Here is a 57,286-nt window from a genome sequence, read left to right as displayed (position 1 = left end):
CGTCAGCGCCGTCGCGGCGCTGCTCGACGCGGCCGGGCTCGACCACGATCCGCGTGCGTTCAAGCGCATCGCTTCGGCCCGCACGCTCTACCACTGGAACGCCGACGCGAACCAGGAATATTGAATCCACGCTCCATCGAGAAAACGCCATGGAAGTCAAACCCATTCATTTCGCCCGCTTGCAGCAGGAAGAGTCGTACGGCTACGACCGCAAGACGATCGATTACATCCACACGGCCGCTCAACGCGGTTTATACGAGATCCGTGGTCTGGGCGCAAAGCGTCGCGTGCCGCATTTCGACGATCTGCTGTTCCTCGGCGCGTCGCTGTCGCGCTATCCGCTCGAAGGTTATCGCGAGAAGTGCACGTCGCAGACCGTACTTGGCACGCGCTTCGCAAAGAAGCCCGTCGTGCTCGACATCCCGATCACCGTGGCGGGGATGAGCTTCGGCGCGCTCTCGGCGAACGTCAAGGAAGCGCTCGGCCGTGCAGCCACGGAGGTGGGTACGTCGACGACGACCGGTGACGGCGGGATGACGCAGGAAGAGCGCAGTTCGTCGAAGACGCTGGTCTACCAGTGCCTGCCGTCGCGCTACGGGTTCAATCCCGACGACGTGCGTCGTGCGGATGCGATCGAGGTCGTGATCGGGCAAGGCGCTAAACCGGGCGGTGGCGGCATGCTGCTCGGGCAGAAGGTCAATCCGCGCGTGGCCTCGATGCGCACGCTGCCGGCTGGCGTCGACCAGCGCTCGGCAAGCCGCCATCCGGACTGGACCGGCCCGGACGATCTCGCGATCAAGATCCAGGAACTGCGCGAGATCACCGACTGGGAAAAGCCGATCTACGTGAAGGTCGGGGCAACACGCACGTTCAACGACGTGAAGCTCGCGGTGCATGCGGGTGCGGATGTCGTCGTGGTCGATGGCATGCAGGGCGGCACGGCAGCGACCCAGACTTGCTTCATCGAGAACGTCGGCATCCCGACGCTGGCGGCGGTTCGCCAGGCCGTCGATGCGCTCGAGGACCTGAACATGAAGGGGCAGGTTCAACTGATCGTATCGGGTGGTATCCGCACGGGGGCGGATGTCGCGAAGGCGCTCGCACTCGGCGCGGATGCCGTCGCGATCGGCCAGGGGGTCCTGATGGCGCTCGGTTGCAACAGCGAGTCCTACTTCCAGGACGGCATGCTGCATTCGGCCGTGGCCGATTATGCGGCACTCCATACGTCGCCGGGTTTCTGTCACCACTGCCACACCGGCAAGTGCCCGGTCGGCGTGACGACGCAGGACGCAGTCCTGGAAAAGCGTCTCGAACCGGAAGAGGGCGCGCGTCGCGTGCGGAACTACCTGAAGACGCTGAACATGGAGCTGACGACCATCGCACGCGCATGCGGCAAGCAGAACGTGCACCACCTCGAGCGCGAAGATCTCGTCGCGCTGACGGTCGAGGCGGCCGGAATGGCGCGGGTGCCGCTTGCCGGCACGTCGTGGATTCCGGGTGGGCGCGAGTGATCCCGGAATGTCCGTGTGCGTAACGGGGCGCCGCATAGGCATGCGGCGTTCCGTCATCGACAGGTTCAGGCCATGCGACTCGCGCGGTGAACCCGCGTCGTGTTGCGTTCATTCCCGATATTGCTGGTTTGTCATCAGTTCGCGCGTGCGTCCCGGTGCGGTGCACGCCTTTGTTCGAGGAAACGACACATGAAAAAAATGACTGGCTGGATTTTATGGGCTTGGCTTGGGCTGCTTGCGCTGCCCGTGCTCGCGGATGACAAGGTGGCAGCCGCAGTGCCGGTGCCGAACAAGGGTGACACCGCGTGGATGATCGTCGCGACGCTGCTCGTCGTGATGATGGCGGCGCCAGGGCTCGGGCTCTTTTACGGTGGCATGGTGCGAGCGAAGAACATGCTGTCGATCCTGATGCAGACACTCGTGGTGTTCTGCCTGCTCGGCGTACTGTGGGCCGTTTATGGTTACAGCATCGCCTTTACCGAAGGAAATGCGTTTTTCGGTGGGTTGAGCAAGGCGTTCCTCGCCGGGATCACGCCGGATTCGACTGCCGCGACGTTCAGCAAGGGCGTCGTCATTCCGGAGTTTATCTACGTGTCGTTCCAGTTGACGTTCGCAGCGATCACGCCAGCGCTGATCGTTGGCGGCATCGCCGAGCGTGCGAAGTTCTCCGCGGTGTTGATGTTCATGGTTCTGTGGTTCACGTTCTCGTATCTGCCTGTCGCTCACATGGTCTGGTACTGGCCTGGTCCCGACGCTTATACGAGTGCGGCCGCGGGCGACAAGGCGACCGCAACGGCGGGCTTCCTGTTCCAGAAGGGGGCAATCGATTTTGCTGGCGGGACCGTCGTGCACATCAACGCAGGCATTGCCGCGCTCGTCGGCGCAATCATGATTGGCAAGCGCACTGGATTCGGACGCGAGACCATGGCGCCGCACAGTTTGACGATGACGATGATTGGCGGGTCGCTGCTGTGGGTCGGCTGGTTCGGCTTCAACGTCGGCTCCGCACTCGAGGCCAGCGGTGCGGCGACACTCGCGTTCGTCACGACCTTGCTGGCCACGTGCGCGGCCACGGTTTCGTGGACCTTTGTCGAGTGGGCGGCGAAGAAGAAGCCCTCCATGCTTGGCGCGGTATCGGGCGCGATCGCAGGCCTCGTCGTGATCACGCCGGCATGCGGTTACGTAGGACCGATGGGTGCTATCGCCATGGGCTTGATTGCGGGTGCCGTGTGCTATTGGGGTGTAAACGGCCTGAAGCGCATGATCGGTGTGGACGATTCGCTCGACGTCTTCGGCGTGCATTGCATCGGTGGGATCGTCGGCGCGTTGTTGACGGGCGTGTTTGCGTCGCCTTCGCTCGGCGGCACGGGCATCTACGACTACGTCGCGAATAAGGTGGCTGACTATCACATCGCCGATCAGGTTATCGCGCAGTGCTGGGGTGTCGGGACTTCACTTGTCTGGTCCGCATTTGTGTCGGTCGTTGCGTTCAAGCTCGTCGACATGACGATCGGCCTACGCGTTGACCACGAGCGCGAACGGGAAGGGCTCGACGTCAGTTCGCACGGCGAGACGGCTTACCACTCTTGAACACAGTGTGGCAACAATGCGTTGTGCTTCGGCATTGCACCAATACCCGGCATGCTGCATCTCCCTCTGGTTCGCGCGCGCCGCACGCGGGCACCGTGCGGGGCATCACGTACCGCACGGTGTCGTCGATCGTGCCGTTCGGTGGTCGCGGGCTATCCCGGCTCGGTCGTGAGGGAGGCTTCGATGAGGTGCTTGACTAGATGCGGACGGAATCGGTGTGTATCCGCACCTCGAATGAGCCAGCGATTCGGCAACGCAGGCGTACGCGCCGTAGATCCCGGCGCTGATGGAAGAGATGGAAAACAAGGTCATGAAGCCCGCGCCGTTCTCGCTGCTCGCATGGGCGGTATGCGACTCGGGCCCAACGCTGTTATCCCGTTCTATGGAGTTTGAGATGAGCATCAGATTGACTTTATTCGCAGCGCGCCTGGTGGTTGCGTGCGCAGTTATGTCCGCAACGCTGGACGCCAGCGCCAGCGATCTGGTCGTGTTCACGAGCTGGGGCGGCACGACGCAGTCGGCGCAGCAGAAGAGCTGGGTACCCGGATTCACGCAGGCGACCGGCGCGAGCGTCGTGATGGACGGGCCGACCGACTACGGCAAGTTCAAGGCGATGGTCGAAAGCGGCAACGTGAGCTGGGACGTCGTCGACGTCGAAGGCGATTTCGCTTATGCGGCGCAGAAGGCCGGGTTGGTTGAGCCAATCGATTTCTCGGTCGTCAAGAAGGACAGTCTCGATCCGCGCTTCGTTTCGCCGACCGCGGTCGGGAGCTTTTACTACTCGTTTGTGCTCGGCTATAACAAGAGCAGATACAAAGGCGCGCAGCCGTCGACCTGGAGCGACCTGTTCGACACCAAGCGCTTCCCCGGTAAGCGAACGCTGTACAAGTGGTCCGCCCCGGGTGTGCTCGAGAGCGCGTTGCTCGCGGACGGCGTCGCACCGGACAAGCTTTATCCGTTAGACCTCGATCGAGCATTCCGCAAGCTCGATACGATCAAGGGTGACATCGTGTGGTGGAGTGGTGGCGCGCAGTCCCAGCAACTCCTCGCGTCCGGCGAAGCGCCGCTCGGCCTATTCTGGAACGGCCGCGTGCACGCGCTCGAGCAGACCGGTGTGCCGGTCGGGATCTCGTGGAACCAGAACCTCACTGCGGCCGACATGCTCGTCATACCGAAGGGGGCGAAGCACAAGGCCGAGGCGATGAAGTTCCTCGCGGCGGCGACGAGCGCGGAATCTCAGGCGAAGTTCGCGGCGGAGACAGGCTACGCGCCGATCAACCTGAAATCCGCCGCGCTGATGCCTGCTGCGGCCGCGCAGAACCTGCCGGATCAGCACCAGACGTCGCAGATCAATCTCGACATGAAGTACTGGGCCGACAACCGCGAGGCGATCGGCAAGCGCTGGTACGCGTGGCAGTCAAAGTGACGCGCGGGGATCGACGAAGTCGTTCGGAGGCACCATGGCTAACGTATTGAGGTCCGTCGTGCATCCGCGCACGGCGACGAAGCGCGATCGGCGCGACTGGCAGAACATCCGATTGCTGATTCCGGCACTGCTGCTGCTGGTGATCTTCTTCCTGCTGCCGGTGCTGTCGCTGCTGCTGCGCAGCGTGCTCGAGCCGACGCCCGGGCTGCAGAACTATGCGCAGCTCGTCGGCTCGACGACCTACCTGCGCGTGTTCGGCAACACGTTTCTGGTCGCGTCGGTGGTCACGGTCGTGACGCTCGCGGTCGGCTTCCCGACCGCCTGGCTGCTCGCGATCGCGCCGCGCCGGATCAGCGCGCTGCTGTTCGCGATCCTGCTGCTGTCGATGTGGACCAACCTGCTCGCGCGGACCTTCGCGTGGATGGTGCTGCTTCAGGGAACGGGGCCAATCAATCGTCTGCTGATGGCGACCGGGCTTATCAGCGAGCCGCTCGCGCTCGTCAACAACCTGGTAGGCGTCACGATCGGCATGACCTACATCATGCTGCCGTTCATCGTGATGCCGCTGCATGCGACGCTGCGCGCGCTCGACCCGTCGACGCTGCGCGCTGCTGCGATCTGCGGCGCGAGCCGATGGCAGGCGTTCTGGCGCGTGCTCGTGCCGCTCGCACTGCCCGGCATCGCGAGCGGCACGCTGATGGTATTCGTGATGGCCCTCGGCTATTTCGTCACGCCTGCGTTGCTCGGGGGGCCCTCGTACATGATGCTTGCCGAACTGATCGCGCAACTCGTCCAGTCGCTCCTGAACTGGGGACTCGCCGGTGCCGCCGCACTGGTGCTGCTGACCGTGACGCTCGGGTTGTACGCGCTGCAGTTGCGCCTGACCGGCGCCGCGAGGCCCGGCTTCGGAGGACGCTGACATGTTGCTCGATTTCGACCGTCTTGGCGGCTTGCGCTGGATCCTGATCGCCATCGGTTGCGCGGTGGGACTGTTCCTGCTGCTGCCGATCCTGTTCATCGTCGCGCTGTCGTTCGGTGATTCGCAGTGGCTGATCTTTCCGCCGCCCGGCTGGACACTGACCTGGTACCGGCAGCTCCTGACCGACTCCGACTGGCTCGATTCGCTGCTCACGAGCGCACAGGTGGCCGTGATCGTCACCGTGCTGTCGGTGTCGATCGGGTTCCTCGCGTCGCTGGCGCTTGTGCGCGGGAAGTTTCGCGGCCGCTCGTTCGTACAGGCCTTCTTCATCACGCCGATGGTGCTGCCAGTGGTCGTGCTGGCGGTTGCGCTCTATGCGTTCGTGCTGCGCATCGGCCTGAACGGCACGATGACGGGCTTTGTGATCGGCCATCTGATTCTCGCGCTGCCGTTCTCGATCATCTCGATCAGCAATTCGCTCGCGAGCTTCGATGTGACGGTCGAGGATGCGGCATTGATTTGCGGCGCGTCACCGCTCGAGGTCAAGTGGCGCGTGACGCTGCCCGCGATCCGGCTCGGCCTGCTCGCAGCGGCGATCTTCTCGTTCCTTGCATCGTGGGACGAGGTGGTCGTATCGATCTTCATGGCGAGCCCGACCTTGCAGACGTTGCCGGTGCGGATCTGGGCCACGTTGCGCCAGGACCTGACGCCGGTCGTGGCTGCCGCGTCATCGTTGCTTGTTGGACTGACGGCCGTACTGATGTGTGCTGGCGCCTTGGTGCGTCGCGCGCGGTAGACAGAGGATGAAAACCATGAACGCCGAATTTCTGCAGATCCAGCACTTGCGCAAGACCTATGACGACGTCGTCGCGATTGACAGCGTGTCGCTGGACGTACGCAAGGGGGAATTCATGACTTTCCTGGGGCCGTCGGGATCGGGCAAGAGCACGACGCTCTATATCGTCGCGGGATTCCAGGAGCCGACCGAAGGGCGCGTGATGCTCGACGGCAAGCCGCTGCTGGCGGTGCCGCCGAATCAGCGGAACATCGGCATGGTGTTCCAGCGTTATACGCTGTTTCCGCACCTGAGCGTGGCCGAGAACGTCGCGTTTCCGCTGAGGGTGAGGCGGCGTCCGGACGCCGAGGTCAAGAACAAGGTCGAGCGCATGCTCAAGCTCGTGCATTTGTTCGAATGCCGAGACCGCATGCCGGCGCAGCTGTCGGGCGGGCAGCAGCAGCGGGTCGCGATTGCGCGTGCACTGGCGTACGATCCGCCGCTGCTGCTGATGGACGAGCCGCTGTCGGCGCTCGACAAGAAGCTGCGAGAGGAAATCCAGCTCGAGCTGCGCCGGATTCATCAGGAAACGGGCGTCACGATCCTCTACGTGACGCACGACCAGGAAGAGGCGCTGCGGCTGTCCGATCGCATCGCCGTGTTCAACCAGGGCCGCATTGAACAGGTCGGCACCGGTGAGGCGCTCTATGCGAATCCGACCTCCCGGTTCGTCGCCGGTTTCATCGGCAACTCGAATTTCCTGCCGGTGCGGTTGACGTCGAACGGGAGTGGGCGGGCCGGCGGCGTGTTTCCGAACGGCCATCCCGCCGAGGCCGACGCGTGCGGTCCGGTGCCGGCAGGCATCGACGGAACGCTGATGATCCGCCCCGAGCAGATGCGACTGCATGCGCACCGCAGCGGGCAGTCAGGCGGTGGGCTTCCTGTGACGGTGCGTGACATCACGTATCTCGGCGATGCGATGCATTACGCGGTCGCGACGCCGTGGCAGCAGGAGATCGGGATCCGCATGCCGGCTGGTCGGCATCATGGAGCAGGGCTCGCGATCGGTGCCGAGGCGGTTGTCGAGTGGGATACGGGTGACGCCCGGTTTTTTGCACAGCCCTGAAGAACGCGACGACCTTGGGCACTTCATCGCCCAAGATCGAGGCGTTACCGAAGCGCGGCCTAGCGCTGCACAACGCGATTTCCCGACGCGTGTTTCACGCCGGATCAGCGGCTCGCCGAGTGCCGCATCACTGCTGCCTCTTTAGGGCGCGCACCGGCCAGAACTAAAAATACGAGTTGACTGAACGAACAATGGCGTCGGAAAAAGTGTAGCGGCGATATGCAATGTCGTCTTCTAGCCATAGAGAGATGTCGCGTTTCCGAACTGGCAAGCTGCTGGCTTGAGGGGCGGTCGTTTTCTTCGGCCTATCCGAGCACCACGTCCGCGCCGCTCTCGCTCGAGCGCAGGATCGCGATACAGATCTCGAGCGTGTCCTTCGCCCATTCGCCGTCGTGAAGCGGCGCGTGCCCGGCGACGACGGCACCATACAGTTCGTCGATGACTTCCGCGCGTGGCACGGCAGGCGAAGGCAGCGGCAGTGTGTCGCGCCGTTGGTCGCCGTAGACGACGATCGAATCGGGCAGCGGCCGCAGGTCCGCACCTTCGCACGACACGATTACCGGGCCGAAATGCTGGTGATGGCGCGGCGGCTCGTCGTCGTCGGCTGGCGGCGGCATGTATGCCGATCCGCCGTAGGTTCCGGCCGCCTTCAGCGTCGCTTCGTCCTGCGACGACGCAAGCGTCGCGAGACGACGGCGCGCGGCGCCATACGCATCGGGCCGCGTGTGGCCTCCCATCTCGCCGATCCAGCCGGTCCACTCGTCGCTGTTGAAGTGGCCATAGCCGTTGTACGACAGCGACGCATACGCACCGTTCTCGAACCAGATCAGCGCGGAATACGCGCCTTCGGTGGGCCGCGACGCATCCCACCGGCCGACGCTCGCGCGCAGCCTGACCGCGCGCGATCCGGCGAGCAGGCGCACGATGTCGACCTGATGGGCGGCCTGGCTGAACACGGCGCCGCCGCCCTCGGCCGTCAGCAGCTCTTCGGGGCGGCGCGGGCGGTACAGGTAATCGGTGTAGTTGAACGCCTGGATCATCTTCACCGTGCCGAAATCGCCGAGACCGATCAGCTCGCGCGTGCGCAGGTACGGCGTATCGAAGCTGTGGCAGTGGCCGACGATCAGGTGCACGTTCGCCGCGCGGCACGCCGCGATCATCCGGTCGCAGTCGGCCGCGTCGAGCGCCATCGGCTTTTCCACGAGCACGTGTTTGCCCTTCGCCGCGGCGATCTCCGTATGTCGCGCGTGGAACTGGTGCGGACTCGCGACGTAGATGACTTCCACGTCCGGGTCGTCGGCCAGCGCCGGCACGTCCGCATACGTTCGCGCGCCGAAGTCCGCCGCGAAGCGATCGCGCGCCTCGACACGCGGATCGCACGCGGCGACGAGCTGAACCCGCGGATCTCGCAGGAACGTCGGCAGCATCAGTGAGAATGCCCGCCCGAGTCCCGCTACTCCAATGCGCAAGCGACGCTGCGTCATGGCCCTGTTCCTCCGGTTATGGCGACACCTGATAGTCGGTCGCGGCGACCGCCGGCTGGTCGGCCGGCTGCGGATGCTTCGTGCTGACATGGCGGACCGCATGCGTGCGCCAGTCGATTTCCTTCGGCACGATCGCCTGGTACGCGCAGATCTCCGGCGGAATCGAATTCGCGCCCGTGCCGATTGCGTCGACGCCCTGCCGGAATTCGGCGATCGCGTCCAGCATGCGTCGCCGAAACTCGACGATCGCGAGATCGCTCGCGCCGAGCCGTTCGTCCGAGCGGTTCGCGATCGGCCCCATCGTCACCCACATCGCGATGTCCTGGTTCGGGAAACCCGCGATCCCCGTGAAATTGCCGGCCGCCATCGCCGCACGGTCCTGCCAGAAGCGGTTTTCGTGATTGCGCAGCGGACGGTAGCGTGCGTCGAGGTCGACACCGACCTGCTGGCGCAGGAACTTGCGCCAGGTCTCGGTTTCCGGCGTGGTCTCGGCATCGCCCCATGCGATGAAGTAGAACGCGGTGTTCGTGTCGTCCATCGGCACATTGATGTTCGCGACGTTGTACAGATTGTTCGGCGGAATCAGCACGGTGGCCGGCGCGACGAACACCGTCGAGCGAACATAGTCGTGCGTCGTCGCGTTGACGATCGGACGGCGCAGCGCGGCATATCGGAAGCCGTAGCCGGTGCGCTCGACCTGCAGGCGCGGCGCCTTGTCCGTGGACGGGCGCAGCCAGTTCTTCGACGTGGCTTCCGCACCGCCGACGCGCGCGGGCACGAAGTCCGACGAATGCAGGCTCGAGCTGTGCGCGGAATCGATCGCGCCTTCGAGGATCTGAGCCCAGTTGCACGGCAGCAGCGCTTTCGCGATGCTCACGCGGGTGTCGGCGGTCGGCGCCCAGGCGGGTGCGACGAAGTCGGGCACGGCATCCTGCGGACCCATGTACGCCCAGACCATGCCGCCCCATTCATGAGTGGGATAGGCCTTGTGCTTGACCTTGTCCGTCATGCAGCTGGATGCAGGCTCCGACACCATTTCGATCACATTGCCCTTCACGTCGAACTTCCAGCCGTGATACAGGCAGCGCAGCCCGCAGTCCTCGTTCCTGCCGTACACGAGCGACGCGCGCCGATGCGGGCAATACTCGTCCATCACGCCGACGCTGCCCTCGGTGTCGCGAAACACGACCAGGTCCTCGCCGAAGACACGCGCCTTCACGGGCGCACCGTCCGGCTCGCTCACTTCCTCGATCAGGCAAACCGGCGTCCAGTGGCGACGCATCAGTCGCCCCATCGGGGCATCGCCTTCGACGCGGCACAGCAGCTCGTTTTCTTCGTGGGTCAACATGGGATGTCTCCTGGCGATACTTCGCCTCTATCAATGAATATTTCCGAAGCGGATCGGCCTTCCGGCAACCGTGGCCGGCGCCCGCAAGGGGAGGGGTCTCTAGAGATCCAGCACCAGTTCGCCGGATCGCGCGCGCGACACGCAGACCATGATCTGCGTCTCCCTCTCGTCGTCACGCAACACCAGGTCGCGATGATCGGCTTCGCCCGAGCAGAGCCTGGTCCGGCACGACCCGCAGGTGCCGCTTTCGCACGAACTCGGAACGCGGACGTCGGCGGCGCGCAGCACGTCGAGGATCGAGCGATCGGTCGGGATGTCGAAGCAGGCGCCGCTGCTTTTCAGGCGGACCGTGAACGGCGTGTTGTCCCGTGCGGCCGCGTTGCCCGCGCCGAAGCTCTCGAAGTGGACGGTGCCGGACGGCCAGTGGCCGGTCATGTCGCGCACGGCATCCATCAAGGCCTGCGGGCCGCAGCAGTAGACGTGTTCCGGCTTCGGCCGCTCGAACAGCTTCCAGAAGTCGAACGATCTCGACGGATCGCCGAAGTCGTGGTGAATCGTCACCACGGAGCGCCATTCGTCACTGCCGAGTTCGTCGAGAAATGCGGTGCTCTCCGGGTCGCGTGCGAGGTAGATCAGCCGGAACCGCCTGAGGCCTTCGGTCTTCAATTGCCGGGCCATCGACAGCATCGGCGTAATGCCGATACCGCCTGCGACGAGCGTGAATGCCTTGGCGCGTTCGTCGAGCGGAAATTCATTTCGCGGCAGCGACACGGCGATCGCGTCGCCCGTGCACGTTTCGTCGACGAGGCTCATCGAGCCGCCGCGCCCGTTGCCGTCGCGCTTCACCGCGATCACATAGCGGTCGCGCTCCCGTGAATCGTTGCAAAGCGAATAGCTGCGCCGCGCGCCGTTGGGCACGACGACGGTCAGGTTCGCGCCGGCTTCGAACGGCGGCAACGGCGCACCTTGCGGGTCGACCAACTCGAAGCGCCAGATGTCGCGCGCAATGTTGTCCTTCTCCGCAATCTTCAGACGCAGAAAGCCGTCTTCGTCGGTGGTCATGTCCGTCTCCTTCTGTCCGATTCGATTTCCTTCGGCACTCGCCATGAGCGCATCATATTATTAGAGATCTAACAAAGCAAGCGCGTGACGAGCGAATCGCCGTGTTTCACGCGTCGGTATAAACCCGCTCTTGTCATCGGGGCAGGCACTTCGTAGTCTTATAGTTAGACGTCTAATTATACTGATGCGGACGCAATGCAATGCAGCGCGTCCGACGCTTGGCGAGTACGCACGCTCGCGTTCGCCGACCCCATGAGTGGCACCTGGAGACACGCAGAAATGGCAGATTCAACGTTGAGCTACGAGAACGCGACCCTACCGCCGGTCGCCGATTCGGCGGTCGTGGAAGCGACTTATCGCAAGGTCACATTCAGGTTGATGACCTTCCTGTTCCTGTGCTGGGTGCTGAACTATCTCGATCGCGTCAACGTCAGCTTCGCGCAGTTGCAGTTGAAGCACGACCTCGGCCTGAGCGATGCCGCATACGGGCTCGGCGTGAGCCTGTTCTTCATCGGCTACATCCTGCTGGAAGTGCCGAGCACGCTATTGCTCAGGCGAATCGGCGCGCGCCGGACCGTGACGCGGATCATGCTGCTATGGGGCGCGATTTCAACGGCGATGGCGTTCATGACCGCACCGTGGCAGTTCTACCTTGCACGCACGTTGCTGGGTGCGGCGGAGGCGGGCTTCTGGCCGGGGATCATTCTCTATCTGTCGTACTGGTATCCGGCGAAACGGCGTGCGCGCATCACGTCGCGGTTCCTGCTGGCGATTGCGGTTGCGGGCATCATCGGCGGCCCGCTGTCCGGATTCATCCTGCAGAATTTCGTCGATGTCTGGGGCTTTCGCAACTGGCAGTGGCTGTTCTTTCTGGAAGGCCTGCCGGCCGTCATCACCGGCATCGTCGCGTGGTTCTACCTGACCGACAGGCCGCAGGATGCGGCGTGGCTGACCGACGAACAGAAGCGGATCGTCGTGGGCGCGCTGGAGGACGACAACCGGCAAAAGCCGCACGATGCACCGAGCCGCCTTCTCGTCGCGCTGCGCGACCCGCGCGTGTACGTGATCGCGGCCGGCTGGGCCACGGTGCCGGTGTGCGGCACCATCCTCAATTACTGGACCCCCACGATCATCAAGCAGACCGGCGTGTCCAACCTGCTGCAGATCGGCATGCTGTCGGCGCTGCCGTACATCGTCGGCGCCGTCGCGATGCTGTGGATCGCGCGCAGCTCCGACCTGCGTCTCGAGCGGCGCTGGCACTTCGTGCTGTCGGCGACGGCAGGCGCGACAGGCGCCGTGCTGCTGACGCTCGTCACGCACGACTGGCCGGTCGCGATCGTGTGCCTGAGCCTCATATCGGTCAGCTATTTCGCGGCGGCGGCCATCATCTGGACCATTCCGCCGACCTACCTGAAAGGCGAGGCCGCGGCCGGCGGCATCGGCGTGATCAGCAGCCTCGGGCAGGTCGGTGCGTTCTTCGCGCCGAACGTCCTCGGCTGGGTCAAGAGCGTGACCGGCAGTTTCTCGGCGGGCATCCTGCTCGTGGCCGCGTTCGTTTTCATCGGCGGCATCGTCGTGTTCTTCGGTGTCCCGCGCGCGCGGCAGGCATCGCGGCCCGGCGCATGATCGCGCGCGCTCCCCTTTTTTCGATAGTCAGACAGGAACAGCAATGAGCAAGCTTCAACTTTCCATCGCGGTGGGCAACTATGACCGGATGCGTCCGCTGATCGATGGCGACGTGCAGATCGACGGCGTGGACCCCGTGTTCATGCTGCAGGACCCGGAGGAGATCTTCTTTCGCGCGTTCCGGCATGCGGACTACGACGTTTGCGAGCTGTCGCTCAGCAGCTATTCCGTGAAGACGGCGGCCGGCACGTCGCCGTACATTGCGGTGCCGGTCTTTCCGTCGCGCGCGTTCCGGCACAGCTCGATCTACGTGCGCGCGGATCGCGGCATCGACCGGCCGGAAGACCTGAAGGGCAAGTGCATCGGCGTGCCGGAATACCAGCTCACGGCCAACGTCTGGGTTCGGCTGTTTCTCGAGGAGGAGTACGGTGTGAAGGCATCGGACATCCGCTGGGTGCGCGGCGGCTACGAGGATCCGACGCGCGTGGAAAAGATCGCGCTGAAGTTGCCCGAAGGCGTCGTGCTGGAGAATGCGCCGGAAGGGCGCACGATCTCGAACCTGCTGGCGGACGGTGAGATCGACGGCGTGATCGGGCCGCGTGCGCCATCGTGTTTCGAGCGCGGACATCCGCAGGTCAAGTATCTGTTCGACGATCCGCAACGGAGCGCGGCCGAATGGTATGCACGCAGGAAGCTCTTTCCGATCATGCATACGCTCGGGATCCGGCGGACGCTCGCGGACCGGCACCCGTGGCTGCCGGGCGCGATCGCCAAGGCGTTCGAGCAGTCGAAGGCGACCGCGCTCGCGCGCCTGAGCGACACGTCGGCCACCAAGGTGACGCTGCCGTTCATCGAGGATCAACTGCGCAACGCGCGCCGCCTGATGGGCGACGACTTCTGGTCGTACGGCTTCGCGCAGAACGAGCACGTGATCGACCGGTTCCTCGCGCGGCACCATGCGGAAGGCCTGTCGAGCCGTCGGTTGCAGCCGGCCGAGCTGTTCCATCCGGCGAGCCTCGAAAGCTTCAAGATCTGACGCGGGGCGCGGCCATGCCGTTCGCTGCAGCAGCGTCGCCAGTGGCTTGCCCGCCGGGTAAAGCGATATGATTGTCACCACTTCGGTTACAACGACGGCGAGGATGGTATGGCAGCAACACGTTCTTCGGGCAAGGGCCGTGACCCCGGCGCGAACCCGATCCTTCGGCACTGGCGCGACGCGGTGCCGGACGATCGTCTTGCCCACCTGGTGAAGGACGCGGCCCGCGCGATGATTCGCGGGCTGCAGATGCGCCTGGCGCAGCATGAAGTGTCGTTCGGTCACTGGGCGTATCTGCGTGTGCTGTGGGAAACCGACGGATTGACGCAGAAGGAACTCAGCGACGAGACCGGCACCACGACGCCCACCACGTTCAGCGCGGTGTCGGCGATGGAAAAGCTCGGCTACGTCGAGCGCCGCTATGCACCGGACAATCGGAAGAACACGCACGTGTACCTCACGCCGCGCGGCAAGGCGCTGAAGGGCAAGCTCGTGCCGCTCGCGGAAGAGGTCAACGAGATCAGCGTCAACGGGCTGAAGGCGACCGAGATCAACGTCGCGCGCAAGGTGCTGCTGACGATCATCGAAAACATGGCACGCGATGAAGCCGAATCGGACGATCCGGCGCGGCGGATTCCGTCGACGCGCGAAGTCGGCAACCTGATCGCGACGCGCGGGGAAGAGTGACAAAACGGCGGTCATGCGCCGCCGCACTCAGGTCAATCCCCGGGTGGTCATTTTATTAAATCTCTAATAATATTGGTTCCGTGCCGGCGTGCGGTCGCGAGCGACTGCGTGCTGCCTTCCCTGCTGATGATACGGAACCCTGAATGGATGAAACGACCCGCGCGGCAATGGTGCGCAATGTCCGCGATGCACTCCTGGAAGATGTCGGCGACGTCGACTGGACTTCGGTGCTGATCGATCCCGGCACGGCGTGCGAAGCGATGCTCACCGTGCGCGAGCCGGCCGTGCTGTGCGGCCGGCCCTGGTTCGACGAAACGCTGCTTCAGGTGGACCCGCGTATCGCGGTCGAGTGGTTCGCCGACGAAGGCGAACGGATGCGCGAAGGGCAGATCGTCTGCCGGATAGCGGGTCCGGCGCGCGGCCTGCTGACCGCCGAGCGGACGGCACTCAATTTCCTTCAGCTTCTTTCCGGCGTGGCGACCGTGACATGCGCGATGGCCCGCATCGTCGAAGGCACGGCGGCGCATGTGCTCGATACGAGAAAGACGCTGCCGGGGTTGCGCCTGGCGCAGAAGTACGCGGTGCGGGTCGGTGGCGGCAGGAACCATCGGCTCGGGTTGTACGACGGCATCCTGATCAAGGAAAACCACGTCGCTGCCGGCGGCGGAATCGCGTCGACGATCCGGGCCGCGCACGCGCTCGGTGCCGGCGTGCCGCTGCAGGTCGAGGTCGAGACGCTGAGCGAACTGGCGGAAGCATTGGCGGCCGGTGCCGGGTCGATCCTGCTCGACAATTTCTCGCTGGAACAGATGCGCGAAGCCGTGCGTATCGCCGACGGGCGAGCGGAGCTTGAAGTATCCGGTGGCGTCACGCCGGATACGCTGCGCGCCATTGCGGAGACCGGCGTTCACCGCATTTCCGTGGGTGCGCTGACGAAGCACGTCACGGCGATCGATTTTTCGCTGCGATTCTCGACGCTTGCCGCGTCGGTTGAACGGGAATCGGTCGCCGAGTCGATTTCGGCGTCGAGCGCGCCCGACTTGAAAGGCTGACGAATACGCGATTGGCGAGCTTCGTTTTCCATACGCAAATATTTCAAGAATACTAAGTATGACTGAGTGAACGATTTACCAGAGGAGACGAGATGAAGGCAGGGAAATGGATCGTAATGACCGCCGGGCTGGGTATGGCCGGCACGGCATTCGCGCAAAGCAGCGTGACGCTTTACGGGTTGCTCGACGTGGGGCTGAACTATCAAGGCAATGCGGGCGGCAAGTCGCTCTACAACATGACATCGGGCATGCTGAACGGCGACCGGTTCGGATTGCTCGGCAAGGAGGATCTGGGCGGCGGCCTTGCGGCGGTATTCCGGCTGGAAAACGGTTTCGACATCACCAACGGCAAGCTGGGGCAGGGCGGGCTGCTGTTCGGGCGGCAGGCGTATGTCGGCCTGTCGAGCAGATCGTACGGCACGGTGACGCTCGGCCGCCAATACGATGAAATTGTCGAGTTCGTCAATCCGTTCGCCGTGGCGAATACGTGGGGCGGTCCCGCGCTCGGGCATCCCGGTGACGTCGACCAGATGGCGCATACCAATCGCGTCAACAGTTCCATCAAGTACGTGAGCCCGGAATTCCAAGGTTTCACGGTCGGCGGGCTGTACGGGATCGGCGGCGTGCCGGGGGACTTCTCGCGAAACCAGGTTTTTTCGGTGGGTGCGGGTTATCGGCGCGGGCCATTCTCGGCGGGTGTCGGCTATTTGAACGTGCGGCAGCCGAACGTGTCGTTCTGGGGCGATTCCGGTGCGCCGGCAGCCGTATCGAACGGCGTGCCGGGCGCGAATTTCGCCGGATCGCCGGTAACGACAGGGTTTGCGTCCGCGCATTCGCTTCAGGCGCTTGCAGCAGGGGCCCAATATCAGATGGGGCGCGTGACGCTCGGCGCGAACTACTCGAACACGCAGTTCCGCGGTCTCGGCGATCGATCGGCGGGGCCGGTGCCGGCAGGCGGCATCGGCGGGACAGCGACCTTCAATACGGGCGAAATCAACTTCTCGTGGCAGGCCACGCCGGCGATATTGCTCGGTCTAGACTATCAGTAAACCAAAACGTCTGGGGTGGCTGGGCATACGGGTGCGAGCTACAACGAAGCGGCGCTCGGCGCATCGTACTCGCTGTCCAAGACCACGCAACTCTATGTGATCGGCGTCTACGAGAAGACCAGCGGAACCGATTCGACCGGCCATGATGCGGTTGCGTCGATCTACAACCTGTCGCCGTCGACGACGAATCACCAGGTGTATGCGCGCGTCGGGATTCAGAAGCGGTTCTGATGACAGATGTGCCGTAGCGGCGGCTCGGTGCGACGCCGGAACGGCGGGACTCATACCCGCCGTTCCTGCTTCCGGCCAATTCAATAAATCGCGTACACCTTCCGCAACGGCTCGATGACGTCCCACCGTCCCGTCCATCCCGGCGGCAGGATCACGAGGTCGCCGGCGCCGATCTCGATCACTTCGCCGCTCGCCTCGTCGGTCAGGTTCGCACGGCCCGAGAGGATGTACGTGAACTCCGTATCGGGCCGATCGACGACTGGCCAGCCGCCCGGCTGGCATTCCCAGATCCCCAGGTTGCCGACGGCGTCGGGCGCGAGGCGCTGAATCGCGATTTGCGGATCGCCGCGGTCCGCGCCGGCGCGCTGGCCGGCGGCGGTCAGCGTGGCGTAGGCGATCTGGCCGGCCTTGACGATGGTGAATGTCTTCATCTGATGCTCCTGCTCAGTGCGCACCGGTCAGCTTCTCGAGAAGCTGGGCCGTGCGCGAGGGTTGACGGGTCAGCTTCTCTTCGGCGTCGCTGAACCCCGCTGCAAAAAGACCGCTGTTGACGCCGAGCCAGCGCAGCGGCTCGGGCTCCCAGGCCGGGGACGTGTGATTCACGAGCGGCAGCCGGTTGATCGATTCGTCCATGCCGAGAATCAGGTTGCGCAGGATCCGGCCGGCCAGGTTGCTGGTCGCCACGCCGTCGCCGACGTAGTTGCCGGCCCACGCGATGCGCGTACGCGGATCCATGCTGACGGTCGGGCACCAGTCGCGCGACACGCCGAGCGCGCCGCCCCAGCGGTGCGTGACGGTCGCATCGGCCAGTTCCGGGAAGAATTCGACCATCGCCGCATGGATCTTCGCGTGCGCATGGCCGATCTGGTCGTCGCCATCCGACATCCGCGATCCCCATTGGTACGGCGCGCCGCGCCCGCCGAACACGAGTCGGCCCTCGGCCGTGACCTGGCCGTACACGCGCAGGTGGCGCATGTCGTTGAACGCGAGCCGGTGGTCGAGCCGCAGCGACTGCCGCAGCGACAGCGGCAGCGGTTCGGTTGCCAGCACCAGCGAGTAGAGCGGAATCACCGAGCGGCGATGCTCCAATTGCTGGCACGAGAATGCCTCGGTCGCGCGCACGATCGTTTCGGCCTTCACGTTTCCTGCCGCGGTGCGGATGAAGCCGGGCCCGATGCCCGTCACTTCCGAATGCTCGTAGATGCGCGCGCCAATGCTTTCGACGAGTCGTGCAAGTGCATGCACGAGCTTGCCGGGATGAATCAGCGCGCAATGCTCGGTGTACAGCGCGCCGAGCACGCCGCGCGCGCCGATCCGTGCCTGGGCCTCGGAGGCGTCGAGCGCGCACCACTGGTCCGGCAGCCCGAAGCGCGCCGAGGCCTCGACGGCTGCGGCGACGCGCGATAGTTGCGCGGCGCTGCGCGCGAGCGACAAGAAGCCCTCTTTCTTGTAGTCGGCGTCGATGCCTTCGAGTGCGAGGATGTGGCCGATCTCGTCGACCGTTTTGTTCATCGCGGCCTGGAGCCGCAGCGCGGCGTCGTGCGAATACATCTGCGCGACGCGCGGCAGCGAGATCGGGAAGATCGCCGACGCCCATCCGCCGTTGCGCCCCGACGCGCCGAACCCGACGACCTCGCGTTCGACCAGCACGACGCGCAGCGACGGCTGCGCCTTCAGCAGGTAGTAGGCCGTCCACAACGCCGTGTAACCGGCGCCGACGATCGCGACGTCCGCGTCGACCTGGCCGGCCAGCGCGCTGCGCGCGCGGGCGGCCTGGTGCCACAGCGGCTTGATCGGCAGTTTCAACAGTTCAACTTCAGCTTGCATGTGCGTGTTCCGGGTTGGATGGAGCCGAGTGCCGTCATTCGCCGACGGTACCGGTGTGTCCGGGCACGGCCGCATGCACGGTTGGCTGCGGACGTCCCGACCGGGCGAGCTTCAGCACGCCGTATGCGGCCACGATGACGACGATCGCGATCAGGCACTGCGCGAGGCTGATCCGGGTTGCCGGGTCGATCGCCATGCTCACGAGTACCGCGACGATCGAGCAGGTGACGGCGAGCGGTAGCCACGGGTGCAGCCACATCCGGAATTTCAGCGTCCCTTCACGTTCCCATTGCTTGCGCAGCTTCAGTTGCGACAGGCAGATCATCAGGTAGACGAACAGAAACACGGCGCCGGACGAATTCAGCAGGAACTGGAACACGGTGTCCGGCCAGAGCGCAGCGATCACGACGCAGCCGTAGCCAACCAGCGTCGACGCCAGCACGCCCCAGCGCGGTACGCCGCGGCTGCTCGTTATCGACAGAAACTTCGGCGCCTCGCGGTTGGTGCTCAGCACGAACAGCAATCGCGACGACGTGTACAGGCCGGCGTTGAGGACGGACAGCACGGCCACCAGGATCACGGCCGTCAACAGCGTTGCAGCGCCGGGTATGCCGATCTTCTCCAGCGTCGCGACGAACGGCGACTTGCCGGGTACGATGTCGATCCACGGTTGCGCGACCACGATGAAGAAGGTCGACAGCACGAAGAACACGAGGATGCGCGCCATCACCGTGTTCACCGCGCGACGGATGTTGCGGGCCGGATGATCGGATTCAGCGGCCGCGATCGTCGCGACCTCGACGCCCGTCATCGAGAAGATCACCGACACGACGCCCGAGAACAGCGTCAGCGTGCCGTGCGGCAGGAAGCCGCCGTGCGCGGTCAGGTTCGAGAAGCGCGCGGTGGAACCCGGCCAGACGTGGAACACGTATGCGCCGGCGATCACGAGAAACACGACGATCGCTGCGACCTTGATGCCGGCGAACCAGTATTCCGCTTCGCCGAACGAATTTACCGACAGCTGGTTGAGCGACGTCATCACGACCATCAGCCCGAGCGAGATTGCCCACACGGGCACCTGCGGCAGCCAGCCGTTGATGATCTGGCCGCCGACCACCGCTTCGAAGCCGACCACGATCACCCAGAAATACCAGTACAGCCAGCCGGTCGAGAAGCCGGCCAGGTCGCCGTACGCCATGCGTGCGTAGTCGACGAACGAACCCTTCATCGGGCGCGCGGCGGCCATTTCGCCGAGCATCCGCATGATGAGCCCGACGATCACGCCGGTGATGCCGTAGGTGATGAAGGCTGCCGGTCCGGTCGATGCGATCACCGCGCTCGAGCCGACGAACAAGCCGACGCCGATCACGCCGCCGAGGGCCAGCATGCTGATGTGCCGGGTCTTGAGTGCGCGTTTCAGGCGCGGGTCGTGTTCCGTCTGAATGGGCATCGCTTGTCTCCGTCTGACGTGTTTTCGTGTCGTTGTCCGGACGGATACTAGGCAAGCGACCGACGGCTGCCTATGCAAAAAATCCCAGCGCGGCGGCGCCGGTTCATACAAATGTATGAAACCGGCGAAGGCCGGCGGAGGCTGCGCGCCGCGCAGGGGGCGGCGCGGGCAGGCGCGTCAGTCGCGCAATGTCTGAACGGGGAGCAGCTTCGCGTTGTTGCCCGCGAGCAGTGCGATCCAGAAGCGCGCGGTCCCGTTGGTGCTCGTGGGCTTGAGGCCCGTCAGCTGCTCGACGAGCTTCAGGCGATACACGAGTGTCTGGCGATGGATGCCGAGGTCGTACGCGGTGGCCTTCCAGTTGCCGTCGTTCTCGAGGAATTTCATCAGCGTCGCGAGCAGCGACGTGTCGTGCAGCCGGTCGTGCTCGATCAGCGGCCCGAGATAGCGCCCGACCAACGCGCGCGCCTCGGCCAGCGACTTCGGCGCCATGATGAGCCCGGTCTCGACGTCGCCGTAGCGCAGCACGTCGGTTTCCAGCTCGATCGCCTGCGTCATCGCGAGGCGCGCCTGCCGCACGCTTTCGCGGAACCCGGTCGCGACCGCGATCGGGCCGCTCACGCCGATGACCGTGCCGTCGCCGAGATTACGCAGTAGCGCGTCGATCGTGTCGCGACTGTCGGGCGCGAGCGCCAGCAGCACGTCGTCTTGCAGCAGCAGCGGCGTTTTCTCCTGAAGCCCCGGTGCGTGATGAATGTCGCCGGGCGTCCAGTCGCCGGCACCGCCCGGCCTGATCGACAGGCACACGAACGTGCCGGCGAGGCCGCGCCGCTTCAGCATCGGCCGCACGAACGCGAAGTCGGTTTCGTTGTCGAGCAGGCTGCGCAGCAGCGCCACGCCCTCGTCGCGCTGGCCGTCGCGCGTGATCATCAGGCGTTCGAACTCGACGCCGAGCAGGCCGACCAGCGAGCGCACGAACAGTGGATCTTCGGGCGCGCCGCGTCCTTCGCGCTGGATCACCAGATTCGCGCGTGCTCGTCCGCCGAGCGGAATCCGCTCCGCATGATGCGCGTCGTCCGCCGAAGGCGTCGATGCGGTCGCGACGAGCGTGGTGCCGCTCGCTGCATCCTCGATGCGCAGCGACAACCCGAGGGTGACGGCGAGAATCGCGAGCCGTCCGGCAAATTCGGCCTCCTTGCGCATGGCCTCTGCATAGGTCTGGAACAGACGTTCGCTGGCCTTGAAGCTGTCCCGCTGCGCGCGCAGCACGCTCTCGATCACGTGATGGGACAACTTCACGAATTCCAGTTCGAAGCTGGCCCGTAGCACCGGAAACATCAGTTGATTCGCCGCATCGAGCAGCTTGCGCGACAGCTTCGGCGCATCGGCCTGCGGCGCGACGACGAGCGCGCTCGCATTCGTCTGCGCGAGACGTTCGAGCCACGTGACCTGGTCCTTCGGTGCGCGCGGCATGCCGCCGCCCGTCGTCATCACCAGGTACCCCGCGCTGACCCAGCGCCACGGATCGGGCAGGTCGACCGCGTGCGCCCAGGTGATCAGCCGGTGCGTGCCGGCGACGCCAGCGATCACCTTCAGTCCCAGCGATGGCGTATCCAGCAATTCCTGCACGGTGATCATCGGCAAACTCCCTGGCTCGCGGGCCGGCTGCGTGTCGGGGCAGCAGCGCCGACGCCCGAAAGTGCAAGATGATAGTGGCTGTGGGCGGCCAGCGGGCGGGCGACGCGCCGAGCCGGCATCCCGCCCCGCATCCCCCCGCATCCAATGTTGGTACGATCGCGCGTATCGTCCACGCCGGCGTCGCACGCCGCCGGCCCATCGGCCGCGCGGCTGCACGGTAGCGCGGCCACGTTCGGGAGAAGCGGCTCATGCTGCAGGCGTTCGCGGTCTTGCTGACCTTCCAGTGTCTCGGGGAAGGGGTGTCCTATCTGTTCGGCCTGCCGGTGCCGGGCCCCGTGATCGGCATGCTGCTGCTGTTCGGCTTCGTGATGCTGCGCCCGCAGGTGGCCGACGCGATCGAGCCGACCGCGCTCGAGCTGCTGCGCCATCTGTCGCTGCTGTTCGTGCCGGCCGGCGTCGGCATCATGGTGTCGGCCGACCGCTTGCGCGGCGATGCGCTCGCGGTCGTCGTCGCGCTCGCGGTGAGCACGTCGCTCGCGATCGCCGTGACGGCACTCGTCACGCGCGCGTTGCTGCGGCGCCAGCGGCGCGCCGACGGCACGGCGGAGGGCACGCAATGACGGCCTTCCCGAAACTCGGCGCGATCTGGGTCTATCTCGCCGCGACCCCGCTGCTCGGCCTGACGATCACGCTGATCGCATACCTGATTGCACAGGCCGTCTATGCCCGCGCGCGCTTCAACCCGCTCGCGAACCCGGTGCTGATCGCAGTCGCGCTGATCGTCGTGCTGCTGACGATCACGCACACGCCGTATCCGACGTATTTCGAGGGCGCGCAGTTCGTTCACTTCCTGCTCGGCCCGGCGACCGTCGCACTGGCGCTGCCGCTGTACCGCCAGTGGTCGAAGCTGCGGCGCACCGCGGTGCCGCTGCTCGTCGGGCTGCTGGCGGGCTCGCTGACCGCGATCGTGTCGGCGGTCGGCATCGCCGCGCTGTTCGGCGCGTCGCACCAGACGATCGCGTCGCTCGCGCCGAAATCCGCGACCACGCCGATCGCGATGGCCGTCGCGCAGGAGATCGGCGGGATTCCGTCGCTGACCGCCGTGCTGGTGATCTCGACCGGGATCTTCGGCGCCGTGTGCGCCCGCGCGATCCTGAACGCGCTGCGCATCGAGGAGCCGGCCGTGCGCGGTTTCGCGCTCGGCGTCGCGTCGCACGGGATCGGCACCGCGCGCGCGTTCCAGGTCAGCGAGGAGGCCGGCGCGTTCGCGGGCCTCGGGATGGGGCTGAACGGCGTGCTGACCGCCTTCGTCGTGCCGATCCTGCTGCCGGTGCTGTCGCGCTGGATCTGAGCGGCGCCGGGCACCGGCCGCGCGCGATGCTATCGGTTTCCCTGATGGCCGCGTGCGCCGCACCGGCCGGCCGGGCGCTCGCCGCGCATGTATCGTTGCCGTTATCGGGAGAATTCAGGAACCGGCACGGACATTTGCGCGGCGATCGGCTAACGTTGCATCGGCGCCGTGGTCGCACGCCGACGTCCGTCGCGTGCGGGTTGGCGTTCGACCCACAACCAACAATCGACAAGGAGATCCGGCCATGACGAAGTCTCGCGTGGTTTCGGTGGCAGTGGCAGTAACGGCGTCGTTCGGTCTGCTGTTGACCGCCGCGCCGGCGGCATACGCGCAGGATCAGGCGTCCGCGCCGACGCAGAAGCAGCTCGACAAGGCGCAGAAGAAGGCCGCCCGCAAGGCGGCGCGCGCGCGCCACGCGAAGGACCTGAAGGCAATCGGCACGGGCAGCGGCTACCGGCTGACCAACGACCAGAGCAACTATCCGCAGAACGCGGTGGAAAAGGCGCCCGCGACGAAGGCGGCGCCCGCACCCGCGCCTGCCGCGCCGGCATCGGGCCAGTAAGGGCCGGCGTTCGCGCGATGAAAAACGGCGCCGGGTCGACCGGCGCCGTTCGTCCTTGTGCGTCCCGCGCAGGCGGCACGCGCCGCGGTCCCGGGCTCTCCGGGACGGGCGGCAACCCACCAACCCGCGTTACGACGCGAGCTTCGCGGCGAGTTCCGCGACGTGCTTGCCCTGGTAGCGCGCGATGTCGAGTTCGTTCGCGCTCGGCTGACGGCTGACGGCTGCCGTCCGCGCCCGCGAGCGTGGTCGCGCCGTACGGCGTGCCGCCCGTGATCTCGTTCATGTTGACGAGCCCGCTGCATGCGTAGGGCACGCCGACGATCACCATCCCGTGGTGCAGCAGCGTCGAGTGGAACGACGTGATGGTCGTTTCCTGGCCGCCGTGCTGCGTGCCGGTCGACGCGAACACGCTGCCGATCTTGCCGACGAGCGCGCCCTTCATCCACAGGCCGCCGGTCTGGTCGAGGAACGTGCGCATCTGGCCGGCCATGTTGCCGAAGCGGGTCGGCGTGCCGAAGATGATCGCGTCGTAGCCCGCGAGTTCGTCCACGGTGGCGACGGGGGCGGCCTGGTCGACCTTGACGCCGATCGCCTTCGCCTGGTCGACGGGAATGGTTTCCGGCACGCGCTTGAGCGTGACCTCGACGCCGGGCACCGATTTCGCGCCTTCCGCGACGTGCTGCGCCATCGTTTCGACGTGCCCGTAGGACGAGTAGTAAAGAACGAGTACCTTGGCCATGTTGCGAATCTCCGATTAAGAAGGCCCCGCCTTCAGCGGGGCCCGATGTTCCGAACGGGCGTCATGCCCACTCGGCCGTCACTTCGACCGGGCGCAGGTCGAATACCAGCACCTCGGCATCCTTGCCGTCGGCGAACGTCAGCGCCTGTTCGCCGCGGATGCGCGCGCCGTCGCCTTCGCCGAGCGTCACGCCGTTGACCGTCACGCTGCCGCGTGCGACATGCACGTAGGCGAAGCGGTCCGGTGCCAGTTCGAGCGTGGCGCGCTCGTCGCCGTCGAACAGGCCCGCGTGGATCCGCGTGTCCTGGCGGATCGTCAGCGAACCGCCGTTACCGTCGGGCGACACGATCGGCGCGAGCTTGCCGCGCTTGTCGGCTGCCGCGACATTGGTCTGCTGATAGCGCGGCTCGGCACCCTTCTCGGACGGCCCGACCCAGATCTGCAGGAAGTGGACGGGCGTCTCGTGCGAGTGGTTGAACTCGCTGTGACGCACGCCGGTACCCGCGCTCATCAACTGGACGTCGCCCGGCACGATCACCGACCCGGTGCCCATCGAATCCTTGTGCTCCAGTGCACCGTCGAGCACGTACGACAGGATTTCCATGTCGCGGTGCGGGTGCGTACCGAAGCCGCGGCCCGGTGCGACGCGGTCGTCGTTGATCACCAGCAGGTCGGAGAAGCCGACTTGCTTCGGATCGTAGTAATTCGCGAAAGAAAACGTGTGACGGGAGCTGAGCCAGCCATGCTCGGCACGGCCACGTTGGTTTGCTGCACGAGTCTCGATCATGATTTTTTCCTGGATGTCCGCCGGACCTCGGAAGTGGGCCCGGCCGTTCGTTGAGATGAATCTTAGGTCAATCGATTTGACAAATAAATGGCTGTGGAGATAATGACTGTCACTTCGGAGTGGACAATATGGAACTCAACGATCTGAGGATCTTCGTCGCGACCGTCGACGCGGGCAGCTTCACGGCGGCGGCCGACCAGCTGATGCTCTCCAAGCAGTTCGTGAGCCGGCGCACGATGGCGCTCGAGGCGTCGCTCGGCGTGCGCTTGCTGCACCGCAACACGCGCAATCTCGCGGTCACGGAATCGGGGCAGGAGTTCTATGCGCGCGCGCAGCGGATCCTCGCCGAGATCGCCGACGCCGAGCAGGCGATGTCGGTGCGCAGCACCGAACTGCACGGCTCGCTGAAGATCAGCGCGCCGCTGTCGTTCGGGATCACGCACGTGTCGCCGTTGATCGCCGAATTCCTGTCCGCGCATCCGGCCGTGCGGCTGAACCTCGACCTGACCGACCGGCGCGTCGACCTGATCGGCGAGGGCTTCGACCTCGTGCTGCGGATCGGCGCGCTCGAGGATTCGACGCTGATCGCGCGCCCGCTCGGTGCGTGGAAGATGATCGCGTGCGCGAGCCCCGCTTACCTGAAACGGCAGGGCACGCCCGCGACGCCGGCCGATCTCGCCGGGCATACGTGCCTGCTGTACGGGCGCGAGCGGCGCGTCGGCTGGGAATTCCGGATCGACGGCGCGGCGCGCACGTTCGACGTGCAGGGGCCGCTCGTCGCGAACAACGGCGAAGTCGTGCGCGACGCGGCGATCGCGGGGCTCGGCGTCGCGCTGCTGCCGCATTTCATCGTCGGCGCGGCGCTCGACAGCGGCGCGCTCGTGCCGGTGCTCGACGCGTATGCGCCGTCGCCGATCACGCTGAACGCGGTGTTTCCGCAGCATCGGGAAGGGTTCGTCACGCTGCGGACGTTCATCGGGTTTCTGGCGGAGCGGCTGGGTGGGCGGGGGTAGCGGGCGGGCTCGGTATGGGTGTTGCGCGCATCGTCGAACGACGATTGATCGGCGGCGCGCATTCGCGTTAGGCTTCGGCGGGGGCGACGGCCCGCAGCGCATGTCGGGCCGGGTGTTTTTACCTCGAATCGTATCGGGCACGTAGCTTCTACTCACCGCGATCCACGACGAGTCCAGTCCATGACAATCAGGAACCGATCGAATGCTCGCGCCGGCGAGCGAGGGCAAGCCGCGCGTCGCGGCCGGCATGTGCGGAGCGCGAACCTGCGATCCGCCGTGATATTGGCAGTACTGACGATCTCGCCGATGGCGGCCCAGGCGGCCGGCTTCGACTGCGCGAAAGCTGTTTCGCCGACCGAGAAGGCGATCTGCGCGGACGCTGGCTTGTCGTCTCTCGACGGCCAGTTGGCGGTGGCGTGGAAGAAGGCGCTTGCGAAAGGTGGCGATACGGCCGCGCTGAAGGCTGCGCAGTTGAAATGGCTCAAGCAGCGCGACCGCTGCGGCAACGACGCGTCGTGCGTCGGCGATCGCTATCGCGAGCGGCTCGCGAGCCTGAGCGGCGCACCGCTTGCGGCCGACCGCTGGCAGCAGACGTGGTATCGCGACAGCGACAACCCGTCGTTCGGCGGCGTGCTGACGTTCACCGGCACCGCACCGCGCCTTCACTTCGAATTGAGCGGCACCAACGGCGCGAATACCGGCGGACTCAGTGGCGATATCGAACTGCACGGCGACCGCGGCACGTTTCGCCAGGATCAGTGCCGGCTCGATTTCAGCCGCAAGGGCGGGCGCGTGCAGGTCGCGCAACAGGGCGGCGATTGCGGCGCCGGCGCGGGCGTCGTGTATTCGGGCGACTACGTGACGGCGTCGAAGGCGCAGGCGAGTTCACCGGCGGACCTCGTGACGCTGAAGGTGCTGACCGACGCGCGGCAGAATGCGATCGCGCACACGCTGCTCGGCGCCGACTATCAGACGCTCGTCGACACGGTCAATGTCAGCGCGGACGAGAAGGATCTCGATGGCCTGAACGCCGCCGTGACGTCGTACTGGGTGCGCGGTATCGCCACGACGAACGCCGCGATCGTGATGCGCCGGGGCACCGAATTGTGGATCGGGCTGCTCGTGTTCGATGCGCATGACAAGGTGCGCATGCGCTATTTCTCGAACGTGCCGGCGTGGAAAAAGACCGTGCCGAAGACCATTCGCGCGTGGCACGACAATCTCGACAAGACCTATCCGATCGACCTGATGTGATCCGGCGGACGGCGCGCCGATAGGCGCGTCGGCCGCACGTGATGCGTTTGTTACGTGACAATTGTCCACTAAATCGAGACAGCCAATCTTGTTTCGACGGATTGATGATTTCCGGTGAGACAGTAGACTGCACCCGTGCTTCGCCAGAACCGCTCCGCAGCGTGCCAAGACGGCGCGACCGGATGGATTCCTCGGCGGCGGGCCGACCGGCCCGCGGTTCGATCGTGCGAGGAGGGTTCGTTGTCGATCCATGGGTTCGCCGTTCGGCGGACGTCGGCACCGAATGCGTCAAACCGTCAATTCAAGGTGATTGCTATGCGTTACGTTTCGCTGGAGTCGAAGAAGGACGAGCTGCTGCTGGCGGCTCGCGTGCTGATGATGATCCTGTTCGTGCTGTTCGGCTGGCAGAAGCTGAACGGCTTCTCGGGCACGGTCGCGTACATGGCGTCGACGGGCGCGCCGTCTCCCGAGCTGTCCGCCGTGATCGCGGTGGCGGTCGAGCTGGTCGGCGGCGCGCTGATCGCGGTCGGGTTCTATACGCGTCCGCTCGCGCTGGTGTTCGCGGTCTATACGCTCGCGACAGCGTTGATCGGGCATCGCTACTGGGCGCTGCAGGGCATGGATCAGTACCTCGCGATGATCAACTTCTACAAGAACATCAGCATCATCGGCGGGCTGCTGTTGCTCGCGGTGAGCGGGCCGGGCCGGTATTCGTTCGACCGGAAGTAAGCAGGCGCGAGATTTCGTGCCGCACGACCGGCCCGGTGCGCGGAAGCGCGCACCGGGCCTTGTTTCGTCATCCGCACGTCGTCGACGTGCGACCGAAATCGACATCGGTTGCCGGTTCTCGTATAGATTGGGGCCCCTCGTCCCCTTTCATCGTTGGCTACCGTGTCGCACCCGACCATCCTCCTCATCGGCGCGTCCGGCCTGCTCGGCCGGGCGGTTGCCGCCTCGCTGTCCCGCGAATCGTCGCTGACGCCGGTCGCGACCATCCGCAACCCGGACACCGCGGGCGCACGGCGCCTCGCATTGCCGCCGGAAAACGTCGTCCGACTCGACGTGCTCGACCAGCCGGCGCTCGAACACATCTTCGACACTCGCCGCCCGGCCGCCGTGATCATCTGCGCCGCCGAGCGTCGCCCGGACGTCTGCGAACGCGACCCCGCGGCCGCGCGCGCGATCAACGTCGACGCGCCGGCCCGCATCGGCGCGCTCGCCGCGCGCTACGGCGCGTGGACGCTCGGCATCTCCACCGACTACGTGTTCGACGGCAAGGCCGCGCCGTACCGCGAAGACGCCGCGCCGAACCCGCTGAACATCTACGGCCGCACCAAGCTGGAGGGCGAGGCCGCATTGCTCGCCGCGTCGTCGCTTACCTGCGTGCTGCGCCTGCCGTTGCTCTACGGCCCGATCGTCGATTGGCATGAGTCGGCCGTCACGAGCCTCGTGCCGGCGGTCGTCGCGTCCGCGCGACCGGGTGCCGACGCGGTCGGCATGGACGCCTGGGCGATCCGCTATCCGACTTACACACCGGACGTCGCGGAAGTCATCCGCGACCTGACGCTGCGCCAGCTCGCGGGCTCGCCCGTCACGGGCATCCGTCATTGGTCGGGCGAGGAACCGATGACGAAGTACGACATCGCGCAACGGATCGCGGCCGCGTTCGGCATCGACGCCGCGCTCGCGCGAATCGACACGCCGGCCGATGCGACGCCGCGTCCGTACGATTGCCATCTGGATGCATCGCGCGTGCGCGCACTCGGGATCGAGCATGCGACGCCGTTCGCGGCTGGGCTGCAAGCCGTGTTGCGTGACGCGCCGCCGCTGCCGTAAGGGACGGCGCGCGCCGCGCCGCCGCAACGCGCGACGGCGGTCATAGTCCGTGCATCGCATGACGTCACACTGCGCAACATTCCCGATTGGCGGGAAGCGTCGGGGCCGCGGGGCGGCGCATCCGGTGCGCCGGTGCCCTGACGCGTTCGGACACATCGCGAGAGCAAGAGGCTGGCCGCCTCGCCCGGCGAAGTGGAGCGTTACGTCGTCCATATCGATGTCGGCACGTTTCATGCGCCATGGCTCGAGGCGAGCGCGGCTTTCCCGCGACCGGATTCGCAGGACTGCGTACCGCACCGGACCATGCCGTTCGACCGCAAGTTTGCGGCGGCGTGTCGCCGATCGCGTTCGGCGCGCTTTTCGCGCGACGGGCACAAGCGTCGCGCGCCCCGCCATTTGACACCCCGCGCGTCCGGCCATTAAAGTCGCGTCGCGGGGCGGAGGGTCAAGCACACCCCCGGAGCAGGCAATCGCTGTTCCAGGACTACGGGGCTACCCCGTGGATGAGACCGGCACCCCGATGCGTCGCAAGAGCGCAGGTTGCGCGTTGCGCAACGACTGCTCTCGCAGCACCTGTCACGTTGACTCATCGTCCCGCCCATTCTTCTCCATGCACGCATCCCGGTTCGATACAGCCCGCATGATTGCCGAAGCGATGCTGGCCGGCCCGCCTGAGCGCGGCGGCCTGCTCGAGCGCATCGCGATCGTACTTGGTGCCGCGCCGTCATGGGCGCACGAACTCGCGGATCACGCGATCGCGCACTTCGGCGCGAACTGGACCGACGTCGATACCGATCTGCTGGCAAGCGCGCTGGCCGATACGCCGGCATTCATGATCGCGTGGTACGGCGATCATCGGCCGGTCGCGATACGCATCGTGCGCCGGCCGCCGGTCCAGCGGCCATTGCCGCCGCGGCTCGCTGGCGTCACGGTGCCGCAATGGCCGACGTGCGGCGACCTCGCGACCTGGCTCGGCGTGAGTGCGCCCGAGCTCGACTGGCTGTCCGACCACTGGCGCGTCGATGCGCGCGGCAGCGACTCGCCGCTGCATCACTACACGTACGCGGGCTACGACAAACGTCGCGGCGGCTGCCGCCTGATCGAGATTCCGAAGGGCCGGCTGCGCGAAGCGCAGCGCCGCATCCTGCACGGGCTGCTCGACCGGATTCCGCCGCACGACGCGGCACACGGCTTTCGCAAGGGGCGCGGGATCGTATCGTTCGCCGCGCCACATGTGAATCGCGACGTCGTCGTCCGTTTCGATCTCGCGGACTTCTTCGTGTCGGTCCGCGCGGCGCGGGTCCATGCGCTGTTCACGACGCTCGGGTATCCGTCGGAAGTCGCACGGATGCTGACCGCGCTGTGCACCAACCGCGTGCCGTCGGCGCGGCTGCTCGCGCCCGACCTGCGCGACCGGTTCGACTGGACCGGCCGCCAGCTCTACCGCAACCGCCACCTGCCGCAGGGCGCGCCGACCTCGCCGGCGCTGGCGAACCTGTGTGCTTTCCGCCTCGACATGCGGCTCGCCGCGCTCGCGCGATCGCTCGACGCGACCTATACGCGCTATGCGGACGATCTCGCGTTCTCGGGCGGCGGCGCGTTCGCACGCGAGGCCGGGCGGCTGCAGGCGGGGGTGGCCGCGATCGCCCTCGAGGAAGGCTTCGCGCTGCAGCTGCGCAAGACGCGCGTGATGCGGCGCGGCGTGCGGCAGCAACTGGCCGGTGTGGTCGTCAATCGTCATCCGAATCTGGCACGCGACGAGTTCGATGTCTTGAAGGCCATCCTGACCAACTGCATCCGCCACGGACCGGCGTCGCAGAATCGCGCCGCGCACGCGGATTTCCACGGATACCTGGCCGGACGCGTCGCCCATGCAAGCGCGCTGAACGCCGCGCGCGGCGCGAAGCTGCATGCGCTGTTCGCGCGGATCGCGTGGGACGGGTGCAGCTTCGGCACGTAAACGGCCGCGCCAGCGCCGGCGCCGACGCTGGCGGGCCAAAGAAGCCGAGTGTGCGCCGGACCGCAAAAGTCCTCCACGATGGATGCGCACTGCTATCATTCGCGCCATGCCGCGCCTGTGCCAGGGGGCGGCGCCCGGTGGCGAGGCGCTCGCCACCGACGGTTCGCCGCGCGTCCCAACGTGGTGCGCCATGTGTTGCGTGCCGATGGCATGCGGCTTTCGACGATCGCGTTGCGTTCGGCACACTTCGAAAGTCTTGCAGGTCCATGCGAACGATTCACATATCGCAACACAGATTGGCGGAACTTCGTGATAGGTTCAGCCATCGGAGGTTTTTTGAATAAAAACATGCCCAAAGAGGATGAATACATGACTCAGGCCCTGCAGGACCTCGAAGCACAACTTCGGGACCTGAACATCAAGCTGTCGGAAGCCAAGCAGAAGGAGAAGCAAGCCGCACTCGCGGCATTCAAGGAGCAGGTCGCGCTGTTGGGCATCTCGCAGCAGGAAGTGCTGAGCGCCCTCGGCTACATCGTCCAGCGAAAACGCAAGGCGCCTGCCAAGTATTACGATTCGACGACCGGCCGCTCGTGGTCGGGCCGCGGCCCGCGACCCAAATGGCTCGAAGGCAAGGATCTCGATACGATGCTCGTCGACCGCGAGGCCAAAACCTGGTGGCCCGGGGACGATCAGGGCTGAGGCAGCACCGCACCGGCACCGCGCCGGTGCCGTCCGACGCGCGCCGGCGGCGCAACACCCGCTTCATCCTTCTTTCGGTGTCCCGCGTGATTGCGGGATCGCCGGCTTCAATGTCTTTCAAATTCATTACCGCTGCTGCCTGCTGCCGTTCCCGGCAGCGGGCAGCGCGGCGCTTTCCGCATGCGCCCGTGCGCCGGCCCGTCATGCGCGGGAACAGGCTTTAGAATGTCGCCCGGACATTTCCGGCAGGACACCATGGCAGCAGACATGAAATCTTCGGCGCTCGGCGAGCCGGCGGCGCCGCACGCGGAGCAGGTCGGGGCGTACGCGTGGAAGGCGCTGGCCGGCTCGGCGATCGGCTATGCGATGGACGGCTTCGACCTGCTGATCCTCGGCTTCATGCTGCCGGCGATCACGGCGGCCTTGCAACTGACGCCCGGGCAGGGCGGCGCGCTCGTCACGTGGACGCTGATCGGCGCCGTCGCGGGCGGCATTCTGTTCGGTGCCCTGAGCGACCGCTACGGCCGCGTGCGCGTGCTCACCTGGACGATCATGCTGTTCGCGGTCTTCACCGGCCTGTGCGCGTTCGCGCAGGGCTTCCGGGATCTGCTGGTGTATCGGACCATCGCGGGCATCGGCCTCGGCGGCGAATTCGGGATCGGCATGGCGCTCGCGGCCGAAGCGTGGCCGGCGAGCAAGCGGGCGCGCGTGTCGTGCTACGTCGCGCTCGGCTGGCAGGCCGGCGTGCTGCTGGCCGCGCTGCTGACGCCGCTGCTGCTGCGCCATATCGGCTGGCGCGGGATGTTCGTGGTCGGCGTGCTGCCCGCGCTGCTCGCGTGGCTGCTGCGCAACCGGCTGCACGAGCCGGAAGCCTTCGTGCAGCGCGCGACGCAGCCGCGGGCCAACGCGTTCCGGATGCTCGTCGCCGACGCCCGCACCGCGCGCACGAGTTTCGGCATCGCGATCCTGTGCTCGGTCCAGAACTTCGGCTACTACGGGATCATGATCTGGCTGCCGACCTTCCTGTCGAAACAGATGGGCTTCTCGCTGACGAAGTCGGGGCTGTGGACGGCGGCGACCGTCGTCGGGATGATGATCGGCGTCTGGACGTTCGGGCAGCTCGCCGATCGCATCGGCCGCAAGCCGACGTTCCTGCTGTACCAGCTCGGCTCGGTCGTGACGGTCATCGCGTATGCGCGCCTGTCGGACCCGACGGCGATGCTGTGGGCCGGCGCGCTGATGGGGATGTTCGTCAACGGGATGGTCGGCGGCTACGGCACGCTGATGTCCGAAGGCTATCCGACCGCCGCGCGCGCGACCGCGCAGAACGTGCTGTGGAATATCGGCCGGGCGGTCGGCGGTTTCGGGCCGGTGGCGGTCGGCGCGCTGGCCGCGCACTACTCGTTCCAGACGGCGATCGCGCTGCTTGCCGGCCTCTACGTGCTCGACATGGTCGCGACGCTGTTCCTGATCCCCGAGCTCAAGGGCGTCGAACTCGAATGACGATGCGCGGTGCGTGGCCGGATGTCGCGGCCTGGCGCCACGCCGCGATGCCATTCAACGATTCATCACCGGAAGTCACGATGCAACGTACCAGCCGGACGATCGGCGTGATGGGCTCGGGCAAGGAACCGTGGCTCGCGTTTTCCGAACCGCTCGGCGCATGGCTCGCGCAGGCCGGCTTCAACCTGCTGACGGGCGGCGGCCAGGGCGTGATGCTGGCGGTCGCGCGTGCGTTCGCCGGCGTGCCGGGACGGGCCGGCCGATCGATCGGCATCCTGCCGACGCAAGCCGATCCGCACGCGGGCTTCGTGCCGCTCGACGGTTACCCGCATCCGTTCGTCGAGATTCCGATCCTCACGCCGCTGCCGCGCCGCGAACCGGGCGCCGATCCGCACACGATCAACCGGAACTACGTGAACGTGCTGAGCAGCGACCTGATCGTCGCGCTGCCCGGCGGGCACGGGACGGCCGAGGAGATCGCGCTCGCGCGGCGCTGGCGCAAGCCGCTCATCTGCCTCGGGCCGGACGGCGCGTTCCGGGAGCTCGCCGCGGGCGCGACGTGCACGTCGTCGCTCGACGACGTGATCCGGTTCATCGATGCCGCGTTCGCGACGGCGTTGCCGCATGGGGAGCGGGTGCGGGGATAGGGTTGTTGCGCGGGTGCGCGTCAGTCGCCGGGTGTGGATTCCGACGGCTGCCGTTCATCGAGCCGGTCGAGCGCCTGCCGCCAGTCGAACGGCCGCAGCGCGTCGTAATCGAGCCCGCGCGCGGCCATCCTGTCGATGAATCCATCCTGCACGCGGGCGCACGCATCGCTCATGTCCGGTGCGACGCCACCTTCGCGCAGCGTGTCGCACACTTCGCGCATCTCCGCCGCGCGCCGGCGGCCATGCTCGGCGACGCGGCCGATCAGATAGCCGGGCAGGTCCGGCAGCGCCGCGAACGTGTCGAAGGTCTGCCGGAGCGACGCGAGCACGAGCGCGTCGGCGCCGTATGCGCGGGCCGCGCCCAGGCATTCGACGGTCAGCGCCTCGATCCCCTTGATCATCACGCTGCGGCACATCTTGGCCGCCGACGCCACGCCCACGCGGGTCGACACGGCCTGCGCAGCGAAGCCGAGCGCGCTCAGCTCGCGCGCGACCGCTTCGGCCGCCGGGCCGGCCAGCAGCATCGGCACGGCGAGACCGTGCGGCGGCACCGGCGCCATCACCGCCGCCTCGACGTAGCGGCCGCCGGCGGCCTCGATCAGCCGCTGGCCGTGCTGCTTCAGCGCGGGCGATACCGAGTTGATGTCGATGAAGGTCTGGTCCGGGCGGATATGCGTGGCGACCGCCGCGGCGACTTCGGCGTCGGACGATGCCGTGACGGCCGACACGATCCAGCGCGCGTCGCGGATCGCGGCGGCGAGCGTCGACGCGGCTTCGACGTGCAGGCGCGCGGCCTTGCCGCGCATCGCGGGCGCCGACCGTGCGTCGTCGAGCTGCCGGTCGTACATCGTCACGCGGACGCCGCGGGCGGCCAGCGCGCCACCCAGCAGCCCGCCGGCTTCGCCGAAACCGATGAAGGCAATCTCCGGATCGATCATCGTGTCGTTCCCCAGGAAGGTGATGCGCGTGCCGGCCGGGCGGTATCGCGAAGCCTTATGGCGGCGTCGCGCGTCGGCCGGACGCGGCACGGCGTGCTGACTGCATTGTGGGGCAAGGGATGCGGCCGGTGCGATGCGAATCGGGCGCGACAGCCATGCGCTTTCCTTATCGCGCGGCGCGGGCGGTGGTGGCGTGCGGCGTGCGCGCGACCTCGGTCGCGACGACGCGAATCGCGTCGATCAACGCGCGCGCGGCCGGCGACGGCGGGCTGCCGGCGCGCGTCATCAGGCCGATGTCGCGGGTCGTTTCGCGCATCGGCACGTCGAGGACGGCCAATAACCCCGCTTCGCATTCGTAGTGCAGTTGCTGCGCGGACAGCACCGCGAGCATGTCGGTGTGCAGCAGCAGGCCGCGAATCACCGCGAGGTCGGCACTTTCGACCGTCGGCGCCGGCGGCTTGAGCTTCATGCGCCGGAACAGCGATTCGAACAGGCCGCGCGCGGGCGAATGGCTGCGCGGCAGGATCCATTGCGCGCCGGCGAGGCTCGCGAGCCCGAGGTTGCGCACTCCGGCGAGCGGGTGATCGTGCCGCGCGAGCACGACGAGGTTCTCGGACATCAGGCGCTCGTTCTCGAGGTCGCTCGCCGGATCGCTCGCGCGCAACGCGCCCAGGATGAAGTCGATGTCGCCCGCGCGCACGCCGGCGACGAGCGCCTCGTACGCGCTTTCGTCGGTGATCACGCGCACCTTCGGAAATCGCGTAACGACGCGCGCGACCGCTTCGGGCAGCATCAGCGTGCGGCCGAGCGGCAGTGCGCCGACGGTCACGACACCCTGGATGCTGCCGTGCAGCGCGGCGACGTCGTCGGCGACGTGCCGCAATTCGTTCAGCGCGCGCCGCACGTGCAGCAGGAACGTCTCGCCATCGGTCGTCAGCAGCAGGCCGCGCGGATGACGATGGAACAGCGCGAAACCCGCGCCGCTCTCGAGAATCCGGATCGCGCTGCTGACGGCCGGCTGCGTGACGCCGAGCGTGCGCGCCGCGCTCGGCATGTGGCGGTGCCGCGCGAGCGTCGAGAACAGCTGGAGCCGCCGGGTGTTGAGCAGGTACGCGGGCAGGCCGCCTTCGGCCGATGCGCGGCGGCGCGACTGGCGCAGCGCGCACCAGTTCGCGAGCGCGCCGAGTTCGGCGAACACGCGCTCGCCGCGTTTCAGCACCGCGCGCCCGACCGGCGTCGCGAGCATGCCCGACGGCTTGCGATCGAACAGCGGTTCGCCGAGGGCCGTTTCGAGTTCCTGCACCGCGCGCGTGACGGCCGACTGCGCGCGAAACAGCGTGGCGGCGGCGCGGCTCACGCTGCCCGTTTCGGCAACGCGCTGCACCGCGTACAGGCAGGCGAGGTTCGGGAGGTCGGTGTTGTCCATGGGTCGGTCGGGCGGTGTGCGCCGCGGCGGCGATCGCGCGCATGACAGGCATGCATCCGCGTGGCCTGCTCCAGCGGCGAAGCGGGTTGACCGACTTTACCGGAACGGCGGCGGCAGAGCTTGCGTCGTGCTTATCCGCCTATCTGTTTTGTTTATCGCTCATGAATCGCCGGGCGACGGGTTCCAACCTGCGACCCGGCGTGCGTCTGCATGCGAGCGCCATATCCGGCGGGCTTTCCGGGCATCGGCATGGCGGCCCGCATGCAGGCTGAACGCTCGCCGGGCATGTCGTTTCGTCGGAATTCAAGGGTTTACCCTGACTGTCTCGCACTGCCACCGAATGCGTAATTTCGATCCCGGGGACCGCAAGCACGCGGTTGCCGGCGCATCGGGCCGCCATCTGATTCATTGTTCGTCCGATCACACAGGGCGTTGCGCGGAGCGCGGCGCCCGCATTCACGAGCGAGGCAGCGCAATGGGACAGCAGCACATCATCGGAGCAGGCGGATCGACGGACGCAGCGGCCGGCAGCACGACGTTTGCCGACACGGTACGCGCGGGGATTCGCGGCGGCCTCGCGGGGGCGGTGCTGATCTGGGTCTACGAGGCGCTCGTCTGGGTCGGCGCGCAGCACCTGATGCCGCTCGCCGGCATTCCGCGCAACGCGACGGGGCTCGTGTTCGGCAAGGCGGTGCAGGACGCGCTGGGCATCGGCGCATACTTCATCGGCACCGCGATCCACTTTGTTTTCGCGTTGTCGTGGGGCATCGTGTTCGCGGCGATTTGGCCGTGGTTTCGCCGGCGCGGCTTCGAGGCGACGTTCGTCGCGCTGTTTTTCGCGATCGTCGCGTGGATCGTGATGCACGCGCTGATCATGATCGCGTCGAGCAATCACCCGAACTATTTCGACCCGAACGTGATCATCGGCGGGTTCATGTCGCATTTCGTGTTCGCCGTTCCGCTCGCGCTGGTCGTCAAGCGCAGCCTCGCGCCGCAGCCGCACGGCCGCGTCTCGTAAGCGAACGCGCACGCATTCAATCAGTGGCGGACGGCAACACCGGACCGCATTCGAGCATCACGAAGGAGCTTTGGCATGGCACGGATTATCGGAGGCATCGCGGCCTCCCACACGCCCACGATCGGGTTCGCGTTCGACAAGAACAAGCATGACGATCCCGTCTGGGCGCCGATCTTCGAGAACTTCGCGCCGCTGGGCACGTGGCTCGCCGACAAGCGCCCGGACGTGCTGCTGTTCATCTACAACGATCACGTGACGTCGTTCTTCTTCGACCACTACTCGGCGTTCTCGCTCGGCGTCGGGCCGCAGTGGCATCCGGCGGACGAAGGCGGCGGCGCGCGCGACCTGCCGCCGATCGCCGGCCACCCGGCGCTGGCCGCGCATATCGGCCAGTCGCTGATGGCCGACGAGTTCGACATGTCGTTCTTCCAGAACAAGCCGCTCGACCACGGCTGCTTCTCCCCGCTGTCGGTGCTGTGTCCGCACCGGCCCGACTGGCCGGTGCAACTCGTGCCGCTGCAGATGGGCGTGCTGCAGCTGCCGGTGCCGTCCGCGCGCCGCTTCTACCGGCTCGGGCAGGCGCTGCGGCGCGCGATCGAAAGCTATCCGGAGGACCTGCGCGTCGCGATCGTCGCGACCGGCGGGCTGTCGCACCAGGTGCACGGCGAGCGCTCGGGCTTCAACAATCCCGAATGGGACGCGCGCTTTCTCGACCTGCTCGAGCGCGACCCGGAACGCCTGGCCGGCATGCCGCTCGCCGAATACGCGACACTCGGCGGCTTCGAAGGCGCCGAGGTCGTGATGTGGCTCACGATGCGCGGTGCGTTGCCGGCCGGCGTCGTATGCCGTCACCGCAGCTACTACCTGCCGTCGATGACGGGCATCGCGACGGCCGTCTACGAGCCGGCCGACACCAACATCGACGAAGCGGCAGCCGAACGCCATCGGCAGCGGATGGCGGCCGAGCTCGCCGGCGTCGAGCAACTGCCGGGCACCTATCCGTTCACGATCGAGCGGGCGGTGCGCGCGTACCGGATCAACGACTACCTGCACCGGATGATCGAGCCCGCGCACCGCGCGCAGTTCCTGAGCGACCCCGAGGCGAGCTTCGAAACCGCGGGCCTCAGCGCCGAGGAGCGCGACCTGATTCGCCGGCGCGACTGGCTCGGCCTGCTGCGCCACGGCGTGATCTTCTTCCTGCTGGAGAAGCTCGGCGCGGTGACGGGCGTATCGAACCTGCACATCTACGCGGCGATGCGCGGCGAATCGCTGGAGGACTTCCAGCGCACGCGCAACGCACCGGGCGCGCTGTACTCGGTGGCCGGCAAGAGCGCCGGGCCGCTGGGCTGGGACGACGCGGGCAAGTCGCGCAACCCGTAACGCGGGGCGAAGGCGCGCGCGCGAGCGCGGCGCCTTCATGAGCGGACGTACGGTGGTGCATCAATCAATTAAATAGGATGACGAATCGATAGATTGGTCGATCGTCGCCAAGGAGACAGGAGAGTCATGATGGCAAGTGGAAAGACAATCGACATCAAGGCGTTCATCGACGAACGACCGGTGTCGCGGTACCAGTGGCTGCTGGTCGTGCTGTGCTGCCTCGTCGTGATCGCCGACGGGATGGACGTCGCGATCATGGGGTTCGTCGCGCCTTCCGTGATTCGCGACTGGGCGATCTCGCGGCCCGAGTTCGGGCTCGTGATGAGCGCGGCGCCGATCGGCCTCGTGATCGGCGCACTGCTGGCCGGCCCGAGCGCCGACCGGTTCGGGCGCAAGCGCGTGCTGATCGCGTCGGTGTTCCTGTTCGGCGTGTTCACGATCGCGACCGCGCAAGCGCATTCGCCGTTCGAGATGGCGATGCTGCGGCTGCTGACCGGCATCGGTCTGGGCGCGGCGATGCCGAACACGACGACGCTGTTGTCGGAGTACGCGCCGCAGCGGATGCGCGCGCTGATGATCACCGTGATGTTCACCGGCTTCAACCTCGGCTCGGCGCTGATCGGCTTCGTCGCCGGCTGGCTGATTCCGCTGCACGGCTGGCGCGCGGTGCTGCTGTTCGGCGGCGCGCTGCCGCTGCTGCTGATTCCGCTGCAACTGTGGCTGCTGCCCGAATCGGCGCGGCTGCTGGCCGTGCGCGGTGCGCCGTCGCAACGCATCGGCGCGCTGCTGAACCGCGTGTGCGGCGGGCACTTCAGCGGCAATGAGACGTTCGTGTCGAACGAGCCGCCGCTGCCGACGCGCAGGCCGATCGGCGTGCTGTTCTCGCAGGGCTATGGCCGCGTGACGCTGTCGCTGTGGATCACCTACTTCATGGGGCTGCTGGTGATCTACCTGCTGACCGGCTGGCTGCCGACGCTGATCAAGGATGCGGGCCTGTCGGTCAGCACGGCGGCCAACGTGACCGCGATGTTCCAGATCGGCGGCACGATCGGCGCGATCGGCGTGGGCTGGCTGATGGACCGCGTGCGGCCGGCGCCGGTGATCGGCGCCGCGTATCTGGGCGGCGGGCTGTGCGTGGCCGTGCTCGCGTGGGCCGGTGCGCTGTCGTCGTCGCTCGCGCTGCTGGTGTTCGCGGCCGGCTTCTGCATGAGCGGCGCGCAGACAGGGCTGAACGCGTATGCGCCGGGACGCTATCCGACCGTTGCACGTGCAACCGGCGTGAGCTGGATGCTCGGGATGGGCCGCTTCGGCAGCATCTTCGGCTCGGCGATCGGCGGCGCGCTGCTCGGCTTCGGCTGGAAGTTCGACGCGATCCTGTCGATGCTCGCGGTGCCGGCCACGCTGGCGGCCATCGCGATCATGACGACGCAGCGCACAGCCGCGCCCGAACCGCGGGAACTCGAAACCCCGGCGCACTGACGCACGCTGCACACCGCCGTCCGGCGCGGTGGTCGGCAGGGTGCCGGACACATCATCACACGCAGGAGCATCAATGATCATCGACATTCACGGCCACTACACCACCGCGCCGAAGGCGCTGGAAGCGTGGCGCAATCGCCAGGTCGCGGCGATCGGCAGTCCGTCCGAACAGCCGAAGGTGGCCGAGCTGAACATCAGCGACGACGAGCTGCGCGAATCGATCGAGCACAACCAGCTGCGGCTGATGCGCGAACGCGGCCTCGACCTGACGATCTTCAGCCCGCGCGCGAGCTTCATGGCGCATCACATCGGCGATTTCGCGGTGTCGAGCACGTGGGCGGCGGTGTGCAACGAGCTGTGCCATCGCGTCCATCGTCTCTTCCCCGATCATTTCGTGCCGGCCGCGATGCTGCCGCAAAGCCCGGGCGTCGATATCGCGACCTGCATTCCGGAGCTCGTGCGCTGCGTCGAGGAATACGGCAACGTCGCGATCAACCTGAACCCGGATCCGTCCGGCGGCCACTGGACGAGCCCGCCGCTGTCGGACCGCTACTGGTACCCGATCTACGAGAGGATGGTCGAGTACGACATTCCCGCGATGATCCACGTGAGCACGAGCTGCAACGCGTGCTTCCACACGACGGGCGCGCACTACCTGAACGCCGACACCACGGCGTTCATGCAGTGCCTGACCTCCGACCTGTTCCGCGATTTCCCGACGCTGCGCTTCGTGATCCCGCACGGCGGCGGCGCGGTGCCGTATCACTGGGGACGCTTTCGCGGGCTCGCGCAGGAGCTGAAGAAGCCGCTGCTGAAGGACCACCTCCTGAACAACGTGTTCTTCGATACGTGCGTCTATCACCAGCCCGGCATCGACCTGCTGACCGGCGTGATTCCGGTCGACAACATCCTGTTCGCGAGCGAGATGATCGGCGCGGTGCGCGGCATCGATCCCGACACCGGTCACTACTACGACGACACGAAGCGCTACATCGAGGCATCGTCGCTCGATGCGATGGCGCGTCACAAGATCTACGAAGGCAATGCCCGGCGCGTGTATCCGCGCCTGGATGCGCAACTGAAAGCGAAGGGGCTGTGATCATGACTGAACTCGGCGTGGTGTACCGCACGATCCACCGGGCGGACCAGGACGTCGCCGCGCGGCTCGGCGCGCTCGGCTCGGCGACGGTGCACGAGGCGATGGGCCGCACGGGGCTGCTGAAGCCGTACATGCGGCCGATCTATCCGCGTGCGCATGCGTCCGGCACGGCCGTCACGGTGCTGCTGCACCCGGGCGACAACTGGATGATGCATGTCGCGGCCGAACAGATCCGGCCGGGCGACGTGGTCGTCGCGGCGGTCACCGCGGATTGCACGGACGGCTATTTCGGCGACCTGCTCGCGACGAGCTTCAAGGCGCGCGGCGCGCACGCGCTGATCATCGATGCAGGCGTGCGCGACGTCGCGGTGCTCGAGGCGATGCAGTTCCCGGTCTGGAGCAAGGCGATTTCGGCGAAAGGCACGATCAAGGCGACGCTCGGCTCGGTGAACGTGCCGGTCGTGTGCGCCGGCGCGCTCGTCAATCCCGGCGACGTGATCGTCGCGGACGACGACGGCGTGGTCGCGGTGCCGGCCGCGCGCGCGGCGCAGGTGCTCGAGAAGGCCGTCGCGCGCGAGGCGAATGAAGCGGCGAAGCGCGCGAAGCTCGCGTCCGGCGTGCTCGGTCTCGACATGTACGACATGCGCGAGCCGCTGCGCCAGGCCGGCCTGCGCTACATCGACTGATGCGGGCGGCGACGATGACGCGGACGCCAGGCGCGGCTGTAACCGTCACGGGCATTTCGTCGATGGCGACGCGGCCGCTGCTGGCGCGGCTCGCTGCGGCCTACGAGCACGAGACGGGCGTGCGCATCTCGATCACGTCGGTCGGCGGCGTGGATGCCGCGCGGCGGGTGCGGGACGGCGAGCCGTTCGACTGCGTCGTGCTCGCGTCCGACGCGATCGAGCGGCTGGCGGCGGCAGGCCGCGTCGATGCAGGCAGTCGCGTGGATGTCGCGCGCTCCGGTGTCGCGGTCGCGGTGCCGGCCGGTGCGGCGCGGCCGGACATCGGCACCGAGGCGGCGTTGCGCGACGCGGTCCTGCGCGCCGGCCGGATCGGCTATTCGACGGGACCGAGCGGCACGCACCTGAATCGCCTGTTCGCGCGCTGGGGCATCGCCGACGCAATCGCGCCGCGTATCGTGCAGGCACCGCCGGGCGTGCCAGTCGGTGCGTTGATCGCATCCGGCGAGGTCGAGCTCGGCTTTCAGCAGTTGAGCGAGCTGATGCACGTGCCGGGCGTCGACGTCGCCGGTGCGCTGCCGGATGCGGTGCAGGCGGTGACGGTGTTCGCCGCCGCGATAGGCAGTGCCGCGCACGATCGCGCGGCCGCTGCACGGTTCCTCGCGTATCTCGCGTCGCCGCAGGCCGATCGCGTCAAGCATGAATACGGGATGGCGCCCGCGTAAGGCCGCTTGGCTGGAACCGATAAACGGATCGGATGGGATTCGGTCTTCTTCGCAACGGGTTCGGACGGTGAGCTTAGTTATGCTGATGAAGACGCAAGAGGAATGAGGCGACTCGTTTCTCCCGATGTACCGCAGGATCGACACAACGTTGCCGCCTCGTCCGTTCCGGGCGAGCGGCGTATCGAGCACAAGAACAGGAGACAGGCATGCAGACGAACTGCAGGGCAGGGTGGAGGGTGCGTGCGTGGCATCGCGCGGCACGCGTGAGGCGCGATGCGCTGGCCAGGGTGCTGGCAATCGGCGTCGTGTGGATGTGCGCGGCATTGACCGGCTGGCCGAACGCCGCGAGCGCGGCGAGTTCGGCGAGCACCGGCGGCCTCGCGAATCTTCCCGCGGTGATGCCCGCGATGGCGTGCCCGTCGGTCGCGGCACTCGACCTGAGCGGCGTGACCGACGGCACCGTGACGATCACGTCGGCGGTGCTGCTGCCGGCCGGCACGGTCGTCGGCAACAACACGCTGCCCGCACCCGTGTGCGACGTGAAAGGCACGATCGGCCCGGGTGCGTCACTGTTCGAACTGCAGTTGCCGACGCAAGGCTGGACGCAGCGCTATCTGCAGACCGGCTGCGGCGGCTTGTGCGGCAACCTGTCGGTCAATGCGCCGATGGCGTCGACCTGCGTGCCGGTGACGAACGGGACGATCGCGATGGCCGCGACCGACATGGGCCACGAGGGCGGCAACGATGGTTCGTGGGCACTCGACCCGAAGGCGAAGCTCGATTTCGCGTATCGCGCCGAGCATGCGACCGCACAGGTGGCGAAGGCGATCATCGGCAAGTTCTATGCGCGGCCCGCGCGCTACGCGTATTTCGACGGCTGTTCGGACGGCGGCCGCGAGGCACTGATGGAGGCGCAGCGCTTTCCCGACGACTTCGACGGCATCGCCGCCGGCGCGCCGGCCAACGACCTGATCGTGCAGAACACGTTCCACCATGCATGGCCGAACGCGGTCAACACGGACCCGACCACGGGCAACGCGATCCTGCTCGCCGGCAAGCTGCCGATGCTGCACGCGGCCGTGCTGAAGGCGTGCGACGGGCTGGACGGCGTGGTCGACGGCGTGATCGACAACCCGCGCGCGTGCCACTTCGATCCCGCGACGATCGTCTGCGCGCAAGGGCAATCCACCGCGACCTGCCTGACGTCTCAGGAAGCCGACGTCGTGCGCCGGATTCACGACGGTGCGACGGCCGCGAACGGCATGCGTCTCGAACCGCTGGTGTCGCGTGAATGGGGCTCGGAGCTGAACTGGACCCTGTTCGTCCCGGCAACCGCCACCGCACAGAGCGGCACGATCGGCTTCGTGCTGCCGTTCCTGCGCTATCTCGACTATTACAACGCATCGTATCCGTCCGCGACGATCGGCGACCTGAAGTTCACGCTCGACGGGTTCGCGAAGACGGTGCCGGTGTCGAACTACCTGGCCGCGACCGATCCTGACCTGAGCCGCTTCGCCGGCCGCGGCGGCAAGCTGCTGCTGTGGCACGGCCTGGAGGACCAGCACATCTCGCCGCGTTCGAGCATCGAATACTACGAAGCGATGAAGCATTACATGGGCGACGCGCAGGTCGACCGCTTCGCACGCTTCTACCTGTTTCCGGGCGTCGCGCACTGCGGCGGCGGCCAGGGGCCGAACGTGTTCGACATCCTGTCGCCGCTGATGGCGTGGACCGAGACGCGCGCGACGCCGGGCCGGATCGTTGCGTCGATCGTCGATGCGAACGGCAACACGACGCGCACGCGCCCGGTGTTCCCGTATCCGGCCACCGCGCGCTACACGGGCAGCGGCAGCACCGACGACGCGGCGAACTTCGTCGCCGACACGCCGACGGCCGACCCGTACGTCGATCTGCATTGGGCCGGCGAATGGCTGTACTCGCCGGGCTATGAGGCGCAGTGCCAGGTCCAGGGTTCGCAACTCGTCTGCAAGGGCGGCAACGGCTGGCATGCATATCGTCCCTGATCCGATGACGGCGGATCGCGGACACAACGACGCATCACCCAATCAACAAGGCAAGGAAGGAGACTGATCGATGAAGAAGCGGGCATTACGCGTGGCGCTGACGTCCGGCGTTGCGATGGTGGCGGTCGCGCCGGCGTTCGCGCAGAGCAGCGTCACGCTGTACGGGATCGTCGACAACGGGATCGGCTACCAGAGCAATGCGACGACGCTCGGCTCGACGAGCGGCGGCAAGTCGGTCGTCAGGATGAACCAGGGCGTGTGGGCCGGCAGCCGTTTCGGCCTGAAGGGCGCGGAGGACCTCGGAGGCGGCACGAAGGCGGTCTTCACGCTCGAATCGGGCTTCAACTCGGGCACGGGGGCCACGCAGTACACCGATGCGATGTTCGGGCGGCAGGCGTGGGTCGGGCTGACGAATGCGACCTACGGCACGCTGACCGCGGGCCGGCAATACGCGTCGTACTACCAGACGATGTCGCCGTTCAGCCCGACGACCTGGATCACCGGCTACTACGGCGCGCACCCGGGCGACGTCGACGGGCTCGACACGATCTACCGCGCGAACAACACGCTCGAGTACACGTCGCCGAAATGGTACGGCCTGACGTTGAGCGGCTCGTATTCGCTCGGCGGCGTGGCCGGCAGCACGAACGCCGGGTCGACGTGGGCGACCGGCATCCAGTACGCGGCCGGCCCGCTCGGCGTCGGCGTCGCGTTCGAGCGCGTGAACAATTCGAATACGTCCGGCGGAACCTGGGGCGCGAATTCGACGACGTCGAACGGCGGCTCGCAGGTCGGCGTGTCGGCGCTCACGAACGGCTACCAGACCGCGAAGGCGCAGCAGCGGTTCGCGGTGGGCCTCAGCTACCGGTTCAGCGATGCGTGGGATGCGACGGCGACGTACACCAACACCGAATACATCCCGGGGTCGGCGTCGAAGTTCTTCAATACCGCGATCTTCAACACGGCCGGCGCGGTGCTGCACTGGAAGCCGTCGGCGGTCTGGGATTTCGGCGCGGGCTATGCGTACACGCGCGCGACCGAGGCGAACGGCATCACCGACAGCGCGCAGTATCACCAGTTAAACCTGTCGCAGTACTACGCGTTGTCGAAGCGCACGGGGCTGTATTTGCTCGAGGCGTATCAGCACGCGAAGGGCAAGACGCTCGGCACGAGCGGTGCGGGCAACATCGTCGACGCGACCGCGACGCTGGGCGACGGGTTCAACGCCGCGCCGTCGTCGACCGGCAACCAGTTCGCGTTCGGCGCGGGGATCATTCACCGGTTCTGACCCGCGCGACGTGCGCCCCGCCCGGGGCGCACGGTCTTCGCTACGCGACGCGAATCCCGAGATTCTCGATCAGCATCGCGGCCTGCTCGTACGAGACGGTCGCGCCGCGCAGCACGCCCGACGCGAGCAGCTTCGGCGTGCCGCCGAGCTCGACGTCGCGCAGGTCTGCGCCGTCGAACCGGACGTCGTTCAGATGCGCGTTGCGCAGGCTGCCGCCTTCGAACACGGCGTCGCGGAAGTCCGCGCCGGCGAGATCGGCATCCGAAAAGTCGAGCGCCACGAGCCGCGTCTTCCGGAACGAAAAGCGGCGCAGGCTCGCGCCGACCAGCAGCGTGTTCGCGAATTCGATGCCGAGCGACTTGCATTCCTCGAAGTCGGCACCGGTCAGCCGGCACTCGTCGAAGCGCGCCGAGCCGAGCTTGCTGCGTCGCCAGCTCGTGTTGTTGAGGTCGCAGGACTGAAACCGCGCGTCCTCGAGATCGGCAGACGCGAAGCTCGTCTGGCGTGCGCGGCAGCGGATCCAGGCGGTCTGCGCGAGCGTCGCGCCGACGAATGACGCTTCCGCGAGCGCGCAGCGTTCGAATCGCACGCCGCGCAAATCGAGCCGCGACAGGTCCGCGCCCTCGAGGTCGCAGTCTTCCAGATGAATCGGCGCGGCCGAGCCTTCGACGAGAAGCAGCAGGTCGGCGCGATCGAGCGTTCGGCTGGAGATGGAGGCTCCGCAGGTCGTCATGGGGTGATCCGGTGTGGTGAGAGGTTCGAGGCCGATGTCGCGGCCGATCATATCGCGGCGGCGCGGCAGGCGGCGGAGGCGGCCGCGAAGAGGCGGGCCGCCGCCGGGAACGCCGGGCGCATCCGCCTGGCAAACCATGCGCGCCGCCGACCGGCGCGCGCTACCGGCTCATTGCCCGAGCAACGCCGGCAGGTTGCCTTCGTAGAGGTAGACGCCTGCGTGGACGGTCTTGAACCACGAACACGCATACAGCTTGCCGCCGCACATCCGCCATTTCTTGCAGAACGACAGGTCCTCCGACAGCGATCGCCCGTCCGGTTCGCGCAGGAATTCGAAATGTTCGTACATGGTGGTCGAATTCGGCGACAGGTTCCGATAGCTCGGCGGAAACTGGACCTGCGTCTCGGGGTACGCCTGCGCCATCTTCTCGAATACACCGCGCGCGATCATCATCAGGCCGGCGCCGCCCGAGTGAATTTCGGAAACCGCATCGAGCCTGATCTCCGATTTTTCGCCGTCGACCGCATACGCGGTCTGGCTGTAGTCGGCGCTGAACGGCGTGAGTCGCTCGACCGGCGCGGACGGGTCCGAGCGCGCGGCCTCGACGACCGCCGCCCAGTTGATGCTCTTGGACGGATACAGCCCGAGCATCACGTCGTGCTGCTGCTCAAACATCCGGATCACGTCGCTGCCGCGAAAACCGATGTCCGCGTCGATGAACATCATGTGCGACAGGTCGCTGTGCAGGAAGCGCTCGACCGCGACGTTTCGTTGCTGATGCAACAACGCGGTGCCGCTGAGGGAGAAGTATTCGAACTCGAGGCCGGCGTCCAGGCACGCACGTTGAAGCTCCAGCAGCCCGTTCACGTAGGGCAGGTAGCACATGCCACCGTAGGCGGGAGTCGCGACGAAAATGCCTTGTTTCATGATCGGATGGCCCAGCGTGGGTGGTTGCGGTGTTCGTGCTGCGCGAGGATGACGATTCCGACCAGCATCTTACGCTGCGCCGCGGCCCGCCGGTCGGCGTATTTCAGCGCGGCGGCGAGCCGCGCCTGCCGCACATCCGCCGTCGTTACGGACGCAGCAGGTCGAATCCGCCGAATACGACCACGCCGCTGAGCGCAATCATCGCGACCGAATGCTGGCCGAAATAGAGAATCGCGGCCGCGAGCCACGTGGTCAGGCAGAAGGCGCCGATGCGGGCCATCGTGTATTCCTCGCAATGCGTGATGAAGGGTGTGTGCGCCGAAACCGTCGCGCCGTCGTGTCGCTGCGGGCGCGGGGCTCGCGCAGCGCCGCCGCCGGGCGGCATCGCGTGTCGCGCCCGACGGGGCGGGTGCGGCTGCGGGGGGAGTCCGCGAAGCCTTGCCGGAAGCAGCCGGGGGGCTGAGGCGGCAGGCCAGTCGGCGATTTTACCAGCGTGGACGGCCGGTCATTCTGGCCCCTTCGCGACAATCCGCATGCCGCGCCACGACGAGGCGCGCGGCAACGGGGGCGCGGCTGCGTCGGCGCCGCGCGGAAGGCGGGGCTAAAGTTTTGTCCGACGAATGCCGTAAACCGGTTGCAAGGTATCCCCTGTTCAACCGACCCGAGTCGCGCACTCATTACGGACCGACACGATGCAGATCGATCTCTCTTCCGCCACGCAGACCGCGCTCGCTACCGGCAACGCGACCGCCAGCCCGTCGGGCGCCGGTGCCGCGTCGACGGCCACGGCGGCTGCGTCGTCGCCGCCGGGCGGCGCAACGAAGGCGCGGGCAAGCGGCGCCGCGCCGTCCGGCGCCGCCGGCGAGACGCTGGGCGCGTCGGGATCCTCGGCCAAGGATCCCGCGATCACGCAGCTGAAACAGCTCATCGAGCGCCTGCAGAAACAACTCGCGCAACTGCAGCAGCAAATGGCGGCCGCCGCGCAGCGCGCGAAGGACGATCCGGCCGCCGCGGTCCAGCAGCAGACGCTGAGCGCGGAAGCGAGCACGATCTCCGCCGCGCTGTCGACGGCGATCGCGCAGCTCGCGCAGGCGATCCAGAAGTCCGGCGGCCCGACGTCCGGCGGGCTGGTGGCGACGCAGGCCTGACGACGCGGCGCGGTACGTCACCCGCGCGCATTACAATCGCACGCTCGTCTCCCTCGAAAGGACGGCAGAACGATGAACGCGGAATTCGCCGACGACGACCTCGTCCGCTTCGACGCGCAAGGCGGCACGCCGCTGCCCGCGGCCGACGCCGAAGGATGGCTGGACCACGACGGTGTGCGCATCCGGCACGCGTCGTTCGGCCATGGCCCGGCGGTCGTGCTGCTGCACGGCGGCCTCGGCCACGGCGGCAACTGGGGCAATCAGGTGCCGGCGCTGCTCGCGGCCGGCTACCGCGCGATCGTGATCGACAGCCGTGGCCACGGCCGCAGCACGCGCGACGATCGCCCCTATTCCTATGAACGCATGGCCTCCGACGTGCTCGCGGTACTCGATGCGCTGCGCATCGAGCGCGCGCGCTTCGTCGGCTGGAGCGACGGCGCGTGCGTGTCGCTCGTGCTGGCCGCCCGCGCGCCGGAGCGCGCGGCGGGCGTGTTCTTCTTCGCGTGCAACATGGATCCGGGCGGCACGAAGGAGATGCTGCCGAGCCCGCTGATCGACCGCTGCTTCGCGCGGCACCGCAAGGACTACGCGCGGCTGTCCGCGACGCCCGACCAGTTCGACGCGTTCGTCGCGGCCGTCAGCGAAATGATGCGCACGCAACCGGATTACAGCGCGGCCGACCTCGCGGCGATCGCCGTGCCGGTCGCGATCGTGCAGGGCGAGCACGACGAATTCATCCGCCCCGAGCACGCGGCGTATCTCGCGCGCACGATTCCGGGCGCGACGCTGACGACCCTGCCCGGTGTGAGCCACTTCGCACCGCTGCAGCGGCCGGCGCGCTTCAACGCCGCGATGCTGGCCTTTCTCGACCGGTTGCCGGACTGACGTACGCATGGTCGGTGCATGCGTCACATAAGATTTTCTTTAGGCTCGCGCAAAATTTCATCGATTGTTGACGGGCGGCCGGCAGCGGATAGTCGTGCTTCGCCAGGCCGGCCGCCGAGTCCACCGCGCGGCGCGGCCGGACCTGTTGTTCACACAACCATCAGAAAATCGAAGGAACCGCCACCATGCGATTCAACGTGATCCGCATCGCCGCGACCCTGTTCGTCGCCGCGTGCGCCGCAGCAGCAGCCGGCCGCGCGGCCGCCGCCACGCCCGACGAGATTCACGACACCGTGACCCGCAACATCGCGCCGCTGATGAAGCAGTTCGCCATTCCCGGCATGGCGATCGGCATCGTCGCCGACGGCAAGCCCTACGTGTTCGACTACGGCGTGATGTCGACGCAAACCGGCAAGCCGGTGACCGGCGACACGCTGTTCGAGATCGGCTCCGTCAGCAAGACGCTGACCGCGACGCTCGCGTCCGATGCGCAGGAGGGTGGCGAGCTGTCGCTGTCGGATCCCGCGGCCAAGTACCTGCCCGCGCTGCAGGGCAAGCCGTTCGGCGGCGTGACGCTGCTCGAGCTCGGCACGCACACGCCGGGCGGGATGCCGCTGCAGGTGCCCGACAGCATCCGCGACGACGCGGGCCTGATGCGCTATCTCGACGCGTGGCGGCCCGCGTACGCGCCGGGCACGCGCCGCACGTACTCGAACGTTGCGATCGGGATGTTCGGTCAGCTCACCGCGAAGGCGATGAACCGCGACTTCGCGGCGCTGATGGAGCAGCGGCTGTTCCCCGCGCTCGGGATGACGCAGACGTACATCAACGTGCCCGCCGCGCGCCAGGCCGACTATGCGCAGGGCTATACGCAGGACGGCAAGCCGATCCGGATGACGGGCGGCATGCTGTGGCAGCCGGCGTACGGTGTCAGGACGACGGCGGCCGACCTGTTGCGCTTCGTGCAGGCGAACATGGGGCTCGTCGAAACGGCGCCGCGGCTGCGGCGCGCGCTCGAGCGCACGCACACCGGCTATTTCCGTGCGGGGCCGTTCACGCAGGACCTGATCTGGGAACAGTATCCGTATCCGGTCTCGCTGCCGACGCTGCTCGAAGGGAATGGGCCGCCGATGCTTCACGACGCGACGCCCGCGACCGAACTCGAGCCGCCGCTCGCGCCGCGCCCGGACACGTGGATCAACAAGACCGGCTCGACCAACGGCTTCAGCACCTATGTCGCGTTCGTTCCCGCGAAGCGGCTCGCGATCGTGATGCTTGCGAACCGCAGCTTTCCGATCGAGGATCGCGTGAAGACCGCGTACCGGATCGTCGAGTCGCTGAACGGCAAGCCGTAACGCGCGTCCGCCGCGCCGTCGCTCAGGCGAGCGCGGCGTCCGTGGCCGCAGGCACGGCGCGCGCGCCGACCGGCGCCGCACCGCGGGCCAGGCGCCGATAGCGCGCGAGCGCCCACAGCGGGAAATACGCGGTGTAGCCGTGATACTTCAGGTAGAAGATCCGCGGAAAGCCCGGCGCATTGTGCGACCGGTGCCACCAGAAGCCGTCGTCCTGCTGCACCGATTGCAGATACGCGATGCCGCGTTTCACCGAATCGGATTCGCAGTCGCCGAACGCCATCTGCGCGAGCAGTGCCCACGCCGTGAAGTTCGACGTGCTTTCGCCCGCATTGGTGCCGGCGAGCGCCGGGTCGATGTAGCTGTCGTTGGTCTCGCCCCAGCCGCCGTTCGCGTGCTGTCGCGCGCGCAGCCACGCGAGCGCGCGGGCGATGTACGGCTGCGACGGGTCTTCGCCCGCGAGTGCGAGCCCGGCCAGCACGCTCCACGTGCCGTAGATGTAGTTCGTGCCCCAGCGGCCCCACCAGCTGCCGTCGGGCTGCTGCGTGCGCTTCACGTAGTCGATCGCGCGCGCGAGCGACGCGCGGTCGTCCGCGCGCTTCGTGACGCCGAAGCACAGCAGCACGCGGCCCGACACGTCCTCGGTCGGCGGATCGAGCAGCGCGCCGTGATCGGCGAACGGGATCGCGTTCAGGTACATGCGGTCGCAGTCCGCGTCGAAGGCCGCGAAGCCGCCGTTGCGCGATTGCAGCCCGCGCATCCAGTCGAGTGCGCGTGCGACGCGGGCCGCATACGGATGCGAGCCGTCCGCGTTGCGATGCGTGCGGCCGCGACGGTCGAGCATCGCGGTGACGACCGCGGTGTCGTCGATGTCGGGGTAGTACGGGTTCGCATACTGGAACGCCCAGCCGCCCGGTTGCGTGTCGGCGGGCGCGTTCTCGATCCAGTCGCCGCGCAGGTCGTTCACCTGGCGCTCCGCCAACCAGTCGTATGCGCGCGTGATGCGTGCGTCGAGTTCATTCAGCGAGCCCGCCGGCTCGCCGGCGTCGGGTGCGGCCACGCCGCGCGCCTGTTCGAGCGCCATCGTGCTCCACGCGGTATCCCAGACCGGCGACAGGCACGGCTGGCAGTACACGCTGCCGTCGGGGCGCGTGACCAGCAGCTTCTCGAGCGCGTTCTCGCAGTCGCGGCGCAGCGGATGATCGTCCGGGTAGCCGAGCACGTCCATCATCTGGTAGCTGTACACGATCGGCGGAAAGATCCCGCCGAGGCCGTCCTCGCCGTTCATGCGCGCCGCGCACCACGCTTCCGCATGCCGGATCGCACGCTGCCGCAGGCGTTTCGGCAGCAGCGGCTCCACGTGGCGCACCACGCGGTCGAGCGCGAGGAACGCGCGGCGCATCCCGCGCGCGGGCGGGAAGTAGTGGCGCTCCTGGTCGGGCGGCGTGACGAACAGTTCGGGGATCGCGATGTTGCGCGGGTTGCGCGCACGCGCCTTCAGCGAGCACAGCACGAGCAGCGGCACCATCGTCGTGCGCGCCCAGTACGCGACCTTGTACATCGAGATCGGCACCCACTTCGGGAACAGCACGAATTCGATCGGCATGAACGGCGCCGCGCGCCACGGCACCTGGCCGAACGTCGCGAGCAGGATGCGCGTGAACACGTTCGCGCGCGCCGCGCCGCCGAGCTTCAGGATCGCGTCGCGCGCGCGGACCATGTGCGGCGCATGTTCGCTGTCGCCGGCGGCCTTCAGCGCGAAGTAGGCCTTCACGCTGCACGACACGTCCGGATCGCCGTCGACGTACAGGTCCCACCCACCGTGCGTGTCGAGCCGCTGGATCGCGCGCAGGTAGCGCGCCATCTTCTCCTGGCGCGCGTCGTCGATCTTGTCCATGAAATGCATCATCAGGATGTATTCCGCGGTGATCGTCGCGTCGGATTCGAGTTCGAAACACCAGCTGCCGTCGGGCTGCTGAAGACGCATCAGCGCGTCGCGTCCACGGGCGATCGCGGTGTCGAGCGCGGACCAGGAGGAGGGGGCGGGTTTATTCATGCGGCGGATCATACCATCCGGCCGGAATGTTTATTTCGAGACCGCGGGTGCTACCATCGCCCCCATGAAAAAACGCCTCGAACCCGCTCCGCGTGCCCGCTCCACACCCGTCGACAGGACCGAACCGGCCGACGCGCGGGGCGCCGACGCACCGGAAGCGCCCGGGGCCGCGCCGACGCCCGCACCCGTTGCCGGCGTACGCCGGAAAAAAGCGCCGGAACAGGTGCGCGCGCAGCTGCTGGAAGCCGCGTCGGAAATCGCGACCCGTTACGGCGTGGCCGCGTTGACGCTCGACGCGGTCGCCGAGCGCGCGGGCGTGACGAAGGGCGCGCTGCAGTATCACTTCGCGAACAAGCAGGGTTTGCTCGATGCGCTGTTCGGGCAGGCGACCGAGCGCTTCGCGACGCAGATGGCCGCGCGCCGGGCAGCCGATTCGCACGGTGATGGCGCGGCGGCGCGCGCGTATCTGCATGCGGTGCTCGACACTGCGCAGCCGGCCGCGAGCACCGACGTGCTGCGCGTGCTGGTCGCGTCGATGATCACCGAGCAGGAGACGCGCGCGCGCTGGTCGGTGCCGATGCGCGAGTGGACGCGGCCGGACCCGGTGCCGCTCGAGCAGGCGGCGACGCTGATGATCTGCCGGCTCGCGGCCGACGGGCTGTGGATCTCGGAGCTGCTCGACAGCGTGGAGATTTCGGCCGAGCTGCGTGCGGAGATCGTCCGGCAGCTGGACCGGATGAGCGCGGGCGAGCCGCCGGCGGGAGCGGGCGCGCGCAAGGGCGCGCGTAGCCGGCGCGGCTGAGCGCGGTTTCAGCCGCCGGACACGGCCGTGCCCGCGGCCGTCGCGCGTTCGCGATCTTCAGTCGAGCGACGACACGCCAAATTGCGTCGGCATGCGCCGCGCCTTCGTCGCGAAGAAAAGGCACGAGACGATCGCGATCCAGAGCGGGCCGACGATCACCGCGATGCGCGTCGCGGGAAACGCCGCCATCAGCATAACCACCACCAGCAGGAACGCGAGTGCGGCCACGTTGCTCGACGGGAAGAACGGCACCCGGCAAGGCAGCTTCGCGATGTCGGCCGCATGAAGCGTCTTGCGGAAGCGGGAATGGGAAACGAGGATGACACCCCACGTCCACAATGCGCCGAACGTCGACACGGCCGTCAGCCAGACGAACACGTGCTTCGGGCTCACGTAGTTGAGCAACACGCCGAGCAGCGAGCACGCGCAGGAGAACGTCAGTGCGACCGCCGGAATGCCGTTGCCCGAGATGCGGGCGAACATCGCCGGCGCCTGCTTCTGAAGCGCGAGGTTGTAGAGGAGCCGCGAGGTGCCGTACAGATTGCTGTTGCACGACGACAGCGCGGCGGTCAGCACGACGAAGTTGATGATGCCCGCGGCCGAATGAATGCCGAGGCGATCGAAGGTCAGGACGAACGGGCTGCCCTCGGTGCCGATGCGGTCCCACGGATAGATCGACATGATCACGAACAGCGCGCCGACATAGAAGATCAGCACGCGCCAGAACACCGAGTTCACGGCGCGAGACAGCGTCTTCTCGGGATTGCGGGCTTCACCGGCGGTGATGCCGAGCATCTCGATGCCCTGATACGCGAACATGACCATCGGCAACGCCTTCAGGACGCCCACGATGCCGTTCGGCATGAAGCCGCCGTGCGACCACAGGTTCGAGATGCCGGTCGCGATGCCGCCATTGCCGATGCCGAAGAGGATCATGCCCGCGCCGACGACGATCATCAGCACGATCGTCACGACCTTGACCAGCGCGAACCAGAACTCGAACTCGCCGTACGCGCGTACCGCGATGAAGTTGACCGCGGTGACCGACGCGAGCGCGGCCAGCGTCCAGATCCAGGTCGGTACGTGCGGAAACCAGATGTTCATGTAAACACCGGCCGCGGTGATCTCGCACATGCTGCCGACGAGCGCGGTGAGCCAGTAGGTCCAGCCGGTCAGATAGCCGGTCAGCGGGCCGAGATAGTCCTGCGCATAGCGGCTGAACGATCCCGCGACGGGGTTCGTGATCGCCATTTCGCCGAGCGCGCGCATGATGATGAAGATCGCGACACCGGCGATCGTGTAGCTGAGCAGGATCGCCGGGCCGGCCGTCGTGATGGCGCTGGCCGAGCCGAGAAACAGCCCGACGCCAATGGCCGTGCCGAGCGCCATCAGGCTGACGTGGCGCTCCTCGAGTCCTCGGTGCAGCGATGCTTGTCGTTGCGACATGTCGTCTCCGTTCATTGCCGCGATACCGGTGACGCGCGCCTGCCGGATGCGGCTTTTGTGTGTTGGGGAAGGGGGGATGGCATGAATGGCCCGCGGCGGAGGTGACGGGTCACGTCCGCCGTGTGTCGTGCCGTGCAGCGATTATTTCGAAGCGCCGCGCCAATGGACAGTGCGCAAACCTGCTGGATCGGGAGCGTCGATGTGCAATCTGCCGGGGCTGACCGGCGCTTTGCGCAATGGCGCCGATGCGCACGGAACGCCAGGGGAAATCGTGCAGCGTGTGCGAATCAACCGGCAGGATCGGCGCGCGCGGTTGACCGGCTATTCGCTCCGGTTGCGAGAGCGGAATGGACGTCGATATCGGGAAGCACCCCGTCGGATGCTTTTTCCCCAGGGATGTGACAAGCCTTGACCGTGCCGCCTCCTCACGTCGGAACGACCCGTGGGGAGACGCGATCTCGCGTCACACCACGACATTCACCGGCGTGCCGCTCACGAAGTGCTCGATGTTGCGCATCAACTGGTCGGCAAGCGACTGTTGCGCCTCGTCCGACGCCCAGGCGACGTGGGGCGTCACGATCACGTTCGGTCGTTGCGCGATCCGCATGAGCGGATTGTCATCGCCGGGCGGCTCGGTCGCCAGCACGTCGAAGCCGATGCCGCTGATCAGCCCTTCATCGAGTGCGTTCACGAGCGCGGCTTCATCGACCAGGCCGCCTCGCGCCGTATTGATGATGAGCGGCTTGCGCTTCATCTTGCGAAACTCGGGCATCGCGAGCATGCCGCGCGTGTGCGGCGTGAGCGGACTGTGTATCGTGATGACATCGCTGGTTTCGAGGATCTCGTCCCACGGCGTGTAGAGCGGGCCGAGTCCTTCACGTCCCTTGTGCGCGGCGAAGCGCGCACGCATGCCGAACGCCTTCGCGATGTCCGCCACACGCTGACCGAGCACGCCTTCGCCGATGATGCCGAGCGTCATGCCGCCCAGGTCGTGTATCGCGTGATTGAAGAAGCAGAACTGGCCGGACTTCTGCCATTCGCCATTCAGCACGTCGTCGCGATAGGCGATCAGGTTGCGCCGCAATGCGAGCATCAACGCGAACGTATGCTCGGGCACGGTGTTGACCGCATAACCGCGAATATTGGAGACGCGGATGCCGTGCCGTTCGCACGCAACCTTGTCGACGCAGTCGGTGCCCGTCGCGGCGACGGCAACGAGCTTCAGCGAAGGCAATTGCGCGATCACGTCGGCCGTCAGTGGCACTTTGTTGGTGATGGCGATGGTCGCGCCATCCAGGCGCGCGGCGACCTGGTCGGCTCGCGTATGGTCGTACTCGACGAACGCGTGTTCGAAAGCCGGCCGCGCGAGCCTGATTTGCGGCGCAAGCGTCGCCCGGTCGAGAAAGACGATTTTCTGCATGTTCGGTCCTGTAGAGCGGAAGGAAAGGGATCGGGGCGGTTCAGAGACGGCGTTTCACTTCGGCGACGATGTGGGCGGGCGTGATGCCGAAGTGTTCATACAGCACTTCGGCGGGGCCCGACGCGCCAAACCCCGTCATGCCGACGAACCCGCCGCGATCGCCGAGATAGCGGTCCCAGCCGAACCGCACGGCGGCTTCGACACCGACGCGTACCGTCTCCGTGCCGAGCACGGACTGACGATAGGCGTCGTCCTGTTCGTCGAACAGTTCC

51 protein-coding genes and 2 pseudogenes (2 of these 53 only partly in view) are annotated in these 57,286 nt (G+C 67.0%); 35 read left to right on the top strand and 18 right to left on the bottom strand.

All coding sequences use genetic code 11. The features are described from left to right. From DIE23_RS18410 to DIE23_RS18380, 7 genes are all read left to right on the top strand, one after another. Positions 1-124: the end of a protein glxC gene (locus tag DIE23_RS18410; RefSeq protein ID WP_124613437.1), read on the top strand. It extends 566 nt beyond the left edge of the window; the window shows 124 of its 690 coding nt (coding positions 567-690); its start codon lies off the left edge, out of view; the stop codon is at positions 122-124. 25 nt (positions 125-149) lie between these two features. Next, on the top strand, positions 150-1,511 hold the full coding sequence (locus DIE23_RS18405) for an FMN-binding glutamate synthase family protein (protein ID WP_124502117.1): 1,362 nt from the start codon (positions 150-152) through the stop codon (positions 1,509-1,511). A gap of 189 nt (positions 1,512-1,700) precedes the next feature. Continuing rightward, positions 1,701-3,101 (top strand): ammonium transporter, encoded by a 1,401-nt coding sequence (locus DIE23_RS18400; RefSeq protein ID WP_185646487.1) that lies wholly within the window; start codon positions 1,701-1,703, stop codon positions 3,099-3,101. Positions 3,102-3,549: 448 nt separating this feature from the next. Then, entirely contained in the window at positions 3,550-4,527 is a 978-nt protein-coding gene (locus DIE23_RS18395; RefSeq protein WP_260436106.1) for an ABC transporter substrate-binding protein, read from the top strand. A gap of 34 nt (positions 4,528-4,561) precedes the next feature. Next, complete coding sequence (locus DIE23_RS18390) at positions 4,562-5,446, top strand: ABC transporter permease (RefSeq protein ID WP_124613434.1); 885 nt, start codon at positions 4,562-4,564, stop codon at positions 5,444-5,446. 1 nt (position 5,447) lies between these two features. Then, positions 5,448-6,242: an ABC transporter permease gene (locus DIE23_RS18385; protein WP_124613433.1), complete on the top strand. Its 795-nt coding sequence runs from the start codon at positions 5,448-5,450 to the stop codon at positions 6,240-6,242. A gap of 16 nt (positions 6,243-6,258) precedes the next feature. Continuing rightward, on the top strand, positions 6,259-7,347 hold the full coding sequence (locus tag DIE23_RS18380) for an ABC transporter ATP-binding protein (RefSeq protein ID WP_124613432.1): 1,089 nt from the start codon (positions 6,259-6,261) through the stop codon (positions 7,345-7,347). 305 nt (positions 7,348-7,652) lie between these two features. On the opposite strand, the gene DIE23_RS18375 is transcribed toward DIE23_RS18380, so the two are convergent. The 3 genes from DIE23_RS18375 to DIE23_RS18365 form a co-directional block, all read right to left on the bottom strand. Next, positions 7,653-8,831, bottom strand: coding sequence for a Gfo/Idh/MocA family protein (locus DIE23_RS18375; RefSeq protein WP_124613431.1), 1,179 nt, complete (start codon positions 8,829-8,831; stop codon positions 7,653-7,655). Positions 8,832-8,847: 16 nt separating this feature from the next. After that, positions 8,848-10,179 (bottom strand): Rieske 2Fe-2S domain-containing protein, encoded by a 1,332-nt coding sequence (locus tag DIE23_RS18370; protein WP_124613430.1) that lies wholly within the window; start codon positions 10,177-10,179, stop codon positions 8,848-8,850. Between the two features lie 99 nt (positions 10,180-10,278). After that, positions 10,279-11,241, bottom strand: coding sequence for a PDR/VanB family oxidoreductase (locus tag DIE23_RS18365; protein WP_124613429.1), 963 nt, complete (start codon positions 11,239-11,241; stop codon positions 10,279-10,281). 279 nt (positions 11,242-11,520) lie between these two features. On the opposite strand from DIE23_RS18365, the gene DIE23_RS18360 reads away from it, so the two are divergent. From DIE23_RS18360 to DIE23_RS18340, 5 genes and pseudogenes are all read left to right on the top strand, one after another. Next, positions 11,521-12,867, top strand: a complete 1,347-nt coding sequence (locus DIE23_RS18360) for an MFS transporter (protein WP_124613428.1) — start codon at positions 11,521-11,523, stop codon at positions 12,865-12,867. A gap of 43 nt (positions 12,868-12,910) precedes the next feature. Then, positions 12,911-13,903 (top strand): ABC transporter substrate-binding protein, encoded by a 993-nt coding sequence (locus DIE23_RS18355; RefSeq protein WP_124613427.1) that lies wholly within the window; start codon positions 12,911-12,913, stop codon positions 13,901-13,903. Positions 13,904-14,011: 108 nt separating this feature from the next. Next, positions 14,012-14,590 carry a MarR family winged helix-turn-helix transcriptional regulator gene (locus DIE23_RS18350; protein WP_124613426.1) on the top strand — a complete coding sequence of 193 codons (579 nt, stop codon included), beginning with the start codon at positions 14,012-14,014 and terminating at the stop codon, positions 14,588-14,590. 143 nt (positions 14,591-14,733) lie between these two features. Further along, positions 14,734-15,642 carry a carboxylating nicotinate-nucleotide diphosphorylase gene (gene nadC, locus DIE23_RS18345; RefSeq protein ID WP_124613425.1) on the top strand — a complete coding sequence of 303 codons (909 nt, stop codon included), beginning with the start codon at positions 14,734-14,736 and terminating at the stop codon, positions 15,640-15,642. A 92-nt stretch (positions 15,643-15,734) separates the two neighbouring features. Next, positions 15,735-16,922, top strand: a pseudogene (locus DIE23_RS18340) (porin). An 80-nt stretch (positions 16,923-17,002) separates the two neighbouring features. On the opposite strand, the gene DIE23_RS18335 reads toward DIE23_RS18340, so the two are convergent. The 4 genes from DIE23_RS18335 to DIE23_RS18320 form a co-directional block, all read right to left on the bottom strand. Continuing rightward, a complete protein-coding gene (locus tag DIE23_RS18335; protein ID WP_124613424.1) occupies positions 17,003-17,353 on the bottom strand; it encodes a cupin domain-containing protein in 351 nt (116 codons plus the stop codon). A 13-nt stretch (positions 17,354-17,366) separates the two neighbouring features. Further along, on the bottom strand, positions 17,367-18,749 hold the full coding sequence (locus DIE23_RS18330) for an FAD-binding oxidoreductase (protein ID WP_124613423.1): 1,383 nt from the start codon (positions 18,747-18,749) through the stop codon (positions 17,367-17,369). Positions 18,750-18,783: 34 nt separating this feature from the next. Further along, positions 18,784-20,199 carry an amino acid permease gene (locus tag DIE23_RS18325; protein ID WP_124613422.1) on the bottom strand — a complete coding sequence of 472 codons (1,416 nt, stop codon included), beginning with the start codon at positions 20,197-20,199 and terminating at the stop codon, positions 18,784-18,786. Positions 20,200-20,376: 177 nt separating this feature from the next. Beyond that, positions 20,377-21,834, bottom strand: coding sequence for a PucR family transcriptional regulator (locus DIE23_RS18320; RefSeq protein ID WP_124613421.1), 1,458 nt, complete (start codon positions 21,832-21,834; stop codon positions 20,377-20,379). Between the two features lie 248 nt (positions 21,835-22,082). On the opposite strand from DIE23_RS18320, the gene DIE23_RS18315 reads away from it, so the two are divergent. The 3 genes from DIE23_RS18315 (at position 22,083) to DIE23_RS18305 (ending at position 23,747) form a co-directional block, all read left to right on the top strand. Continuing rightward, complete coding sequence (locus tag DIE23_RS18315) at positions 22,083-22,454, top strand: CidA/LrgA family protein (RefSeq protein ID WP_124613420.1); 372 nt, start codon at positions 22,083-22,085, stop codon at positions 22,452-22,454. Beyond that, the gene (locus tag DIE23_RS18310; RefSeq protein WP_124613419.1) at positions 22,451-23,185 is read left to right on the top strand and encodes an LrgB family protein; all 735 of its coding nucleotides are present in this window, start codon (positions 22,451-22,453) and stop codon (positions 23,183-23,185) included. The genes DIE23_RS18315 and DIE23_RS18310 overlap by 4 nt, the downstream gene beginning before the upstream one ends. 244 nt (positions 23,186-23,429) lie before the next feature. After that, the gene (locus DIE23_RS18305) at positions 23,430-23,747 is read left to right on the top strand and encodes a hypothetical protein (RefSeq protein WP_124613418.1); all 318 of its coding nucleotides are present in this window, start codon (positions 23,430-23,432) and stop codon (positions 23,745-23,747) included. 129 nt (positions 23,748-23,876) lie between these two features. Here DIE23_RS18305 and wrbA read toward each other — a convergent pair. Beyond that, positions 23,877-24,486 (bottom strand): annotated as a pseudogene (wrbA, locus tag DIE23_RS18300) (NAD(P)H:quinone oxidoreductase). 61 nt (positions 24,487-24,547) lie between these two features. Then, a complete protein-coding gene (locus tag DIE23_RS18295; RefSeq protein ID WP_124613417.1) occupies positions 24,548-25,273 on the bottom strand; it encodes a pirin family protein in 726 nt (241 codons plus the stop codon). A 128-nt stretch (positions 25,274-25,401) separates the two neighbouring features. Between DIE23_RS18295 and DIE23_RS18290 the strand changes: the two genes are divergently transcribed. The 8 genes from DIE23_RS18290 to DIE23_RS18255 all read left to right on the top strand — a co-directional run bounded on the left by DIE23_RS18290 (position 25,402) and on the right by DIE23_RS18255 (position 34,185). After that, complete coding sequence (locus DIE23_RS18290; RefSeq protein WP_124613416.1) at positions 25,402-26,286, top strand: LysR family transcriptional regulator; 885 nt, start codon at positions 25,402-25,404, stop codon at positions 26,284-26,286. 180 nt (positions 26,287-26,466) lie between these two features. Beyond that, entirely contained in the window at positions 26,467-27,540 is a 1,074-nt protein-coding gene (locus tag DIE23_RS18285) for a lysozyme inhibitor LprI family protein (RefSeq protein ID WP_124613415.1), read from the top strand. Positions 27,541-27,855: 315 nt separating this feature from the next. After that, on the top strand, positions 27,856-28,269 hold the full coding sequence (locus tag DIE23_RS18280) for a DoxX family protein (RefSeq protein ID WP_059449243.1): 414 nt from the start codon (positions 27,856-27,858) through the stop codon (positions 28,267-28,269). A 162-nt stretch (positions 28,270-28,431) separates the two neighbouring features. After that, the gene (locus DIE23_RS18275; RefSeq protein ID WP_124613414.1) at positions 28,432-29,376 is read left to right on the top strand and encodes an SDR family oxidoreductase; all 945 of its coding nucleotides are present in this window, start codon (positions 28,432-28,434) and stop codon (positions 29,374-29,376) included. A 610-nt stretch (positions 29,377-29,986) separates the two neighbouring features. Beyond that, positions 29,987-31,336, top strand: coding sequence for a reverse transcriptase family protein (locus DIE23_RS18270; protein ID WP_124613413.1), 1,350 nt, complete (start codon positions 29,987-29,989; stop codon positions 31,334-31,336). A 369-nt stretch (positions 31,337-31,705) separates the two neighbouring features. Next, positions 31,706-32,035, top strand: coding sequence for an H-NS family nucleoid-associated regulatory protein (locus tag DIE23_RS18265; protein ID WP_124613412.1), 330 nt, complete (start codon positions 31,706-31,708; stop codon positions 32,033-32,035). A gap of 255 nt (positions 32,036-32,290) precedes the next feature. Then, a complete protein-coding gene (locus DIE23_RS18260; protein ID WP_124613411.1) occupies positions 32,291-33,538 on the top strand; it encodes an MFS transporter in 1,248 nt (415 codons plus the stop codon). Positions 33,539-33,618: 80 nt separating this feature from the next. Continuing rightward, the gene (locus DIE23_RS18255) at positions 33,619-34,185 is read left to right on the top strand and encodes a DNA-binding protein (RefSeq protein WP_185646484.1); all 567 of its coding nucleotides are present in this window, start codon (positions 33,619-33,621) and stop codon (positions 34,183-34,185) included. A gap of 20 nt (positions 34,186-34,205) precedes the next feature. Here DIE23_RS18255 and DIE23_RS18250 read toward each other — a convergent pair whose 3' ends face one another. Together DIE23_RS18250 and DIE23_RS18245 are read right to left on the bottom strand one after the other, a co-directional pair. Continuing rightward, the gene (locus tag DIE23_RS18250; RefSeq protein ID WP_124613410.1) at positions 34,206-35,123 is read right to left on the bottom strand and encodes an NAD(P)-dependent oxidoreductase; all 918 of its coding nucleotides are present in this window, start codon (positions 35,121-35,123) and stop codon (positions 34,206-34,208) included. A gap of 166 nt (positions 35,124-35,289) precedes the next feature. Then, positions 35,290-36,549 (bottom strand): LysR family transcriptional regulator, encoded by a 1,260-nt coding sequence (locus DIE23_RS18245; protein ID WP_124613409.1) that lies wholly within the window; start codon positions 36,547-36,549, stop codon positions 35,290-35,292. A 475-nt stretch (positions 36,550-37,024) separates the two neighbouring features. Between DIE23_RS18245 and DIE23_RS18240 the strand changes: the two genes are divergently transcribed. The 8 genes from DIE23_RS18240 to DIE23_RS18205 all read left to right on the top strand — a co-directional run bounded on the left by DIE23_RS18240 (position 37,025) and on the right by DIE23_RS18205 (position 46,245). Next, positions 37,025-37,567 carry a hypothetical protein gene (locus DIE23_RS18240; protein WP_124613408.1) on the top strand — a complete coding sequence of 181 codons (543 nt, stop codon included), beginning with the start codon at positions 37,025-37,027 and terminating at the stop codon, positions 37,565-37,567. Positions 37,568-37,642: 75 nt separating this feature from the next. Next, positions 37,643-38,947, top strand: a complete 1,305-nt coding sequence (locus DIE23_RS18235) for a gallate dioxygenase (RefSeq protein ID WP_124613407.1) — start codon at positions 37,643-37,645, stop codon at positions 38,945-38,947. Between the two features lie 129 nt (positions 38,948-39,076). Next, positions 39,077-40,426, top strand: coding sequence for an aromatic acid/H+ symport family MFS transporter (locus DIE23_RS18230; protein WP_124613450.1), 1,350 nt, complete (start codon positions 39,077-39,079; stop codon positions 40,424-40,426). Positions 40,427-40,499: 73 nt separating this feature from the next. Continuing rightward, positions 40,500-41,525 carry an amidohydrolase family protein gene (locus tag DIE23_RS18225; protein ID WP_124613406.1) on the top strand — a complete coding sequence of 342 codons (1,026 nt, stop codon included), beginning with the start codon at positions 40,500-40,502 and terminating at the stop codon, positions 41,523-41,525. Positions 41,526-41,527: 2 nt separating this feature from the next. Continuing rightward, the gene (ligK, locus tag DIE23_RS18220) at positions 41,528-42,211 is read left to right on the top strand and encodes a 4-carboxy-4-hydroxy-2-oxoadipate aldolase/oxaloacetate decarboxylase (protein WP_124613405.1); all 684 of its coding nucleotides are present in this window, start codon (positions 41,528-41,530) and stop codon (positions 42,209-42,211) included. 14 nt (positions 42,212-42,225) lie between these two features. Beyond that, positions 42,226-42,933, top strand: a complete 708-nt coding sequence (locus DIE23_RS18215; RefSeq protein WP_124613404.1) for a substrate-binding domain-containing protein — start codon at positions 42,226-42,228, stop codon at positions 42,931-42,933. 206 nt (positions 42,934-43,139) lie between these two features. Then, positions 43,140-44,957 carry a tannase/feruloyl esterase family alpha/beta hydrolase gene (locus DIE23_RS18210; RefSeq protein ID WP_124613403.1) on the top strand — a complete coding sequence of 606 codons (1,818 nt, stop codon included), beginning with the start codon at positions 43,140-43,142 and terminating at the stop codon, positions 44,955-44,957. Between the two features lie 70 nt (positions 44,958-45,027). Next, complete coding sequence (locus DIE23_RS18205; RefSeq protein ID WP_124613402.1) at positions 45,028-46,245, top strand: porin; 1,218 nt, start codon at positions 45,028-45,030, stop codon at positions 46,243-46,245. 40 nt (positions 46,246-46,285) lie between these two features. On the opposite strand, the gene DIE23_RS18200 is transcribed toward DIE23_RS18205, so the two are convergent. The 3 genes from DIE23_RS18200 to DIE23_RS40205 all read right to left on the bottom strand — a co-directional run bounded on the left by DIE23_RS18200 (position 46,286) and on the right by DIE23_RS40205 (position 48,185). Further along, positions 46,286-46,978, bottom strand: a complete 693-nt coding sequence (locus DIE23_RS18200) for a pentapeptide repeat-containing protein (protein ID WP_124613401.1) — start codon at positions 46,976-46,978, stop codon at positions 46,286-46,288. A gap of 168 nt (positions 46,979-47,146) precedes the next feature. Beyond that, positions 47,147-47,905, bottom strand: coding sequence for a hypothetical protein (locus DIE23_RS18195; protein WP_124613400.1), 759 nt, complete (start codon positions 47,903-47,905; stop codon positions 47,147-47,149). 145 nt (positions 47,906-48,050) lie between these two features. Next, positions 48,051-48,185 carry a hypothetical protein gene (locus DIE23_RS40205; protein ID WP_006750603.1) on the bottom strand — a complete coding sequence of 45 codons (135 nt, stop codon included), beginning with the start codon at positions 48,183-48,185 and terminating at the stop codon, positions 48,051-48,053. Positions 48,186-48,597: 412 nt separating this feature from the next. On the opposite strand from DIE23_RS40205, the gene DIE23_RS18185 reads away from it, so the two are divergent. From DIE23_RS18185 to ampC, 3 genes are all read left to right on the top strand, one after another. After that, entirely contained in the window at positions 48,598-49,053 is a 456-nt protein-coding gene (locus DIE23_RS18185) for a hypothetical protein (RefSeq protein WP_124613399.1), read from the top strand. A gap of 72 nt (positions 49,054-49,125) precedes the next feature. After that, complete coding sequence (locus DIE23_RS18180; protein ID WP_124613398.1) at positions 49,126-49,938, top strand: alpha/beta fold hydrolase; 813 nt, start codon at positions 49,126-49,128, stop codon at positions 49,936-49,938. Between the two features lie 185 nt (positions 49,939-50,123). After that, entirely contained in the window at positions 50,124-51,293 is a 1,170-nt protein-coding gene (gene ampC, locus DIE23_RS18170) for a class C beta-lactamase (protein WP_124613396.1), read from the top strand. Between the two features lie 22 nt (positions 51,294-51,315). Here ampC and shc read toward each other — a convergent pair whose 3' ends face one another. Next, positions 51,316-53,358, bottom strand: a complete 2,043-nt coding sequence (gene shc / locus DIE23_RS18165; protein ID WP_124613395.1) for a squalene--hopene cyclase — start codon at positions 53,356-53,358, stop codon at positions 51,316-51,318. A 52-nt stretch (positions 53,359-53,410) separates the two neighbouring features. On the opposite strand from shc, the gene DIE23_RS18160 reads away from it, so the two are divergent. Beyond that, positions 53,411-54,148, top strand: coding sequence for a TetR/AcrR family transcriptional regulator (locus DIE23_RS18160; RefSeq protein WP_124613394.1), 738 nt, complete (start codon positions 53,411-53,413; stop codon positions 54,146-54,148). A gap of 57 nt (positions 54,149-54,205) precedes the next feature. On the opposite strand, the gene DIE23_RS18155 is transcribed toward DIE23_RS18160, so the two are convergent. From DIE23_RS18155 to tkt, 3 genes are all read right to left on the bottom strand, one after another. After that, on the bottom strand, positions 54,206-55,594 hold the full coding sequence (locus DIE23_RS18155) for an amino acid permease (RefSeq protein WP_124613393.1): 1,389 nt from the start codon (positions 55,592-55,594) through the stop codon (positions 54,206-54,208). Between the two features lie 463 nt (positions 55,595-56,057). Continuing rightward, complete coding sequence (locus DIE23_RS18150) at positions 56,058-57,014, bottom strand: D-2-hydroxyacid dehydrogenase (protein WP_124613392.1); 957 nt, start codon at positions 57,012-57,014, stop codon at positions 56,058-56,060. Positions 57,015-57,054: 40 nt separating this feature from the next. Further along, positions 57,055-57,286, bottom strand: the end of a protein-coding gene (gene tkt / locus DIE23_RS18145) for a transketolase (RefSeq protein ID WP_124613449.1). The gene runs 1,745 nt beyond the window's last position; only the last 232 of its 1,977 coding nucleotides appear in the window; the start codon falls outside the window, past its right edge; it ends in the stop codon at positions 57,055-57,057.

It is taken from the genome of Burkholderia sp. Bp9143, from assembly GCF_003853645.1.
In the GTDB taxonomy this organism is placed as follows: Bacteria; Pseudomonadota; Gammaproteobacteria; order Burkholderiales; family Burkholderiaceae; genus Burkholderia.
Note: the sequence above shows the minus strand (reverse complement) of the source record. Positions and strands in the feature narration are given on the sequence as shown.

Coding starts and splice junctions, on each gene's coding strand:
- DIE23_RS18305 (WP_124613418.1), top strand. CDS start 23,430: ATGACGAAGTCTCGCGTGGTTTCGGTGGCAGTGGCAGTAACGGCGTCG.
- DIE23_RS18180 (WP_124613398.1), top strand. CDS start 49,126: ATGAACGCGGAATTCGCCGACGACGACCTCGTCCGCTTCGACGCGCAA.
- DIE23_RS18370 (WP_124613430.1), bottom strand. CDS start 10,179: ATGTTGACCCACGAAGAAAACGAGCTGCTGTGCCGCGTCGAAGGCGAT.
- DIE23_RS18295 (WP_124613417.1), bottom strand. CDS start 25,273: ATGATCGAGACTCGTGCAGCAAACCAACGTGGCCGTGCCGAGCATGGC.
- DIE23_RS18260 (WP_124613411.1), top strand. CDS start 32,291: ATGGCAGCAGACATGAAATCTTCGGCGCTCGGCGAGCCGGCGGCGCCG.
- DIE23_RS18365 (WP_124613429.1), bottom strand. CDS start 11,241: ATGACCACCGACGAAGACGGCTTTCTGCGTCTGAAGATTGCGGAGAAG.
- DIE23_RS18265 (WP_124613412.1), top strand. CDS start 31,706: ATGACTCAGGCCCTGCAGGACCTCGAAGCACAACTTCGGGACCTGAAC.
- DIE23_RS18210 (WP_124613403.1), top strand. CDS start 43,140: ATGCAGACGAACTGCAGGGCAGGGTGGAGGGTGCGTGCGTGGCATCGC.
- DIE23_RS18390 (WP_124613434.1), top strand. CDS start 4,562: ATGGCTAACGTATTGAGGTCCGTCGTGCATCCGCGCACGGCGACGAAG.
- ampC (WP_124613396.1), top strand. CDS start 50,124: ATGCGATTCAACGTGATCCGCATCGCCGCGACCCTGTTCGTCGCCGCG.
- DIE23_RS18200 (WP_124613401.1), bottom strand. CDS start 46,978: ATGACGACCTGCGGAGCCTCCATCTCCAGCCGAACGCTCGATCGCGCC.
- DIE23_RS18235 (WP_124613407.1), top strand. CDS start 37,643: ATGGCACGGATTATCGGAGGCATCGCGGCCTCCCACACGCCCACGATC.
- DIE23_RS18225 (WP_124613406.1), top strand. CDS start 40,500: ATGATCATCGACATTCACGGCCACTACACCACCGCGCCGAAGGCGCTG.
- DIE23_RS18350 (WP_124613426.1), top strand. CDS start 14,012: ATGGCAGCAACACGTTCTTCGGGCAAGGGCCGTGACCCCGGCGCGAAC.
- DIE23_RS18250 (WP_124613410.1), bottom strand. CDS start 35,123: ATGATCGATCCGGAGATTGCCTTCATCGGTTTCGGCGAAGCCGGCGGG.
- DIE23_RS18385 (WP_124613433.1), top strand. CDS start 5,448: ATGTTGCTCGATTTCGACCGTCTTGGCGGCTTGCGCTGGATCCTGATC.
- DIE23_RS18400 (WP_185646487.1), top strand. CDS start 1,701: ATGAAAAAAATGACTGGCTGGATTTTATGGGCTTGGCTTGGGCTGCTT.
- DIE23_RS18255 (WP_185646484.1), top strand. CDS start 33,619: ATGCAACGTACCAGCCGGACGATCGGCGTGATGGGCTCGGGCAAGGAA.
- nadC (WP_124613425.1), top strand. CDS start 14,734: ATGGATGAAACGACCCGCGCGGCAATGGTGCGCAATGTCCGCGATGCA.
- DIE23_RS18290 (WP_124613416.1), top strand. CDS start 25,402: ATGGAACTCAACGATCTGAGGATCTTCGTCGCGACCGTCGACGCGGGC.
- DIE23_RS18270 (WP_124613413.1), top strand. CDS start 29,987: ATGCACGCATCCCGGTTCGATACAGCCCGCATGATTGCCGAAGCGATG.
- DIE23_RS18380 (WP_124613432.1), top strand. CDS start 6,259: ATGAACGCCGAATTTCTGCAGATCCAGCACTTGCGCAAGACCTATGAC.
- DIE23_RS18335 (WP_124613424.1), bottom strand. CDS start 17,353: ATGAAGACATTCACCATCGTCAAGGCCGGCCAGATCGCCTACGCCACG.
- DIE23_RS18310 (WP_124613419.1), top strand. CDS start 22,451: ATGACGGCCTTCCCGAAACTCGGCGCGATCTGGGTCTATCTCGCCGCG.
- DIE23_RS18240 (WP_124613408.1), top strand. CDS start 37,025: ATGGGACAGCAGCACATCATCGGAGCAGGCGGATCGACGGACGCAGCG.
- DIE23_RS18155 (WP_124613393.1), bottom strand. CDS start 55,594: ATGTCGCAACGACAAGCATCGCTGCACCGAGGACTCGAGGAGCGCCAC.
- DIE23_RS18330 (WP_124613423.1), bottom strand. CDS start 18,749: ATGCAAGCTGAAGTTGAACTGTTGAAACTGCCGATCAAGCCGCTGTGG.
- DIE23_RS18285 (WP_124613415.1), top strand. CDS start 26,467: ATGACAATCAGGAACCGATCGAATGCTCGCGCCGGCGAGCGAGGGCAA.
- DIE23_RS18230 (WP_124613450.1), top strand. CDS start 39,077: ATGGCAAGTGGAAAGACAATCGACATCAAGGCGTTCATCGACGAACGA.
- DIE23_RS18375 (WP_124613431.1), bottom strand. CDS start 8,831: ATGACGCAGCGTCGCTTGCGCATTGGAGTAGCGGGACTCGGGCGGGCA.
- DIE23_RS18215 (WP_124613404.1), top strand. CDS start 42,226: ATGACGCGGACGCCAGGCGCGGCTGTAACCGTCACGGGCATTTCGTCG.
- shc (WP_124613395.1), bottom strand. CDS start 53,358: ATGATCCGCCGCATGAATAAACCCGCCCCCTCCTCCTGGTCCGCGCTC.
- DIE23_RS18315 (WP_124613420.1), top strand. CDS start 22,083: ATGCTGCAGGCGTTCGCGGTCTTGCTGACCTTCCAGTGTCTCGGGGAA.
- DIE23_RS18280 (WP_059449243.1), top strand. CDS start 27,856: ATGCGTTACGTTTCGCTGGAGTCGAAGAAGGACGAGCTGCTGCTGGCG.
- DIE23_RS18205 (WP_124613402.1), top strand. CDS start 45,028: ATGAAGAAGCGGGCATTACGCGTGGCGCTGACGTCCGGCGTTGCGATG.
- DIE23_RS18195 (WP_124613400.1), bottom strand. CDS start 47,905: ATGAAACAAGGCATTTTCGTCGCGACTCCCGCCTACGGTGGCATGTGC.
- ligK (WP_124613405.1), top strand. CDS start 41,528: ATGACTGAACTCGGCGTGGTGTACCGCACGATCCACCGGGCGGACCAG.
- DIE23_RS18405 (WP_124502117.1), top strand. CDS start 150: ATGGAAGTCAAACCCATTCATTTCGCCCGCTTGCAGCAGGAAGAGTCG.
- DIE23_RS18320 (WP_124613421.1), bottom strand. CDS start 21,834: ATGATCACCGTGCAGGAATTGCTGGATACGCCATCGCTGGGACTGAAG.
- DIE23_RS18150 (WP_124613392.1), bottom strand. CDS start 57,014: ATGCAGAAAATCGTCTTTCTCGACCGGGCGACGCTTGCGCCGCAAATC.
- DIE23_RS40205 (WP_006750603.1), bottom strand. CDS start 48,185: ATGGCCCGCATCGGCGCCTTCTGCCTGACCACGTGGCTCGCGGCCGCG.
- DIE23_RS18355 (WP_124613427.1), top strand. CDS start 12,911: ATGAGCAAGCTTCAACTTTCCATCGCGGTGGGCAACTATGACCGGATG.
- DIE23_RS18245 (WP_124613409.1), bottom strand. CDS start 36,549: ATGGACAACACCGACCTCCCGAACCTCGCCTGCCTGTACGCGGTGCAG.
- DIE23_RS18185 (WP_124613399.1), top strand. CDS start 48,598: ATGCAGATCGATCTCTCTTCCGCCACGCAGACCGCGCTCGCTACCGGC.
- DIE23_RS18395 (WP_260436106.1), top strand. CDS start 3,550: ATGTCCGCAACGCTGGACGCCAGCGCCAGCGATCTGGTCGTGTTCACG.
- DIE23_RS18160 (WP_124613394.1), top strand. CDS start 53,411: ATGAAAAAACGCCTCGAACCCGCTCCGCGTGCCCGCTCCACACCCGTC.
- DIE23_RS18325 (WP_124613422.1), bottom strand. CDS start 20,199: ATGCCCATTCAGACGGAACACGACCCGCGCCTGAAACGCGCACTCAAG.
- DIE23_RS18360 (WP_124613428.1), top strand. CDS start 11,521: ATGGCAGATTCAACGTTGAGCTACGAGAACGCGACCCTACCGCCGGTC.